Here is a 54,501-nt window from a genome sequence, read left to right as displayed (position 1 = left end):
CGAGGGCAGCGGCACGAAGACGAAGATCGCCAGACCGGCCGCGACCAGCGCGAACCCGGTCCGCAGGGACGTCTCGCGCGACCAGTCGAGCCTGCGGCCCTGCAGCATCGACCCCGCCGACCAGCCCAGCGCGGTCACCGTCAGGGGCAGCCCGGCCAGCGCGGGGCTGTAGCCGTGGACCTCGGTCATCGTGAGCGGCAGGTACGCCTCCATCCCGGCGTACGCGCCCGCGATCAGCGCGCGGGAGGCGATCACTGTCGGCAACCCCGGCCGCGACGTCAGGGTGCCCGCGGGCAGGAGTTTGCGGAGGGCGTACGCCAGGGCGACGAGTCCGGCGCCGCCGTAGGCCAGTGCCGCCAGGGACGGATGCTGCGCCGCCCAGGTGAGCGCGGCGACGCCGAGGGCGGCGACCACCGCGGGCACCACCCCGGCGCGGCTCGCGGATTCGCCGGGCACGTGGGCGGGCAGTTTGCGCGTGACCAGCACCAGCAGCGCGAGCCCGATCCCGGTCAGCGGGATCAGCCCGAGGAACACCCAGCGCCAGCCGACGCTCACGGTCACCACACCCGCGACCGAGGGCCCGATCACCGCGGGCAGCACCCAAGCGGCGGCGTTGGCGGCGTAGATCACCGGGCGTTCGCGGTCGCTGAAGGTGAGCGCGATCAGCAGCGACACCGAGACCAGCAGGAGACCGGACCCGAAACCCTGCAACCCGCGGCCGAGCAGGAGCAGCGGCATGTCGTGCGCGAGCCCCGCCACCAGCAGCCCGGCGGCGAACAGCGCGGTACCGGCGAGCAGCGCGGGCGCCGGGCCCTTGCGGTCACCGAGGCGTCCGGAAAGGACGGTCGCGACCACGCTGGCGACCAGGAAGGTGGTGAAGGGCCAGGCGTACAGCGCGAGGCCGTCGAGGTCGGCCACCATCGTCGGCATCGCGGTGGCGACGCCCATGCTCTCGAACGCGATGAGCGTGACCATGAGCAGCAACCCGATCGTGGTCACGCGGTGCTCCGGTGTCCAGAGCACGCCTTTCGGCTTCGATGCCGCCTTGTCCCCAGTGATCGTCATACGATCAGCGTGCAACCTCCAGCTGGGTGGAGGTCAAGCACCGACGGACTCCAGGCGCAGTTCCCGCGCCAGCACCGCGGCCTCGCCGCGCGAGGTGACTTCCAGCTTCCCGAGGATCTTCCGCACGTGGAACTTCACCGTGTGCTCGGTCAGCCGCAGTTCCTCGGCGATCTGCCGGTTCCGCTTCCCGCGCGCGATCCCGGCGAGGACTTCGAGTTCACGCGGGTTCAGCCGGTCCAAGGGGCGCAGCTCCGGGGTTTCCTGGACTTCCAGTGGCATCACGGCGGTGATCGTGGCGCCCCAGCCGGGGACGGCGTCGACCTCCCAGCGGCCGCCGAGCGGGGTGATCCGTTCGGTGAGACCGGCGGCGGGCACGGCGCGGGCGACGTCCGGGCCGTCGTCGCGCACGGTGATCCGGAGGGCCTGGCCGTCGAGCTGCCAGGACGCGCGGACGCGGGTGCTGCCCCGCTCCAGCGCGGTGAGCACGAGACCGCGGGTGACCGTGCGCGCGGTGTGCGCGATGTCCTGCGGGAGCGAACGTTCGTCACCGGGACCGGCGAGGTCGACGGTCACGTCGTTGTGGCGTACCAAGGGATCCAGCTGCGCGACGAGGGTGTCGAAGGCCGCCGACGCCGGTTCCGCCGAAAGTTCCTGGTCGCGGTCCGCGATCGAGCGCAGTTCGACCAGCGACGCCGCGGCGAGATCGGTCGCGGCCTGGCGGGCGGCGGCGTCGCCGAGACGCCGGGATCGCAGCACCGAAAGCAACGACGCCAAGGCCGTCGCGTGGGTCTGCCCGAGATCGGTGATCGCCCGCGCCCGCGCCCGCGCGGTCGCGGCCGCCAGGTTGCTCGCGAGGATCTCGGGTTCGGGATCGGTGGCGCGCTGGGCGGCGTTCACGCTGACGATGTCCCACAGCTTCGCGACGATCCCGAGCGCACGGTCATCGGGCGCGTCCCCGGTGGGGACGAGCGCGATCATCGCGCCCTTGCCGATCACCGGGGCCGAGCTCAGGACGACGAGCTTCCGGCGCTCGCCGCCGAGTGTCTCCTCCACCACCGCGGCCTCGCCAGGGACGCCGAGCGCGGCGAGCCGCCGGAGCTCCGCGCTCGTGACGGCGCCGGTGATCGCCGGATCGCCGTCGACCTTGATCGGCAGGCGGGAGCAGTCACCGGTCTCCATGGCGGCGGCCCGGTGCGGCAGGACGGCCGCGGCCGTCGCCGAGAACCGCGGCAGGAGTTCGTGACGCCGGGCGGCGAGCATGTACTCGACCTGGCTCAGCACGTACAGCGGATCCGACCACTCGTCCATGACTCCACAGTAAGCGCGTTCCCGGTCCGCGACGCTGCTCGCCCGGCTAGTGAACACTGCTCGTCCGGCTGGTTCGGGCGGGGACAGGCCGCCGGTTGACTGATCGCAGCGAAGAAAATCCACGAGGAGTGAACATGCGAGCGATCACCATCACCCAGTACGGCGACACCGAGGTCCTCCGGGAGACCGAGGTCCCGCTGCCGGAGCCCGGCCCGGGTCAGGTGCGGGTCGCGGTCGAGGCCGCCGGCGTGAACCCGGTCGACTGGAAGATCCGGTCCGGCGCGGTGGCGGAGGTGCGGCCGATCGAGTTCCCCCACATCCTCGGCCTGGAACTGGCGGGTGTGGTGGACGCGGTCGGCGAAGGCGCCGGATTCGCCGTCGGCGACGAGGTCTTCGGCTGGTCCGACACCGGGGCGTACGCGGAATACGCGCTGGCGACCAACGTCATCCGCAAGCCCGCCGGGCTTTCGTGGGCCGAAGCCGCCGGGCTGCCGATCGTCGGCGAGACGGCGTTGCGCGTGCTGGGCGAACTCGAGGTCAAGCCCGGGGAAACCCTGGTGCTTCACGGGGCGAGCGGCCAGGTCGGCCGGATCGCGACGCAGGCCGCCGTCGCGCTCGGGGCCACGGTCATCGGGCTCGCCGGGACTTCGACCTTGGACGAGGTCGAGGCTCTCGGCGCGCTGCCGGTCCAGTACGGCGACGGGTGGGTTTCGCGGGTCCGGGCGGCGGCCCCGCAGGGCGTGGACGCGGTGTTCGACGCGGCCGGGTTCGGCGTGCTGGCCGATTCCGTGGCGCTGCTCGGCTCACCCGACCGGCTGGTCACCATCGCCGACCCGGCGGCGTTCGCGCAGGGGCTGAAGTTCTCGGCGGGCGGCTCGGAGACTCCGGCCGTGCTGGAGGATCTGGTCGCTCGGGGGCTGAAGGTGAAGCTGGGGTCGAGCTACGGGCTGGCGGAGGTCGCGGAGGCGCACCGGGAGAGCGCGACCGGGCACGCGGGCGGGAAGATCACGCTGACGCTGGTGTGAGGCCGCGGCCCTTCCTGGAGTGTCATGAAAGGGGCTTTCAGGACGAAAAACGTCCTGAAAGCCCCTTTCATGACATGCGCGCTACTGAGACACCACCTTGGAAGCCACGGCAGGAGCGGGAGCGGAGACAGAGCGGCGCCGCCGCGTCTGCACCGGGATCTGCACCCGCCCGAGCGCCGCCTGCACCGCGGATTCCGCCAGCAGCGCCAGCTCCCGCCGGTCCGAAGCGCGCCCCGGCGCGATCTCCGGGCACACGTGCACCTCCAGCACCAGACCGCGCAAAGCCGCCACCCGCCGCAGCGAGGCGATGAGCGACTCCGGCCCGATGAACGCAGGCTGCGTGGTCTCACGCCCGTCGCTGAGCCGGAAGCGCAAGGCGAGCGGCCGCACCGGGACACCGCCGTCGATCGCGGCCTGGAACGCCGCCGGGCGGAAGCGGCCGGAGCCCAGTCCGCACCACGTGGTGCCCTCCGGCGTCACACTGACGAGTGATCCGCCGCGCATCGCGCCGGCGAGTTCGTCCATCGTCGCGGGCAGGCTGCGCAGGTTCTCCCGGTCGAGAAAGATGCTGCCGCCGCGGCGGACCAGCAGGCCGAGTACCGGCCAGGCGCCGACCTCTTTCTTGGCGAGCGCCCGCATCGGCTGGACGGCGTTGACCGCGATGATGTCCAGCCACGAGATGTGGTTGTTCACCACCAGCGCGCCACGGCCGGGCACGGCGCGGAAACGTTCGTCGCCGAGGACGCGCAGCCGTACCCCGAAGGACTTCAGGATCCCTGCGAACAGCAGGCGCACCAACCGTTCCCGGGGCATGCCGCGCAGCACGAGCACCAGCGGCGCGGCCAGGAAGGCCCCGGCGATGACGCCGATCGCCGCGGCGAAGCGCAGGACGCGCCGCGGGAACGCCACCGTCGGCGCCCCTTCGCTCAGACATCCGTCACCACAAGGCGATTTCGGCATCCAGGCGTGAGTCATCCCTGTACTCCCAGGAAGAACTTGAGATAACGCTCGTCGACGTTGTGCAGGTCCAGCAGGACGAAGAAGTCCGCGACACCGAAATCCTCGTCGAGCGCGGGCGGGCCGTAGACCTTGGCGCCCAGGCGCGTGTACCCCTTGATGAGCGGCGGCAGGGTCGCCCGCGCGGGCCGCTCGACGCCCTCGGTCCGCCACGGGTTCAGCGGGGTCACCCGGCGCGACTCGTCCGCATAGTGCTTGGCGCGCAGGACATCCCAGACGCCCGCCGCGTATTCCCCGCCGCCGGTCAGCGGCACGGACGCGCAGCCCGCGAGGTAGCGGTGCCCGGCCAGCAGCATGTAGCGGCCGATACCCGCCCAGACGAGGCTCACCACGGCACCGCTGCGGTGATCGGGGTGCACGCACGAGCGGCCCGTCTCGACCAGCGAAGGACGCAGTGAATCGAGCGCCGTGAGATCGAATTCGCTGTCGGAGTAGAGCTTTCCGGCCCGCGTCGCCCGATCGGGCGGCAGCATCCGGTACGTGCCCACGATCTCGCCGGTGTTGTCGTCCCGCACCACGAGGTGATCGCAGAACTCGTCGAAGTAATCGACGTCGAGACCGGGTACGGGCGAATTGAGCGTCGCTCCCATTTCCTCGGCGAACACCCGGTGACGAAGGCGTTGCGCGGCAACGACTTCTTCGTTTCCGTTGGCGACGAGGAGCGAGTAGCGCGGCGCGTCGGCCGGGAGTTCGACACCTGCCTGGTCAGTACTGACGAGGAGCTGTGACGTCGTCATAAGCAAGGTTTACCCCTCGGGGGGTACCAACGACAATGCGCCCGATGGCCGAATAGTGCACGTTCAGTTAATTGCGGGTTCTCAGGCTTCTCTCAGGGTGGAACGTCACTTTCAGATCACAGAAAAGGGGCCGTCCGGGAAAGAAATCCCGGACGGCCCCTTCAGGGTGAAACTCAGCCCTTGCGCTTCTTGACCTCGTCGGCCAGCTGCGGCGCGACGTTGAACAGGTCGCCCACCACACCGAAGTCGGCGATCTCGAAGATCGGCGCCTCGGCGTCCTTGTTGACCGCGATGATGGTCTTCGACGTCTGCATGCCCGCCCGGTGCTGGATCGCCCCGGAGATGCCCAGCGCGATGTACAGCTGCGGCGAGACCGTCTTACCGGTCTGGCCGACCTGGAACTGCGCCGGGTAGTAGCCCGAGTCGACGGCGGCGCGGGAAGCGCCGACGGCGGCACCGAGCGAGTCGGCCAGCGACTCGACGACGTCGAACTTGTCGGCCGAGCCGACACCGCGGCCACCGGAGACGACGACCGAGGCCTCGGTCAGCTCCGGACGGTCGCCGCCGACGATCGGCTCGATGCCGGTGATCTTGGCGGACTTCGCCGGGTCACCCGCGGGGACCTCGACGGTCTCCTCGGCGGCCGCACCCTCGGCCTGGGACGCCTCGACCGCGCCGGGGCGGACCGAGATGACCGGGACGCCCTTGGTGGACTTGGCCTTGACGGAGAACGCGCCACCGAAGATGGACTGGTCGACGCTGCCGTCGCCGTTCACGCCGACGGCGTCGTACAGCAGACCGGAGCCGAGGCGGACCGCGACACGGGCGGACACCTCCTTGCCCTCGGCGCTGGCCGCGACGAGCACGGCGGCCGGGGAGGTCCGCTCCGCGAGCGCGGCGAGGACGTCCACCTTCGGGGTGACCAGGAAGCCGGTGGCGTTGTCGCCCTCGGCGACGTACACCTTGGCGGCGCCGTGCGCGGCGAGGGCTTCCTTCGCCTTGGCGGCGGTGCCGGTCGGGCCGACGACGACCGCGGACGGCTCACCGAGCTCGCGGGCGGCGGTCAGCAGCTCGAGCGTGACCTTCTTGACTTCACCGTCGACGTGGTCGACGAGGACGAGTACTTCAGCCATTTCCCTATTCCTCCTCGAAACCTGTCTCAGATGAGCTTCTGCGCGACCAGGTAAGCGGCCACCTTGCTGCCGCCGTCACCCTCGTCCTCGACGCGCTCACCGGCGGTGCGCGGCGGCTTCGGAGTGGCTTCGAGCACCGACGACCAGGCGTTGCCGAGGCCGACCTCGCCCGCGTCGAGACCGAGGTCCGCGACGGTCAGCGTCTCGACCGGCTTCTTCTTCGCGGCCATGATCCCCTTGAAGGAGGGGTAACGCGGCTCGTTGATCTTCTCGCCGACACTCACCAGCGCGGGCAGGTTCGCCTCGAGGTGCGTGACACCGTCCTCGGTGTAGCGGTCGGCCTTGATCGCGGTGCCGTCGACGGTCAGCTCGTTCACGTGGGTCAGCTGCGGCAGGCCGAGCAGCTCGGCGATGATCGCCGGCACGGCGCCACCGCGGCCGTCGGAGGCCTCGTTCCCGGTGATGACCAGGTCGTAGCCTTCGACCTTGCCGATCGCGGCCGCCAGCACCTTGGCGGTGGCGATCGCGTCGGAACCGTGAAGGGCTTCGTCGGAGACGTGGATGGCCTTGTCGGCACCCATGGACAGCGCCTTGCGGATCGCGTCGGTCGCGCGGTCGGGACCCACCGAGACGACGGTGACCTCGCCCTCGCCGGCTTCCTTGATCTTCAGGGCTTCTTCGACGGCCTTCTCGTTGATCTCGTCGAGCACGGCGTCGGCGGATTCGCGGTCAAGAGTGTTGTCGGCACCGGAGAGCTTCCGCTCCGAGTAGGTGTCCGGTACCTGCTTGACCAAGACAACGATGTTCGTCATGGGTCTACTTCGACCTCCCGTTGGTGGCCGGCGTCGGCCACGGGGCAACAGCTCTACTGGCCGGTAGATTAGGGCCATTTCGGCGCCGCGGCCCGCCGAGGTGACCTCATTCACCTGGATGCACGTTTTAGTGGGACCATCGTCCAGGTAATTCACCCGGAAGTGAGTGTAACCGGCCGACTAACCCGAACGGCCGTATTCCGGGGTACTCCCGGCGAGGGTGACGGGCTAACCTGCCCCACCATGCGTTCCATGCCCGGCCCTGTCGCCGTGATCACGGACTCGACCTCCTGCCTCCCCGCACCGGTCGCCGAACGCTGGGGAATCGGCGTCGTTCAGGTCCAATTGCAGGTCGGCGAGCAGTTCGACGAAGAGAACCGCTACGACCGCGACGAAGTCATCGGACAGCTGCGCGCCGGGACCCCGGTGAAGACGGCGCCTCCGGAGGTCGCCGCGTTCTTCTGGGCGTTCCAGGACGCCGCGAGCAAGGGCGCCTCGGCGATCGTCAGCGTCCACATCTCGGGACGGATGTCGGAGACGGTGAACGCCGCCCGCGAGGCCGCCCAGCAGGTGAACGTCCCCGTCCACGTCCTCGACAGCGGGACCACCGGGATGAGCCTCGGTTTCGCGGCGACCTCGGCGGCCAAGGTCGCCGCCGCCGGCGGGCAGGCCACCCGGGTGATCGACGCGGCCGAGCGCCGGTTCCGGGGCAGCCGGGAGATCCTCTACGTCGACACGCTGGAGTTCCTGCGGCGCGGCGGCCGGATCGGCGCGGCGCAGGCGTTCCTCGGCTCCGCGTTCTCGATCAAACCCCTGTTGACGCTGAAGAACGGCGAGGTCGCCCCGCTGACCCGGGTGCCGGGCCAGCGGCGGGCGCTCAACAAACTCGTCGACCTCGCGGTGGACTGCGCGGGTGATCAGGACGTCGAGGTCGCCATCACCCGGTTCGGTCCCGACGAACGCGACCTCGAGATCGGCGGGCGGCTGCGGGCCCGGCTGCCGCATATGGTCGACAGCACCCTGGTCGACGCCAGCATGATCCTCGGCGCCCACCTCGGTCCCGGCGCGATCGGCATCACGGTATCCCCGGTGTAGCGCGCTTCGACGGGATCAACGCCAGGAGCAGCGGGAGCACCGCGCCCAGCGCCGTCATCGCGACGATCAGCACCTGGTCCACCGGCTCGAAATGCGAGACGTGGCCCAGGTGGTAGAGGAAATGCGGCAGCCCGAAAAGGAAGGTCGCGAGTGCCGCGAGCCTGGCCACGGCGGTCGTCCCGATCACGGCCGCGCCGATCAGGATGGCGGAAAGCGCCAGGTTGAGACCGCCGAAGTCGCGGAGCAGGTGTTCGTTGAAGGGGCCGTCCATCGCCACCCAGCCGGTGCGGAAACCGGGGAAGTCCTCGTAGAAACCGCGAGGGCTGAGCAGTGGCCAGAGCCCGACAGGCAGTTCGACGAGACCGAAGACGACGAGCAGTACGCGAGTGAGTGTCCGTTGCATACCTCCTGGACTGGGCAGCGCCGCGAAACGTGACACCGCAAGTCGTCCTCTGGTTGCGGTAGTTGCACGCGCAAGGACCGCAACCAGAGGACGACTTGCGGAGGGGATGGAAGTGACCGGCCGGTAGGGTCGCGGCGTGACCACCCCAGCCACCAGGGCCGAAGCGCTGCACCTCACGGGTGAACGCACCGTGCCGGGCATCGCCGAGGAGAATTATTGGTTTCGCCGCCACGAAGCGGCGTATCACCATCTCCTCCCGCTGTGCGAAGGCAAGACCGTCCTGGAGGCGGGCTGCGGCGAGGGCTACGGCGCCGGGCTCATCGCCACCGTCGCCGCGCGGGTGCTCGCGCTCGACTACGACGTGCCCACCACGGAGCACGTCGCCCGCCGCTATCCCGGCATCGGCGTGGCCAGGGCGAACCTGGTGTTCCTGCCGCTGCGGGACGCCTCGATCGACGTGGTCGCCAACTTCCAGGTGATCGAGCATCTCTGGGACCAGGGCGCCTTCCTCGCCGAATGCCGCCGCGTGCTGGCTCCCGGCGGACGGCTGATCGTCACCACGCCCAACCGGCTGACCTTCACCCCGGACAGCGACACCCCGCTCAACCCGTTCCATACCAGGGAACTCGCACCGTCCGAATTGGACGGACTGCTGCGTGACGCCGGGTTCGAGGTCGAGACGCTGCACGGTCTCCACCATGGCGAAGGCGTCGCGAAGCTCGACGCCGAGTACGGCGGTTCGATCATCGACGCGCAGCTCGACGTCGTCATGGGACAACTGCCCGGCCAGGCGACCTGGCCGCCCGCACTGCTCGCCGACGTCGAAGGCATCCAGGCCGCGGACTTCGCCATCCACGGCGAAGACCTCGACGCCAGCCTCGACCTCGTCGCCGTGGCGGTGCGGCGATGAGCGAGTACGAGGGCACGTTTTGCCTCGTCGTGCACAGCCACCTGCCGTGGCTGCCGCACCACGGGTCCTGGCCGGTCGGCGAAGAATGGCTTTACCAGGCCTGGGCGCATTCGTACCTGCCGATGGTCGACCTTCTACGCCGCTTCGCCGACGAGGGCCGCGAAGACGTCCTCACCCTCGGCATGACCCCGATCCTCGCCGCCCAGCTCGATGACCCCTACTGCATCGACGCGTTCCACGACTGGCTCGGGCACTGGCAGCTGCGCGCGTGGCACGCGTCCACGCTCTGGCGGGGCGACCCGCTGCTGCGCGACCTCGCCGCGAGCGAGTACCGGACGGCGACCAGGGCGGCCGAAGAACTCGAAACCCGCTGGCGTCACGGATTCTCGCCGATCCTCCGGTCCTTTGTGGACAACGGGACGATCGAACTGCTCGGCGGCCCGCTGGCGCATCCGTTCCAGCCGTTGCTCGACCCGGCGGTCCGGGACTTCATGCTGCGCGGCGGCCTCGCCGACACCGCGCTGCGGATCGGGCGGCGCCCCGAGGGCATTTGGGCACCTGAATGCGGTTACGCGCCCGGCATGGAAGCCGGGTACGCCGCCGCGGGCGTCCGGCGGTTCATGGTCGACGGGCCTTCCCTGCACGGCGACACCTCGGCCGCGCGCACCGTCGGCGACTCCGACGTCGTCTGCTTCGGCCGCGACCTCGAAGTCACGTACCGCGTCTGGTCGCCGAAGGCCGGCTACCCCGGCAACGCCGCCTACCGCGACTTCCACACCTGGGCGCACGAAGTCGGCCTCAAGCCGTCCCGGGTGACCGGCAAGACCATCGAGCCGCCGGACAAGGCGCCTTACGATCCGGCGATGGCGGCGGCCACCCTCGGCGGCCACGTCCAGGACTTCGTCGACACCGTCGTCGCGCGGCTGCGCTCGCTCAAGGCCGAGCACGGCCGCGAGTCGCTCGTCGTCGCCGCGTACGACACGGAACTGTTCGGGCACTGGTGGCACGAGGGACCGGCCTGGCTCGAAGGTGTCCTGCGCGCGCTGCCCGAGGCGGGCGTCCGCGTCACCACGCTCAAGGGCGCGCTCGAAGCGGGCCATCTTGGCGGGAAGGTCGATCTCCCGGCGTCGTCATGGGGCTCGGGCAAGGATTGGCGGGTCTGGGACGGCGAGCAGGTCGCCGACATGGTGCGGGACAACACCGCGCTGCAGCACCGGATGCTCGACCTCGTCGCCGGGATGGACACGACGACCCGTGACGCCGTCCGCGACCAGGCCGTCGCCGAGGCGATGCTGGCGCTTTCGAGCGACTGGGCGTTCATGGTCACCAAGGACTCCGCCGCCGACTACGCGCGGCGGCGGGCGAAGGCGCACACCGACCGGTTCGACACGCTGGCCGGGCTGCTCCGCGACGGCGCGCACGAGCGGGCCAGGGAGACGGCGGCCGCGTTCCGGCGCGACGACGGGCCGTTCGGGCACGTCGACGCGCGAGATCTGCTGAGGAAATGACGAAAGGGGAATCATGGGGATCCACGACATTCCGCTGAAGACGCTCGCGGACGAGGACACCACGCTCGGCGCGCTCGAGGGCAAGACGCTGCTGGTGGTGAACGTGGCGTCGAAATGCGGCCTGACGCCGCAGTACACCGGACTGGAGAAGCTGCAGGAACGCTACGCGGACAAGGGTTTCTCCGTCGTCGGGTTCCCGTGCAACCAGTTCGCGGGCCAGGAGCCGGGTACCGCCGAGGAGATCCAGACCTTCTGCTCGACGACGTACGGGGTTTCGTTCCCGCTGTTCGCGAAGCTGGACGTCAACGGGGAAAGCCGTCACCCGCTCTACGCCGAGCTGGCCAAGGCTGCCGACGCGGAAGGCGCCGCCGGCGACGTGCAGTGGAACTTCGAGAAGTTCCTCGTCGCCCCGTCCGGTGAAGTGGTGGGCCGATTCCGCCCGCGCACCGAACCCGAGGACGAAGCGATCACCAAGGCGATCGAGGCCACCGTCGGCGCCTGATCGATTCCCTGCCACGGGCGGTTCCGGAGTGATCTCTCCGAACCGCCCGTTTCTTTTTCCGGCGAAGTGGGGACCAAAGTCCCTAAATACCTCGACCGTTCGCGCGATGTTCTGTTCATCGATCACAATGCCTTGCCACACAAGGGAAATCCTGACGTCCGGCGGATGAATCGGTGTACCCGATTGCACTATGGCGCGGCCACCCGCACAGGGGAAGACTCGTTCGTCGGGGCTCCCCGCACACCACTGGAAACAAGCTCATCCGAGCTCGCATTTCGTCAACGCCGACAACCAGAAAAGTGTGGCCGAAATGATCGAAAAGAACATGATCCCGAAGGAATTCGCCTCACTCGCGAGTGTGCAGGCGACCGAAGAGAACGACCTGCTCGACAGGCGGAACGTGGTGGGTGTCGCACTCGGCACCAAGTGGTCGGGCGGAACGGACACCGGGGAAAAGGCGATCACGGTCCTGGTGGACACGAAGCTGCCGAAGGAAATGCTCCGCGACGACGACCTCATCCCCGCGAAGCTGTCGGGGGTTCTCGTCGACGTCCAGGAGGTCGGGGTACTGCAAGCGGGCCGGACCCTCACGACGCCGAAGGTCAACGGTGTCTCCCCGGTGCACGACGAGGCACCGGCGACGCAGCCGTCCCGCCAGGAGGAACTCCGTGACATGGTCGACCCGTTCACGCTGGCCAGGCGGTTCCGCCCGGCGTTCGGCGGGCTGAGTGTCGGCCACTTCCAGATCACCGCGGGCACGTACGGCACCGCCGTCTACGACGCCCCCGCGCTGCCCGGCAAACCGCCCAGGTACTACATCCTGAGCAACAACCACGTGCTGGCCAACTCGAACGCCGCCGCCATCGGCGACCCGATCCTGCAGCCGGGCCCGTTCGACGGCGGTGTCATCCCCAGCGACGTCATCGCCAGGTTGAGCCGCTACGTGCCGCTCAAGTTCATCACCCCCGGGCAGCCGGTCCCGCTGAACTTCGTCGACGCGGCCATCGCCGAAGGCCAGTTCCACGACCTCGACCGGCGGATCTTCTGGGTCGGCGACCTCAGGGGCGTCAACGCGGCGCCGGGCGTCGGCACCCGGGTGCAGAAGACCGGGCGGACCACCAGCTGGACGACCGGGACCATCACGAACATCAACGCGACCGTCGACGTCAACTACGGCGGCGGCCGGGTGGCCCGGTTCGCGCAGCAGTTGCTCACCACCGACATGTCGGCCGGTGGCGATTCGGGCAGCATCGTGGCGGACCTGAACGAGAACGCCGTCGGCCTGCTGTTCGCGGGTTCGCCCGTGGTCACCGTGGTCAACCGGATCACGATGGTCGAGGCCGCGCTCGGGATCAAGGTGCACCCGTAGTGGCGGACGACACCGTCGACGCCGCGCTGATCACCGCGTCGCGCTGGCTCGACGACGTCCCCGGGGTGGTGGGGGTCGGACAGGGCGAGGCCGAGGGGGCACCCACGATCGACGTGTGGATGACCCCCGGTCACGATCCCGGGCGGCTGCCTTCCCAGCTGCTCGGGGTGCCCGTCCGGGTCCGTGATTCCGGCGGCCCGGTGGAGGCTCTGCCGGAGTGACCCGCCTGGCCTCGGCATGGCGCTTGGTCAGCTGTGCCGAGGTCAGCGTCATCTTTCGCCGCCGGGGCGATCGCCCCGGCGGCGAAGACCGACTCACGAGTAACCTCCACCCATGCGCGTGCTGATGTTGTCGTGGGAGTACCCACCCGTGGTCGTCGGCGGACTCGCACGGCACGTCCACGCCCTGGCCAGGCATCTCGTCCGGCAGGGGCACGACGTGGTCGTCCTGTGCCGTCACACGGCGGGCACCGACGCCGAGACCCACCCGAGGACCGATCGCGTGGTCGAGGGCGTGCGGATCATCCGGGTCGCCGAGGATCCGATGCACGTGACCTTCGAACGGGACCTCGTCGCGTGGACGCTGGCCATGGGGCACGCGATGGTCCGCGCCGCGACCGACCTGCTGCGCACCTGGCAGCCGGACGTCGTGCACGCGCACGACTGGCTGGTCACCCACCCCGCGATCGCGATCGCCGAGGCCGCGCGGGTCCCGCTGGTCGGCACGATCCACGCCACCGAGGCCGGACGGCACTCCGGCTGGCTCTCGCATCCGCTGAACCAGCAGGTTCACTCGGTCGAATGGTGGCTCGCGAACCGCTCGGACGCGCTCATCACCTGTTCGCAGGCCATGCGCCGCGAAGTGTCGCAACTGTTCGAGGTCGACGGCGACGCGGTCACCGTGATCCACAACGGCATCGAAGAACGCACCTGGCAGGTGCCCGCGGAAGAGGTCGCGCACGCGCGGGAGGTCTACAGCCCCTCCGGCGCGCCGCTGCTCCTCTACTTCGGACGGCTGGAATGGGAGAAGGGCGTGCAGGACCTGCTCGCCGCGCTCCCCCGGATCCGCCGCGCCAAACCGGGGACCAGGCTGGTCGTCGCGGGCAAGGGCAGGCATCTGGAGGAACTGGTCGATCAGGCGCGCAAGCTGCGCGTCCGCCGCGCGGTGGACTTCGTCGGGCACCTGTCCGACCGTGAACTGCGCGCCGTGCTGGCCGCGGCCGACGCCGTCGTGCTGCCCAGCCGGTACGAGCCGTTCGGGATCGTCGCGCTGGAAGCCGCCGCCGCGAAGGCGCCGCTCGTGGCGTCCACCGCCGGCGGGCTCGGCGAGGTCGTCGTCGACGGCGAGACCGGCCTGGCGTTCAGCCCCGGCGACGTCGACGCGCTCGGGGACGCCGTCGAAGCGGTACTGGACGACGAGGTCGCCGCCGCGCGACGGGCGCTGACCGCGCAGTCGCGCCTGGCCGCGGACTTCGACTGGGGCCGGATCGCCGAGGCGACCGCCGCGGTCTACCGGCGGACTCGCGTCGGGGAACCGGTGGAACTGGGCCGCCCGAAGATCGCGACGGGCAACGCGTTCGAGCCGTGAGCGGCCACCCCCGGATGTCATGAAAGGGGCTTTCAGGACAAATTTTGTCTTGAAAGCCCCTTTCATGACATCCGGAACGGGGGCGGAGGGGAATCCGGGCCGTCGGGGGACCCGGACCCCCTCCACGAGCGTCGCGGGTCGCGAGGGGCGCGACCCCCGGGACTGCTCCAGGTGACGAAGATCAGAAGTGGCAGGGCCGGACACAGTCCGGCTGCGCCGAGACCGTCACCGAAGCCGACACGGCCGGTGCGGCGAGGGCAACCGCGAGGACGGCGAAAGCTGTGGCCAAGACCCTGCTCAACTGCTTCTTCATGGTGGCTCCTCGGAGATCCGGGCGGATTTCCCACCCGGCGCCGAGCATCCGCGCGACCCGCCGCGGAAACAACGGGGGTATCACTAGGTACCGCTACCTAATCGCGGTCCGTGACCGGTCATCCCTTTCCGCTGGTCAGCGCGACAGCAGGCCCAAGTCCGCGAAAGCCCCGCCCACCCCGGTGTGAGGGTGAGCGGGGCTTCCGCGACAGCGCGCGCCCGACAGCGCTACCGGAAGGAGCGCGCGCGTGAAATCGGGTCCGGCGGCGGGGAGCCACCGCCACCGGACCCGGTGGGCCACACCGTCCCAAACCGGTGTGGAACCCGGCCGCCCCGCGTCAGGTAGGGGCGGCCGGAGCCTTTGTCAGTGCGTGGTCAGGTACCGCGCGTACGCGCCGGTGGTGAGGAAGCTCGGCAACTTCTCGCCCAGCGCGGTCTCGGTGAAGATCTCGTAGGCGTCGCCGAGGCGGTTGCCCTCGCCCAGTTCGGATCGCACCGATGCCAGCTCTTCGTCCAAATAGGACACGGCGAGTTCGTGGGTGAGCGCGGTGCCGTCTTCGAGCTTGGTGCCGTTGCGGATCCACTGCCAGATCTGGCAGCGCGCGATCTCGGCGGTGGCCGCGTCCTCCATCAGGTTGTGGATGGCCGCCGCGCCGGTCCCGCGCAGCCAGGCGTCGATGTAGCGCAGCGCGACGTTGATGTTGGCGCGGACACCGGCTTCGGTGACCTCGCCACCGGCGCTGGCGACGTCGAGCAGGTCCTCGGCGGTGACGACGACGTCTTCACGGAGCTTGCCGAGCTGGTTGGGCCAGCCGCCGAGGACACCGTCGAACACCTCGCGGCAGACCGGGACGAGGCCGGGGTGCGCGACCCACGAGCCGTCGAAGCCGTCGTTCGCCTCGCGCTCCTTGTCCTGGCGGACCTTTTCGAGCGCGGTCGCGTTGATCTCCGGGTCCTTGCTCGGGATGAACGCGGCCATCCCGCCGATGGCGTGCGCCCCGCGCTGGTGGCAGGTGCTCACCAGCAGTTCGGTGTAGGCCCGCATGAACGGGACGGTCATCGTCACCTGCGCGCGGTCCGGGAGCACGAAGTCCGCGCCGTGCGAGGAGAAGTTCTTGATGACGCTGAAGATGTAGTCCCAGCGGCCGGCGTTGAGCCCGGCGATGTGCTCGCGCAGTTCGTAGAGGATCTCCTCCATCTCGAACGCGGCGGTGATCGTCTCGATCAGCACGGTCGCCCGGATCGTGCCGCGCGGGATGCCCAGTTCCCGTTGCGCCAGCAGGAAGACGTCGTTCCACAGCCGCGCTTCGAGGTGGTTTTCGAGCTTCGGCAGGTAGAAGTACGGGCCGCTGCCGCGGGCCAGCAGCTGGCGCGCGTTGTGGAAGAAGTAGAGGCCGAAGTCGACCAGGCTCGCCGAAACCGGGCGGCCGTCGATGCGGATGTGCTTCTCCACCAGGTGCCAGCCGCGCGGACGGGCGACGATCGTCGCGGGCTCGTCGCCGATCGTGTAGCGCTTGCCCGCCTCGGTGGTGAAGTCGATGTTGCGGCGGATCGCGTCGAACAGGTTGAGCTGGCCGTCGATGACGTTGTGCCAGGTCGGCGAGGTCGCGTCCTCGAAGTCGGCGAGCCAGACCTTGGCGCCGGAGTTGAGCGCGTTGACCGTCATCTTGCGGTCGGTCGGGCCGGTGATCTCGACGCGACGGTCTTCGAGACCGGGCGCGGCCGGGGCGACCGACCAGCTGCTGTCTTCGCGGATCGAGCGCGTCTCGGGCAGGAAGCCCAGCGGCTTCTCGCCGGACTGCAGCTCTTCGCGGCGCAAGCGGCGGGCGTCGAGCAGTTCACGGCGACGACCGGCGAACGCGTTGTCGAGCTTGGCCACGAAGTCCAGCGCGGCCGGGGTGAGGATCTCGTCGAACCGGGCTCCGGCGGGTCCGCAGACGTCGGTCCGGTAGTTCAGCTTCTCAACCATGGTGTGCCTCCGCTGGGCTTCGCGAAAGAGAGTTAGAGGGGAAGAGGGGAGGTGGCGGTCTCCCGGGGTCGAAAGACCGCCACCTCTTCACCTACTTGCGAGGGATCAGAACTGCTCGGCCTCGGTGGAACCGGCGAGCGCGGTCGTGGAGCTGGTCGGGTTCAGCGCGGTCGCGACGTTGTCGAACCAGCCGGTGCCGACCTCGCGCTGGTGCTTCGTGGCGGTGTAACCGCGGTCCTCCGAAGCGAACTCGCGCTCCTGCAGGTCGACGTAGGCGGTCATGCCTTCGCGGGCGTAACCGTGCGCCAGGTCGAACATCGAGTAGTTCAGGGCGTGGAAGCCTGCCAGGGTGATGAACTGGAACTTGTAGCCCATGTGGCCGAGCTCGCGCTGGAACTTCGCGATCGTCGCGTCGTCCAGGTGCTTCTTCCAGTTGAACGACGGCGAGCAGTTGTAGGCCAGCATCTGGTCCGGGTACTTCGCCTTGATCGCCTCGGCGAACTGGCGGGCGACCTCGAGGTCCGGCTTGGAGGTCTCCATCCACAGCAGGTCGGCGTACTCGGCGTAGGCCAGACCGCGGTCGATACAGGGGTCGATGCCGTTGGTGACGTTGTAGAAGCCCTCGGCGGTGCGCTCGCCGGTGACGTACTTGCGGTCACGCTCGTCGACGTCGCTGGTGATCAGCGTCGCGGCCTGGGCGTCGGTGCGGGCGACGATCAGCGACGGCACGTTCAGCACGTCCGCGGCGAGGCGGGCGGCGTTCAGCGTGCGCTCGTGCTGCTTGGTCGGGATCAGCACCTTGCCGCCGAGGTGGCCGCACTTCTTCTCGGACGCGAGCTGGTCCTCCCAGTGCACACCCGCGGCACCGGCGGCGATCATGCCCTTCATCAGCTCGAAGGCGTTGAGCGGGCCGCCGAAGCCGGCCTCGGCGTCGGCGACGATCGGGGCGAACCAGTCGGTGTCGGTGTTGCCCTCGGCCCAGTTGATCTGGTCGGCGCGGCCCAGCGCGTTGTTGATGCGGCGGACGACGGCGGGCACCGAGTTGGCCGGGTAGAGGCTCTGGTCCGGGTAGGTCTGGCCGGAGAGGTTGGCGTCGGCGGCGACCTGCCAGCCGGACAGGTAGATGGCCTTGAGGCCGGCGCGGACCTGCTGCACCGCCTGGTTGCCGGTCAGCGCGCCCAGCGAGTGGACGTAGTCCTCGGTGTGCAGGAGGTCCCAAAGCTTCTCGGCACCGCGGCGGGCGAGCGTGTGCTCCTCGACCACGCTGCCGCGCAGCTTGACCACGTCAGCGGCCGAGTACGACCGCTTCACTCCCGCCCAGCGGGGGTCGGTCTCCCACTGCTTGGTCAGTTCGGCCGCCGCCTTCTCGAGCTGCTGCGCGTGCTCAGTCATCGGATTCTCCCGGTGTTGCGAAGTTTGCGAGTGATCGCCTTTCGGTGATCCGACCCTGACATGACAGGGGAAATCCGATCCAGGCCTCCAATTTGCCAATTTCTGCGAAGCTTCCGTAGCATCTTGCAAAGGTTGCGAATCGCAGGTTCGCAAGCTGAGCGAAAATCCACGGGCTTGACCGTTAACTGAATCGTTCAGGCCCGGAAACCTTGCGGACAGAGAGGCCAGCGTGGACAAAACCTTCGCCGGAGCGAAGCTTCGGCATCTGCGCGAAAGCCGGTCGATGAGCCAGGCGGATCTCGCTCGTGTGCTGGAGATCTCACCCAGTTACCTCAACCAGATCGAGCACAACTCGCGTCCTCTGACCGTCCCGGTGCTCCTTCGCATCACTCAAGCGTTCGGAGTGGACACCGAGTTCTTCGCGAACAACGACACCGCACGGCTTGTCGCGGACGTGAAGGAAGCCCTGCTCGACGAGGTCCTCGGCGTGGACGTCACGACCAGCGAACTGAACGACCTCGCCACGAACCTGCCGACGATCGCGCAAGCACTGGTCAAACTGCATCGCAGCTACCGCAACTCGGTCGAGAACACCGCCGCGCTGACCACGGAGAACGGGCTGGGCATGCACGGCAGCGCGGCCGGGTCGTTGCCGCACGAAGAGGTCCGGGACTTCTTCTACGAGCGGGAGAACTACGTCGCCGAACTGGACGAACGCGCCGAACGGATGGCGCACGACATCCCGCTGCAGCGCGGCCGGGTGCTCGTGGCGCTGAAGGAGACGCTGACCCAGCGCTACGGCGTCGACGTCACGAACGAGGGCATCGACGAGGCCAACGGCGAACAGCACCGGTACGAACCGGGTCCGCGGGTGCTGCGGCTGGCCCCGAGCCTGCGCGTCGGGCAGCAGGCGTTCCGGATGGCCTCGCAGATCGCCCTGCTCGACTACGACGACCTGATCACCGAACTCGCCGACTCGTGGGCCTTCTCCGGTCCCGCCGCGCGTTCGCTGGCGAGGGTCGGGCTGGCGAACTACTTCGCGGGCGCCCTGATCCTCCCCTATGGACCGTTCCTCTCCACCGCGGAACGCTTCCGCTACGACATCGAGCGGCTGTGCGACCACTTCGGCGTCGGCTTCGAGACGGTCTGCCACCGGCTCTCGACGTTGCAGCGGCCGAAGAACCGCGGCGTGCCGTTCTCGTTCGTGCGCGTCGACCGGGCGGGGAACATGTCGAAACGCCAGTCCGCGGCCGGTTTCCACTTCTCCCGGGTCGGCGGCGCCTGTCCACTGTGGAACATCTACGAGGCGTTCACCCAGCCGGGCAAGATCCTCACCCAGATCGCGACCCTTCCCGACGGCAAGAGCTATTTCTGGATCGCGCGGACGGTGTCCCGCAACATCGGCGGCTACGGCAGCCCCGGCAAGACGTTCACCGTCGGCCTCGGCTGCGAACTACGGCACGCGAAACGGCTGATCTATTCGACCGGGCTCGATCTCGACGACCGCGACGCGGCCACCCCGATCGGCATGGGTTGCAAAGTCTGCGAACGCCCGGCCTGCTCGCAGCGCGCGTTCCCGACGATCGGCAAGCAGCTGACCGTCGACGAGAACACCAGCACCTTCGTCCCGTACCCGGCGGTGCCCAAGGCGCCTTGAGCCGTCTTGATCTCCCTGGCAGGGTTGCCGACGACGGCCGTCGCCTGTGACGGCGGCCACCGCACTGGGGAGAACTTCATGATCTTGGTGACCGGAGCAGGCGGGAACGTCGGCACGGAACTGACCACAATCCTGGCGCGCGGCGGGCATCCCGTCCGGGCGCTGGTCCGCACGCCGCGTCCGCTGCCGGACGGGGCCGAAGGCGTGCCGGGCGATCTCAACGAACCGGACGGCCTGAAACCCGCGCTGGACGGTGTCCGGGCGGTGTTCCTGCTCGGCGGCTACGACGACATGGCGGGCGCGCTCGAGGTGATGCGGGACGCGGGCGTCGAGCAGGTCACCCTGCTGTCGTCGCGTTCGGTCGCCGGCGGGCACGCGGACAACGCCGTGGCCGGGACGCACATGGCGGCCGAGGCGGCGGTGCGCGCGTCGGAGCTGGCGTGGACGTTCCTGCGGCCGAGCGGGTTCATGTCGAACACGCTGCAATGGGCCGCGCAGCTCCGGGCGGGCGACGTCGTCCGCGAGCCGTTCGCGAACGTGCCGGTGGCGACGATCGATCCGTACGACGTCGCCGCCGTCGCCGCGGAATCCCTGACCACGCCGGGGCACGAGGGGCGGGCGTACGCCATCACCGGTCCCGGCTCGCTCCTGCCCGCCGACAGGCTGCGGGTGCTGGGCGAACTGCTGGGCCGCGACCTGCGGCTGGAGCCGCTGTCGAACGCCGAAGCGCGAGTGAAGATGAGCGGGGAGATGCCGGAGAAGTACGTCGACGCCTTCTTCCGCTTCTTCGCCGAGGGCGAGTTCGACGACTCCGAGGTCACGGGTGCCGTCCAGGACCTCACCGGACGGGAGCCGCGGCCGTTCGCCGCCTGGGCCCGAACCCACCTGGCCGCCTTCCGCTAGCCCGCGTTTCGTCCTCTAGTTGCGGTAGTTGCACGCGCAAGGACCGCAACTAGAGGACGAAACGCGGGGCGTCAGACCAAGAAGTGGAAGCGCGGGCTGCCGGGTTCGACGCGCTCCACCTGCAGCGGGCTCACGTCCAGCCGGTGCAGCAGGCCTTCGAGGTCACCGGCCCGCGCGAGTTCGATGCCGATCAGCGCCGGGCCGGTCTCGCGGCTGTTGCGCTTCACGTACTCGAACCGCGTGATGTCGTCGTCCGGCCCGAGGACCTCGTCGAGGAACCGCCTCAGCGCGCCGGGCTCCTGCGGGAATCCCACCAGGAAGTAGTGCTTCAGTCCTTCGTGGATCAGCGACCGTTCGAGCACTTCGCCGTAGCGGCTGACGTCGTTGTTGCCGCCGGACACGACGCACACCACGATCTGGCCGGGATCGATCTTCACCGTCGACCCCAGCGAGGCGGCCGCGAGCGCGCCCGCGGGTTCGGCTATCACGCCATCGGACTGGTACATCGCGAGCATTTCCGTGCACACCGCGCCCTCGGCGACGTCGGTGAGTTCGACGCCGCCGTCGCGGACCAGCGGATACGTCACCGATCCGGCCAGCGCGACCGCCGCACCGTCGACGAACGTGTCGACACCTTCGAGCCGCACCGGCTCACCTGCCGCGAGCGCGGCGGCCATACAGGTCGCGCCCGCCGGTTCGACCCCGACGATCCGCATCTCCGGCGCCCGCTCCGCGGCCCACGCGGCGATCCCCGCGAGCAGGCCGCCGCCGCCGACCGGCACCACCATGACGTCCGGGACGAACCCGAGCTGCGCGACGACCTCCATCGCGACCGTGCCCTGTCCGGCGACCGTCTCCGGCGCGTCGAAAGCGGGGACCAGCGTCGCGCCGGTGCTCTCCGCGTCCTGCTTCGCGGCGGTGAAGGCGTCTTCGTAGGTCTCGCCGACGACGATGACCTCGATATGCGAACCGCCCAGCGTCGCGATCCGCTCGCGCTTCTGCCGGGGAGTCGTGCCGGGCACGTAGACGCGGCCTGTCGCGCCGAGACGGCGGCACGCGTACGCGACACCCTGCGCGTGATTGCCCGCGCTCGCGCAGACGACGCCGCGTTCCCGGTGCGCCGCGTCGAGCTGGACGATGAAGTTGTAAGCACCGCGGATCTTGTACGAACGCACGGTCTGGAGGTCTTCGCGTTTGAGCCAGACCCGGGCGTCGACCCGCGCCGAGAGCCGCTCGTTCGGTTCCAGCGGCGTGCGGGTCACCACCCCGGCCAGTCGTTTCGCGGCCTCTTCGACCGTTCGGGCGTTCACCGTTTCGATCCCTTGCACGAATGCTGAATGTACCTACCACCTCGGGCCACGTCGGAGAGTGGTCCAGTGGGTGCGCGGGATGTCGGTGGCTTGTGGTCCACTGGTCGCCATGGTGAGCAAGGTCGACGGAGTCCGGAGTCTCGATGCGTTGCGCGAGCTGGTCCACAGTGGCGCGGAGCCCGAGTACCAGCTCTTCTACGGCCACACCCCGCTCAAGAGCGGCCGGGTCAACGCGGCCTGCCTGAGCCAGTGGTGGCTGGCGCCGTTCGTCGCGGGCGGCGAGCGGTACCCGACGGCCGAGCACTACATGATGGCGAGCAAGGCCGAACTGTTCGGTGATTACGAGGCCGCGGAGAACATCCGTCAGGCGCCGGACCCCAAAACCGCCAAGATCCTCGGCCGCGAGGTCTCTGGCTTCGACGGGGACAAGTGGGAGCGGCACCGCTTCGACATCGTCGTCGACGGGAACCTGGAGAAGTTCCGCCAGCACGCCGAACTGAGCGAGTTCCTGCTGAGCACGGGCGACAAGGTGATCGTCGAGGCCTCGAAAATGGACCTCGTCTGGGGCAGCGGCGTCGCCCGTGACGACAAGAACGCCACGCGCCCCGACTACTGGCGCGGGCAGAACCTCCTGGGCTTCGCGCTCATGGAGGTCCGCGAGCAGCTGCGCGGCTAGTTGTCCACGCCCAGGGTCTTCTGGAGCGCCTTGTTCGCCTTGCGCGCCATGTCCGCGACAGCCTCGCGACGCGCGGCGTCGGCGGCGTAGTCGTCCTGCCGGTTCCGCACCACGCGGGCAGGCGAGCCGACGGCGATCGAGTAGTCCGGGATGTCGCCCCGCACCACCGCGTGCGCGCCGAGGACGCAGCCGCGGCCGACCCGCGTGCCCTTGAGCACGGAGACCTTGGTGCCGATCCAGGTGTCCGGCCCGATCCGCACCGGCGACTTCACGATGCCCTGATCCTTGATCGGGACGGTGATGTCGGTGGTGACATGGTCGAAGTCGCAGATGTACACCCAGTCCGCGACGAGCGTGGCCGCGCCGAGTTCGATGTCGAGATAGCCGTTGAGGACGTTCTGGCGCCCGAACACCGCCTTGTCGCCGATGCGCAGCGAACCCTCGTGGCAGCGGATCGCGTTGCCGTCGCCGATGTGCACCCAGCGGCCGATCTCCAGCCGCCCGTAGCCGGGACGGCAGTGGATCTCGACGTCCTTGCCGAGGAACACCATGCCGCGCAGGATGATGTGCGGATTCGCGACGCGGAACTTCATCAGCCGCCAGTACCGGACCAGGTACCAAGGCGTGTACGCGCGGTTTCGCAGCACCCAGCGCAGCGAATCCTTGGTCAGGAACTTCGCCTGACGCGGATCACGACGGGCCTGGCCCCAAGCGCGGAGCCGCGACAACGCGGGCGCACCCCACATGGACGTCATACCGGTGACCGTAACCTGTGATCAGGCCGCCGACCGCAAAGGGGAGCACGCGTATGGGCACCAAGCTGATCATCGACACGGACCCGGGGGTCGACGACGCCTTCGCGCTGGCCTTGGCCACGCAAGCCGAGGACGTCGACCTGCTGGGCGTGACCACGGTGTTCGGCAACGTGCCGTTGAGTCACACCACCGCCAACGCCCGCAACCTGTTGCAGCTTTTCGGCCGCGAAGACGTCCCCGTCGCCGCCGGCGCGGAGCGGCCGCTGGTGTACGACAACGCCAAACCCGCCGGCTTCGTCCATGGTCAGGACGGTCTTTCCGGGCACGCCGGCACCCTGCCGGAGGCGAAGCGCGCACTCGACGAACGCGGCGCCGTCCGCCTGCTGGTGGATCTGCTGGAAGCCGCCGACGAGCCGGTGACCATCGCCCCGATCGGCCCGCTCACGAACATCGCGCTGCTGCTGGCGGCCCATCCGCAGATCCGCGAGAAGATCGGCCGGATCGTCATCATGGGCGGCGGGGTGGCCAAGGGGAACTCCACCACGGCCGCCGAATTCAACATCTGGAGCGATCCCGAGGCCGCCCGCCGGGTACTGCTCGACGGGGACATCCCGACGGTGCTGGTCCCGCTGGATCTCACGCACCAGTGCTCGGTCGACACGGCCTGGCTCGGCAAACTCGCCGCGTCCGGCCCGCTCGGCGCGGCACTCGAGGCGCTCACGCCCACGTACGTCCAGCACTACACCCCCGTCCTCGGTTTCCCCGGGATGGTCATGCACGACGCGGTCGCGGTGGCCGAGGCGATCCGGCCGGGCATCCTCGGCACCGAGGCGTACCCCGTGGACGTCGAGTGCGGCTTCGGCCCCGCGCGCGGCGCGACACTGGTGGACCGGCGAAGGCTGCGGAGCACCGATCCGCAGGCCGTGCCGGGCCGCACCATCGACGTCGCGCTGACCACCGACGTCGACGCCTTCCGCGAGTTCGTGCTCAGCCGCATCGTCGGGGGTCTGTGATGGAACAGGAAACTTCCCGCCGCCGCAGACTTCCGGTGATCATCGCCGCGGTCGTCGTCGCGGGCGCCGCCCTGGTCGCCGCCATCACCTTCGCGCCGAAGGACGAGCCGAAGCCGGAAGCCGCCGCCGTCCAGTCGTCGGTCGTCCCCGCGCCGCCGACGTCGTCGTCCGCGCCCGCGGAGATGCCGAAGGAACAGCCGAAGGTCCCGCAGCAAATGGGCAAGGAATTCGACGCATGGGTGTCGAAGACCAGCGGCTGGCTCGACATCCCGTTGCGCGCGATGACCGGCTACGCGAAGACCACCGTGACATTGAGCAAGGACACGCCGGGCTGCCGTCTGTCCTGGGTGACGCTGGCCGCGCTCGGGAAGATCGGCTCCGACCACGGCCGTGCCAAGGGGTCGAGCGTCAACGACGCCGGGGTGATGACCGTGCCGCTCGGGACGGTCGAGGTCCGCGACTTCTACAACAAGGTCGTGTCCACCCCGAACGCGAGCGGGCCGCTGCAACTGGCGCCGTCGGTCTGGGGCCGGTTCCAGGCTTCGGCGAGCGGGGCCAAGCCGGATCCGCAGAACATCGACGACGCCACGCTCACCGCCGGGCGCGCCCTGTGCGCGAACGGCCGCGACCTCGGCCAGGGCCAGACGTGGTGGAACGCGGTGAGCACACTGCAGCCCGCTCCGCTGCTGATGCACCGCACGCTCGCGACGGTGAACGTCTACGGCACCGTCGGCCAGAGCCCGCAACCGCCGAACGCGGCGGCGCTGAGCGCGGTCAACTTCGCCATCGACAAGATCGGGCTGCCCTACGTCTGGGGCGGCAACGGCACCGGCGGCGGCGACCCCGGTTTCGACTGCTCCGGCCTGACGACGGCCGCCTACGCCAGCGCCGGCGTCAGGCTCATGCGCACCGCCCACACGCAGTACCACAGCGTGAGCAAGGTGAACGATCCCCAGCTCGGCGACCTGATCTTCTACGGCGAGCCGAACACGAAGATCCACCACGTCGGGCTGTACATCGGGAACCAGCAGATGATCGACGCCCCGCAGACCGGGCAGGCGGTGCAGGTGCACACCTACCGGAAGCAGGGCGACGACTACGCCGGAGCGGGCCGCCCGGCCGCCTGACCAGCCGGAAGACCCAGAACACCCGCCGCCAGTTGCCTCTAACCCCAAGTAGGGTTATAAATGGGGTTACAAGTAACTGGGAGGAGCGGCCGCAATGCCGAAGATCAACGTGTATCTGCCCGACGAGCTGGCCGAAGGGGTCAAGGCGGCCGGGGTGCCGGTCTCGGCGATCTGCCAGCGGGCGCTGGAGCAGTCGGTCCGGCGTGTGACCGCGATCCGGGCGACCGTGCTGGGCGATCTGGAGACCGAAGACCCGACGGCGCAGCTCTCGCAGTTCACCGAACGCACGCGCACCGTGCTCAAACTCGCGATCGAGCAGGCCCGGGCGAGCGGCGCCGCCGACGTCGGCACGGAACACCTGCTGCACGGAATGCTCGCCGAAGGGACCAATCTCGCCCTGCACGTGCTGCGCGCGATGGAGATCGATCCCGCGCACGTGGCACGCGCGCTGGCCACCGCCTCCGCGACGCCGGAGGCCGCCGAAGCCGCGCCGGCGACACGGTTCAGCGGCCCCGCGGCCAACGCGCTGGAGCTGGCCGTGACCGAGGCTCTCGCGCTGGGGCACAACTACGTCGGCTGTGAACACCTCCTGCTCGGCCTCGTCAGCGAACCCGACGGAACGGCCGGGCACGTCCTGCGGGAGACGGGCGTCGACCCGCGCACCGCGCGCCGGACGGTCGTGGCCGCGCTCACCGGCTACACCCACCTCCGCGCCCAGACGAGCGCCAAGGCACCTGCGGACGCCGCGGCCATGATCACCGCCGCGGTCCGTCAGGAACTGCGTCCCGTCCTCGATCGCCTCGACCGGCTGGAAGAACGGGCCGGGGATTGAGAGTCCACAAAGGACATCTCGCGCGACTCCTCTCCTCCGCCGCGTTGGCGCTGCTCATTGCGATCCTGGTGCTCATCGGGGCAGGCGTGGCGTGACGGCGTCCGCAGCGGCCTCGCCCGAGCGCACCGCGCCCTCGATGTAGCCGTACCAGCGCGGCGAGGTTTCCGTTCCCGCCCAATGGATCCGGCCGACCGGAGCACGCAGCGCGGAGCCGAGCCGGGTCCAGGCGCCCGGCGGGAACACGGCCGAGTAAGCGCCTCGCGTGAACGGTTCCTCGTTCCAATTCCGCTCGGCGAAGCCCAGGGGCGCACCGGCTCGGGGACCGAAGAGGCGGGTCAGCGCGTCGAGCAGGACCTCCCGGCGGACGGCCGGGGAGCGAGTGCCGAGGTCCCGGGCGGCCGCGCCGGTGACGAACCCGATCAGGACGCCCCGGCCGCCGGACCGCGGGCTGCTGTCGGCGGTCATCGCGATCGGGCCGCGCAGGCTCAGCGCGGCACCGCTGAGCTCCGCCTGCCGCCAGAACGGTTCCGCGTACGTGGCGACGCATTTGATCACGCTGCCCATCGGGAGCCGCTGCAACAGGTTGTCGCGGGCGGACGGCAGCGGCGGATGGTAGGCGATCCGGGCCGCGAGCGGCGGTGCGGCCGCGACCACCCCGTATCCGGCCCGCCACGCGGTCCCGTCTTCGACGGTCACCGTGACACCGGAATCGTCCTGCTCGATCCGCCGGACCGGCGCGCCGAGCCGCAGAGACGTGTCCAGCCGCTCGGCGAGCTTTCCGGCGAGGCCGTGGGCGCCACCGTCCAACCGGTCCTGCTGCGCGCCGCCTTCGACGTCGGTCAACGCCGACAGGCTGCCCGCGGACCTGATGTAGAACAACGCGTGCAGCAGCGACAGTTCACTCGGCTCGCAGGCCCAGATGGCCTGGCAGGCCAAGGTGAGGAACCGGCGCCCGCCCCGGGTCACCGCGGTGCGGTCGATCCAGGTTCGCAGGGTCTGCCCGTCGAACGCGTCCGGGCCACGCCAAGGTGCTCCGGTGTCGACGGAACGGGCGAGCCTGTCGAGACGGGAATGGGCCCGCCCGACGTCGAGCAGTGCCGTCAGGCCGAGTTTCGGCGCCATGCCACGAAACCTGCGCAAGCGCCCGGTCTCGGTTTCGAGGACGTTCGCGCCCTCCGCGTAGGTAGGGAAGATGGCCACGCCGAGTTCCTCGGCCAGTGCATACACGCGGTCCTGACCTGGTCCGACGAACTGGCCGCCGAGATCGACGGGCTCGCCGCCGACTTCGGTGCCGACGGTGCGGCCGCCGGCTTGTTCGCAGGCTTCGAGAACAAGGACTCGGACTCCGCGCAGCCGCAGGCGGTGGGCGCAGACGAGACCGGCCAGACCGGCGCCGACCACGACGACATCGATCTCGGAACGGTGGTGGGACACGAAACCTCCTGGTGGGTGAGCCGTGTTCGCGACCAGCACGAACACGACAGCGCACCCACCTACCACCACGGCGCTGACTTGAGTTGTCTTCGGTTGTCGGCGCAAATCCTTTCCACCCAGCACCGCGGTGTCAACCGGCTAGGCCACTACAGCTAGGACTTCCGCAGCACGGCCTCGAACATCACGAGCAACCGCTCAGGGACTTCATCGCCGAAGATGCTTTCGAGAAGGAAGTCCTCGTCGAGGGGCGTCTCACAGCGGACGAACATGGCCTGTTCGTACTCGGCGAGCGCCGCCTCGACGTCGCCGGGACGCGCGGCGAGGGCCTTGCCGAGCTCGGCGCCGTCGAGCATCGCCAGGTTGGCGCCTTCGCCGTTCGCCAGCGCGAGATGCGCGGCGTCGCCGAGCAGGGTCACCCCCGGGACGCGGTCCCACCGCAGCCCGAACGGCAGGGCGTAGGCGGGACGGTGGATCGGCGCGATGTCGCTTTCGGTGATCAGCGCGGTGAGTTCCGGCGCCCAGCCGTCGAACTCCGCCGCGATCCGCGCCTTGGCGGCCTCGGCGTCGGCGAAGTCGACGGTGCCGAACCAGTCCAGCGGTTTGCCGAGTTCCACGTAGGCGTGCAGAGTGTCGCCGGATTCCCGATGGGCGTTGATGCTCAGGCCCTGTTCTCCCCCGTTCCCGAACATCGACCCGCCGCCGACCGTTTTCGCCACGCCGGGGTGCCGGGTGTCGGCGTCGTACAGATAGGTCTCGACGATCGACGTGCCGGCGTACTCGGGGGTGGCGCCCGTCAGCAGCGGCCGGACGCGTGACCACGCGCCGTCGGCGCCGACCAGGAGCTCGGCGACGACGGTGCGGCCGTCGTCGAACGTCACCTCGTGGCGGCCGTCGTCGAGCGTCCGGACGCCGACGACCTTGTACCCCCAGCGGACGGTGCCTTCGGGGAGCGAATCGATCAGCATCCGCCGCAGATCGCCGCGTTGCGCCTCGGGACGGCCGCCCGTGCCGTCGTCTTCCCTCTCGAACAGGACGGTCCCGTCCATGTCGAAGACCCGCAACGCCTGGCGGCCCTCCAGGACGATGCCCTGGAACTCGTCCATCAGGCCCGCCGCCTCGAGGGCGAGTTGCCCGTTGTAGTCGTGGATGTCGAGCATCCCGCCCTGCACCCGCGCGGTGGGGGACGCTTCCGCTTCGTAGACCTCCGCCGGGATTCCGTGGACGTGCAGGACGCGGGCCAGCGTGAGGCCGCCGAGTCCGGCTCCGATGATCGTGACCGGTGTGCGCATGGTGACTCCTCGAGTTCGCGACTGGAATGACATTCCAGAGACTGTCGCGGACCGCTGGCAGGCCACGCACACGACGCTGGCACCGGCCTGGCACGCCCTGTCAGCCGAAAAACTCGACAGCGTCCCGTGTCCAGCCGGGATCCCCGGTCTTGGCGAACGCGACCCACGCGCCGTGCATCCTGGCCGCGAGGCCTGCCGGGGCGGGATCAGGGCCGAGCAGACCGGTGTCCCCGTGCAGCCACGGCTCGTCGGCGAGGTCGAAACCGAACGGCAGCTCGACGGTGTGGGCGGCGCCGAGCCGTCCGTCCAGCGCCGTCGAGCGATGGCCGAACGCATAGATGTGGGCGCGGCCGTGGGCCCGCGCCAGACGTGCCGTGCCGTGCCGGTCGTCGGCCCGGTGACGGTGACCCAGCAGACCCTGTCGATCGCCCGGTCACCGGACCAGCTGCTCATCGTGTGCACGACCCCCGCCGGCTCCCCCGGTGAGCAAGGGCTCAAGCTGCTCGGGCAGGCGCGGTCAGGCCTTGTCGTGGATCGTGATCACGTAACCGTCCGGGTCTGAGAAGGCGAACGTACGGCCGAACGGCCCGTCGAACGGCTCCGTGACAATGGGGGTGCCCGCCGCGGCCAGCCGGTCGTGCAGCGGCTGCGCGTCGTCGGCGTGAAGCCACAGCGCCACTCCTGATCCCGGCCCCGGGGACACGGCGTCCAGATCCATCCCCGGCACGGGTTCCCGCACCGCGAACGGGATCGTCCCGGTGCCGAACACCACCGCGTGAGGCGGTGCGACGGGCAGCCTTCGCAGGCCGAGCCGGGTCTCGTAGAACTCGGCCGCCCGGTCGAGGTCGCGTACCTGCAGCGAAAGGAAATCGAGTCCGGTCACGGTCATGTCGTCCTCCAGTGATGTCAGCGTGTTGACATGCAGAAGGTATGTCATGATGCTGACATGAGTCAAGGCGGGTTTGATCGAGACGGGTTTGATCAAGGCGAGCAGGTCGGACCGCTGGATCGAGCGGTGGGCTACATGCTGAAACGAGCGGCGACGGCGCTTCGCACGGCCATGGACACCGCTTTGCGCCCTCTCGATCTCACCGTGCCGCAGTACTCCTGCCTCGAAGTGCTCTCGCAACGGCCGGGACTGTCCAACGCGGAACTGGCGCGAGCCGTGTTCGTCACCCGGCAGTCGATGAACCTGGTGCTGCGCGGGCTCCAGGACCGCGGGCTGGTCACCCGGCCGCCGACAGCGCCCCAGGGCCGCGCCCTGCCCAGCACGCTCACTCCCGCCGGACGCGCGCAGCTCCACGTGGCCAGCATCGCCGTGCGCGTAGTGGAGAAACGAATGCTCGAACCGTTTTCGGTCGCTCATCAGGACCGGCTGCTGACCGATCTCGCCGCCTGCACCGCCGCGCTAGCGACCGAGGAGTAGCTCAAGACCTCGTGTTCACGAGCGTCTCCGGCTTGAAGGCGTAGACGTCACCGTCCTGGACGAGCACGTGCCATTCCCCGCAGACCTTGTCGGTCCTGCTCTCCTGTCCCTGCGGCCACCACGGGGCGGCGAGCGTGGCCGCCTGCGTCACCGCCGGCCCCGGCACGCAGGTCGAGGGCAGTTCCCCGCCGGCGAAGCGCAGGATCCGCTCCGAGCCCGTGGTCCGGATGACCTCCGTGATCGACATCGCCCGGTCCGGCACCCAGTCCGGCACTCGCGCGTCCTTGTCACGCTTGCCTTCCACGCCGGTCGAGTAGCCGACCGTCTTGACGTGGCCGTTCGCCCTCTCGGTCAGACCTTCCTTGAGACCGCATCCGGTCAGGGCGACCGTCGCCGTCGCCGCGGCCAGTACCGCCGCCGTGATCTTCGTGTTCATACGATCGAGTCAACCTCGCCGAAGCGCGCACGGGATCGGACTTTCGGTCCGCCCGGGGCGGCCATCCGGCCGATCTTCACGGCGGATATCCGCCAGCGCCGGCGGGCCCGCCGGACCACAGTGGTCGTCGTGACATCGACAACGGACGCCCTGTCCGTACTCAAAGGCATGTACGCGGCGGAAGCCGGTTACTTCGCCGCGGGAGGTCCCGGCAAGGCGACCTTCGCGCCACTCGCCCCGTTCTTCTCCCCCGATGTGGTGCTGCATCAGGCGGACGGCCTGCCGTACGGCGGAATCTGGCGCGGTCACGAGGGGATGGAGCGGTTCTTCCTCGCGATGGGCGCCACCTGGGACGTTTTCGACATGGTGGAGCAGAGCTTCCTGAGCGGGACCAGCCCGCTGGTCGTCCTGACCCACGTGCACGTCCGCGCCAGGACCACCGGCCGCGAGCTGGACTTCCCGATCCTGCAGACGATCACCGTCGAAGACGGGCGCATCACCGAGGTGCGGCCGTTCTACTGGGACACCGCGGCGATCGCGGCGGCCTGCACGAACTACCATTCCGCTGATGACCGCCTACCACGATCTTGACGTGTTCGAGGAAGCCGCTTCCCTGCCGGAGCGTCAGCAGAAGATTCTGCTGACCATCCGCGAATGGGTGGTGGAGCACGGGTACTCGCCGAGCACGCGCGAGATCGGCGAAGCGGTCGGCCTGCGCTCCACGTCCTCGGTGTCGAAGCATCTGGCGGCCTTGGAGGAGAAGGGTTTCCTCCGCCGCAGCAGCTCGATCTCCCGCCCCATCGACGTCCGCGCCTTCCTGCACGGCACCACGTCGCGGGAATCCACAGAGGACTCCGTGCCGGTTCCCGTCGTCGGTGACATCGCCGCGGGAACGCCGATCTCGGCCGTCGAGCACGTCGACGACGTGATGACCCTTCCGCGTGAACTCACCGGCCGGGGCAACGTCTTCGGGCTGCGCGTGCGTGGTGACTCGATGATCGACGCGGCGATCTGCGACGGCGACATCGTCGTGGTGAAGCAGCAGCAGGAGGCGCACTCGGGCCAGATCGTCGCCGCGATGATCGACGAGGAGGCCACGGTCAAGGTGTACCGCCGCCGCGACGGCCACGTGTACCTCGAACCGCGCAACCCCGCCTACGACGTCATCGACGGGGATCGCGCTGCCGTGCTGGGCGTCGTGGTCTCGGTCCTGCGCAGCGTCTGACGATTTTCTGTCGGTGGGCTGGAGTACCTTCCGGCCCATGTACGAAATCGACTTCGTCGAGTTCCCGTCGAGTTCGGCGGCGGGCTCGAGCCAGTTCTTCGCGAAGGCCTTCGGCTGGACGGCGACGCCGTACGGTCCGAAGTACACCGACGTCCAGAACGGGGGCGTGGTCTCGTTCGGTTTCCAGCAGGACACCGCGCAGCAGACGGCCGCGCCACTGGTGACGATCCGCACCGACGACCTCGACCAGGCGAGGGGTTCCGTCGAGGCCGCGGGTGGGATCGTCACGGTGGAGCCGTTCTCGTTCCCCGGTGGGCGCCGGTTCCACTTCCGCGAGCCCGGTGGCTCCGAACTCGCGGTGTGGACCCCGGACTCCTGACATCAGGCGGCGAATCCGAGCACCAGCGAGGCCGCGACAGGCGCCATGTACATCAGCGGGAACGCGACGTGCGAGGGCCAGTGCGCGCGGAGCACGGTGATCACGGCGCCGGCGAAGTAGAGCACCAGGCCGATCCCGGCCGCGACGCCGATCACCGGCACCCACAGGCCGGCGATCAGGCCGAGCGCGCCCGCGGCCTTGGCGACGCCGAGCAGGTTCCACCAGGCGTGCGGAACGCCGTAGTCGGCCAGCGGCTGCACGACCCACTTGGCACGGAAGAAGATCGAGGCGGCCGAGAAGGCGGCCATGAACGCTCCGACGGCGGTGACGATGACGTAAGCGGTGGTCATTTCGGTTTCTCCTTGGGTTCTCGGTGGTTCGCCGGGTTGACCCCGCCCACCGGACCGATGTGACAGCACCGCGCGTGAACCACGTCACAACCTCGTGAAGGCGCACCCGGCACCGTTTTAGAGCAAGTGCTCTGTTACTCTCGCCCGATGGCCCGCCCCCGCGTGCACGATCTGGACCGGCTGCTCGACACAGCCGAGCGCCTAGTCGTCGAGGTCGGCGTCCGGGGCGTCACCGTCCGGTCCCTCGCGGCCGCCGCGGGAGTCCCCAACGGCACGATCTACCACGCTTTCGGCTCACTCGGCGCGCTTCTGGCCCGCGTCTGGCTTCGCGCCGCGAGCGACTTCCTCGACCTCCAGACCGAACGGGCCGCTCAGGCGGAAGACCCGGCATCGGCGGTCGTGGCCGCGGCGGACACGCCGGCCGCGTTCGCCGCCCGGAGGATGGACGCGGCCCGCCTGCTCCTCACCGTGAAGAAGGAACACCTGCTCGGCCCGCAGGTCCCAGAAGACCTCGCCGGCAGCCTTCTGGCGCTCGACAAACGCCTGGTAGTGCTCCTGATCGGGCTCGCCGAGAGGCTTTGGGACAGGCGTGACTCCCAAGCCGTCGAGGTACTCACGACCTGCGTGGTCGATCTGCCGACGGCCCTGTTCCGCCGCGCGTTCACCGCGGGCGAGCCGATCCCCGAAGACTCCCGGGTCCGGCTCGCCGCCGCGGTCCACGCCATACTCCTGCTCCCACCCCCACGAAAGGACTGACAATGCCGACTCTGCGTCACGACGCGCCGGTGTTCCTGCTGGACCTCGGAGACGACGAGAACCGCTTCTCCCCGGCCTGGCTGGAAACCGTGCATTCCCAGCTGGACACCGTCGTCGCCTATCCGGATCCGGCGGTACTGGTCACGGTCGGCTCCGGGAAGTTCTACTCGAACGGCCTCGACCTCGACTGGATCACCAACAACGCCGCCCAGGCCGCGCAGTACGTCGCCGACGTCCACGAACTGCTCGCCCGCGTGCTCACCCTCGGCGTGCACACGGTCGCCGCGATCAACGGGCACGCCTTCGGCGCCGGGGCGATGTTCGCGATGGCGCACGACTTCCGGGTGATGCGCGCCGACCGCGGGTACTTCTGCTTCCCCGAAGCCGACATCAACATCCCGTTCACCCCCGGGATGGCCGGGCTCATCCAGGGCAAGCTCACCCCCTCGGCCGCCATCGCGTCGATGACCACCGGACGGCGCTTCGGCGGCACGGACGCGCGGGACCTGGGGCTCGTGGACGCCGTCGCAGAGAAGTCCTCGCTGCTGGAGTACGCGGCCGACCTCGTCCGACCGCTCGCCGGAAAGGACCGCGGCACGCTGTCCGCGATCAAGACGACGATGTTCACCCCGGCCCTCACCGCGCTTCGCGCCAAGTAAGGACACGAGCGACGACATCGCACTCACCCCTCAGCATGACAGCGGCGGCCGAACCGGCCCCGGGCTGCCACGATGGCCGCCATGCGAAAGATCAATCCGGTGGTCAAGGCCGTCGCCACCGTGCTGGCCGTGGCGATCGCCGCCGGACTCGGTCTGTGGCTGCACGCCGCGGACCGGACCGCGGGCGACACCGGCCACTGGGTCGGCTCGCACGACCCGGACCGGATCGAGGTCAACGCCTCCGTACTCAAGGTGGACGCCGCCGCGCGGGAGGCCGTGCTGCGCGTGCTGGTCGTCCCGCTCGGCCGGTTCGGTGAGGACGACGGCGTCGCGCCCACCGGCGAGCTGCGGCTGCTGAACTCCTCCAGCCTCCGCGGCGACCACGTCTTCCCCGCGCACCAGCGGATCTCCAGCCTCGATCTCCCGATCGCGCTGACCGGCGGAGCCGTCACCGACTATCCCTTCGACGGCTACGAGGCGCGGATCGAGTTCGCGGCGGCCCACAACGGGGAACCCGCGCCCGTGCTGTTCACACTGGACAAAGTGGACAGTCTGTTCTCCTTCTCCGTCAAGGACTATCGCGCCTCCGACGACCAAGGCGGCCTCGACGTCCGGTTCAGCCGGTCCACCAGCGTGCTGGTCTTCGCCCTCTTCATGATGATCACCATGTGGGGTCTGGCCATCGCGGTGTTCTTCGGCGCGCGGCATCTGATCGCGCGACGGCGCGGCCTGGTCTGGCCGTCGTTCGGGTTCATGGCCGCGACGCTGTTCGCGCTCGCCGGATTCCGCAATCTCGCCCCGGGTTCGCCACCGATCGGCTCTTTGCTGGACTACACGGCCTTCCTGTGGGCCGAGGTCGTCATCGCGTTGTGCGTCGTGGTCGCGGTGGTGACCGGCGCGATCACCGAACACGGCAAACCGGACGCGGGATGAGCATGATGGGGGCATGCGCAAGAAGGTGTTGACCGCGCTGGCGGTGGCCGTCACCCTCGTCGGGGTGGTCTTCGGTGGCGCTTTCGCCTTCCAGCGCAAGCTGATCTACCTCCCCGAGGGAGGTCCGCCGACCGGTGCCGCAGACGTCCTGCCCGGTGGCAGGGACGTCACGCTCACCACCTCGGACGGGCTGAGCCTCGCGAGCTGGTACTTCCCGGTCGCCGGAGCGAAGACGGCCGTGCTCGTCGCACCGGGCAACGCCGGGAACAGGTCGTTCCGCGCGCCACTGGCCCGCGCGCTGACCGCACGCGGGCTCTCGGTGCTGCTCCTGGAGTACCGCGGCTACGGGGGCAACCCCGGTGACCCCTCCGAAGCGGGGCTCGCGCTGGACGCCCGCGCCGCACGGGACTTCCTGATACGAGAGGCCGGAGTGCCGCTGATGTACTTCGGCGAAAGCCTCGGCTCGGCCGTCGTCACCGAACTGGCCGCCGAGCATCCGCCGTCGGCACTCGTGTTGCGCTCGCCGTTCGTCGACCTCGCGTCGGTCGGACAGCGGCACTACCCGTTCCTGCCGGTCCGGTGGCTGCTGCGGGACGAGTTCCCGACGCGGGACAACGTCGCGCGCGTGAAAGCCCCGGTCACCGTCGTCTACGGCTCCTCGGACTCCGTCGTCCCTGCCGAGCAGAGTCGCGAAGTGGCTCGGGCGGCCGGTGCCAGGACGATCGAGGTCCCCGGCGCCGACCACAACGACCCGGCGTTCTCAGCCGGGCCGGAGCTGGTCGGCGCCATCGTGGGCTCAGCTGCCCCGTCGTAGTGACAGGGAGTGGCCGGGGTTGAGCTTGCGGCCGAGCCTGTCGGCCTTCGGCCAACGGACGTCCGTCGCCCAGCCCACCTTCTCGAACAGCCAGATCAGCCGCGCGGAGATGTCGAGCTGACCGCGGCGGACGCCGTGCCGGGCGCCGGTCGGGTCGGCGTGGTGGGAGTTGTGCCAGGACTCGCCCATCGAAGCGATGGCGAGCGGCCAGAAGTTGGCGGATTTGTCACGGGCGGCGAACGGCCGGTCACCGATCATGTGACAGAGCGAGTTCACCGACCAGGTGACGTGATGCAGCAAGGCGACGCGGACCAGGCTCGCCCAGAAGAACGCGGTCAGCGCGCCCCACCAGGACATCGTGATCAGACCGCCGAGCACGGCGGGCGCGAGCAGCGTCACGACGGTGAGCAGCGGGAACAGCTTGTCGATCCGGGCGATGTCACGGTCGGCGAGCAGGTCCGGGGCGAACCGCTGCGCGTTGGTCTTCTCGCGATCGAACAGCCAGCCCATGTGGGCGTGCCAGAAGCCGCGGGCCAGCGCGGCCGGGCCGGTGCCGAACAGCCACGGGGAGTGCGGGTCACCTTCACGGTCGGCGAAGGCGTGGTGGCGCCGGTGATCGGCCACCCAGCCGATGACGGGGCCCTGCATCGCCATGCTGCCGGTGACCGCGAGGGCGATCCGCAGGCCGCGATTGGCTTTGAAGGCACCGTGGGTGAAGTAGCGGTGGAAGCCGATGGTCACGCCGAGGCCGGTCAGGAAGTAGAACCCGGCGGCCAGGCCGAGGTCCACCCAGCCGAGGCCCCAGCCCCACGCGAAGGGGACGGATGCGGCCAATGCCAGCAGGGGCACCACCGCGAACAACTTGACGAGAAGGTTCTCGGTGTTGGACTGCTCCCCGGACAACAGGGGCTGCGGTATCTGCCGCTCTTCGCTGTCCGGGGGTCTTAGGACTGAGGTCATGTCGCCGTTTCTTGTCGATGGCCTGATGAAGACGCGGCGCACGAAAGGCAATGCCCGCGACGAATTCTGCGCGAGCGTGCTTGGACAACACGACACCCAAAACGTTGGACCGCTTCGTCAACGAAGGGCGTCGGCCGAAGGTTCCGGTGTGGGGTAAGAGGGTTCGCGAAAAAGATCCATGTATCGGTCACCCTGCGGGGTCGCAGGGTCGCAACGCTCGTCCTGAGGGTCGAGCGGGTGGCTGAACAGCGCACTGTCCGTGCTGTGAGTTTTGACGGTGAAACCTTTCGAATGGGACCGCTCGTTCGCGGTCTGTGGCGAGGCCGGGGGCGAATTCCGCCCGTCTCGCACTGAGGTCGGCGTCACGCTGAGAGGGCGCCGCCACCTCCGAGGATACACGCCCTGGGGCCGAAACCCCAGGGCGTCCACCCCGATCAGCCGAAGGCCGGTGCCGGAGCCGTCACGTTGAGCGCGGCGACGACGGTTCGCTCCTCGTAGGCGAAATGTGCTTCGAGCTTGGCCGCGAGCGCGTCGAAGTCGTCACGCAACCGGACCGGATCACTCTCGCCGTGGACGTAACCCTCGACGAGATCACGGATCCGCTTCTGTAGCGCCGCGACGACGACGTGGTCCTCCCCGAGCTTCGTCAACGCGGGCGCGAGCGCGGGAAACCGTTGCGCCAACATGGGAAACGCCCCCAGGTCTTCCCCGGTGTGATGCTTCGTCAGCGCTTCGCAGAACGAAACACAGTGCGCCCGCAGGGATTTCTCCATGGTGAGCGAATCCGCGCGGCCCGCGACGATGTCGTCGACCCCGGCCCGCAACGTCTTGAGCTCCTCCCGGAGCCAGTCATGGACTTCCACCACGAAGTCCCCCATCCCCCGCACCCTGTCGTCGATCCGATGCAGGATCACCACGGGCAGCTCCCGTGTCGTTTTCGCTTGGTATTCGGCGAATCCCGGATCCTCGGCGACGACCTTCGCGAACAACGCGTCGCGTTCCGCCGTCGGTGGAACGGCCGCGATCGCCTCGTAGCTCTCGGTCCCCGTCTCGATCGTGACCCGATGGTCGTGCCGAAGGTTGTGGTACCACCCCGGATGCCTCGGCGCCCCCATGTTCGAAGCGACGACGACGGTCTTGCCGTCGATTTCGAGGTACCCCAACGGATTCGTCCGCCGTTTACCGCTCTTGGCGCCGGTGGTGGTGAGCAGGATCAGCTCCCACCCCTCGAACATGCCGCCGAGCTTTCCCTTGTTACGCCTGAATTCCTCGATCACCTGGTCGTTGCAGCCGGTCAATGCGGTCCTTTCCCGTCGATGTGTTGACAGGAGGGCGCGGAATCACCACCGGAAGAAGGCACGACGACAGCAACCCACTGGTACACAGGGGTTTTCGAGCACACCGCATGGAGGCGTCATCCCACGAAGCGGGGATGAGTGAATGCGAGAGACGGTGTGTGCCGACCTCTGATGGCTGAGTAGCCGCTACCTCCATGCGTAGGCCCATACGGGGCTCGGAGACGAGGCTAGCACAAGGTCGACTTGTCCCGCACCCACCTTCTTCCTAAGCGTCCCTAAAGGCGCTTCGTCACGCATTCTTACTCCCTATCGAGTGAAGCCGTGTCACATAAACATGCTATAGCACAGGTGTTCGACTGCGAGTATTATTGATGCTGTGGCCAGCGACGATGCATCCCAGACGACACCCGTCGAGTGGTGGCGTGTCGATACCGCTGTGTTGCATGCGCGTAAGCAGGAGCTCGAAGTTCTCAAACGTCAATTGGATGCTGAGCAGAACGCGATTCTGGCGGAAATCAATATCCGCGGTGTTCGTGGGTGCAGTGGTCATGGGACGTTGTCGGCGATGATTTTCGAGGACTTCCACGTTACGAACAAGGAAGCCGATGCTCGTGCTGATCGCGTCCTCGCCTTGCACGCCGGTGTGGCGGTGGGCGGTGATCGGGTGCCGCCACTGGCCCCGTTGACCGCTGACGCCGCCTGTGAGGGTGCGATCGGTGGCTCGCAGATCGACGCGATCATCCGCACACTCGCCCGTATCCCGTCTTTCGTCCCGGAAGAGGACGTGCGGGGTGGGGAGAAGATCCTTGTGGATCTGGCCCGGCACGCCGGGCCTCGCACGATCGCCCAAGCCGGACGAAGACTCCTGGACAAGCTCGATCCCGACGGGAAAGAACCCCGCGACGAGAACCCCAAAGACACCCGACCGGAGTTACGGTTCGTCAAGCACCGCAACGGCACCCTCGGCCTGAAGGGCACGCTCGATCTGGAGACCTACGCACGGTTGAAGTCCGACTTGGACCCGATGGCCAAACCCCACAAGGCCATCGACGGAGTCCGCGACTCCCGCACCCAGGACGAACGCTACGGCGACGCCTTCACCGACTACGTCCGGTTGAAGACCACGAGTCGGAATCTTCCCGGCCAGGCGGGCGAGGCCACCCACATTCTCGTCACCATGTCGTATGAAGACTTGATCAGCGACTTGGGTGAAGCACACCTGGACCTGGTCGGGCCGATCAGCGCCACCGACGCCCGCATCCTCGCCTGCGACGCCCGCGTCCGGCCCGGGGTTCTCGGTACCGCAGGCGAACCCCTCGACATCGGCCGCTCCAAACGAACGGTGTCATTGGCGCAGAAGTACGCGTTGACTATCCGCGATGGCGGGTGCGCCTTCCCAGGCTGCGACATGCCGGTGCCTCGCTGTACGGCTCACCATATTGTTTTCTGGCGACACCACGGCGAAACCAAGATCGACAACCTCGTCCTGCTGTGCACCAAGCATCATCGGTTGATCCACCACAGCCAATGGAAAGTCCGGATCGCCCAAGACGGGCTCCCGGAATTCACCGCACCTGCCTACCTCGACCCCACCGGTCAACCCAGACGCAACACCATGCACCTCAGGACATAGACCGAACCCACGGAGACTTCCGAAACCGATTAGCCCCTGCGCCAGGCAAAGGGGGCAATGACCGGCGTCCTCGTCACGCCGAAGCCGGAAGCCGGCGGATCAAGTGGTTTCCCGGATCACCGCGCGTATCACGTGCCGCGCGTTACCCGCCATCGCCGGGTTGGTCTTCCGATAGTGCGGCAGTGCGATCAGCGCCTGGGAGAGCGTCCGCCCACGGCCGCGGCACCAGGTCGCGTCGTCCACACCCAGCGCGGCTCTGAAGGCTTCTCTCGCGTCGGCAGGCAGGAGATTCCACGCCGGAAACAAGTCACAAGCCGGATCGCCCACCCCCATGCAACCGAAGTCGATCACCGCGGAAAGCCGGTCGCCGTCCATCAGCAGGTTGCCGGGCCTCAGATCGGCGAGCACCTCGGGAATGGCCGTGGGCAGCCGAGACGCGATGCGGGGCAACCACTTCTGTTCCAGCTTCACGTCCTCGGCGCCGCCCTCCACCAGCGGCAACCTCACGACCAGGTCGCCGCCCAGCCGGAACACGGCATTGACCGTGCCGGACGGCCATCGTTCGACCGGCGCCCCATCCCACTGAGGGAACTGTGCGGCGATCAACGTCCGTACGAGATTCTCGTCGATGGTTTTCCTCACGACCGGCATCATCCGATCACGCCAACCCCAAGATCTCCGGCCGCGCCGCGTACTTCCGCCAGTGCCGTCCGGGATCCGAGACCAGGCGCCGCAGTTCGAGATCCAGCAGCCCGGAAAGACTCTCCACCTCGGCCACCACGGCGCCGTCCGGGGCCACGAGCTCCTGGACGACCCGCGACACCTTGCCCGGCTCCCAGGAGAACCGGGTCAGGACGTCGATCCGCGCGCGGGCCCGCAGCTCGCGGCGGAACCGGATCGTCGTTTCGAGGTTGACCGGGCCGAGGTTCCCGGCCTGGAGCGCCAACGGATCCACTCCGGCGGCCCATACGCATTCCCAGCGCGCGTGATCGGCATACGCGAGGTACGCAGGCCCTCGGACGTGGCCGTTGAGGTCGAGATCGTCGGTGCGGATGTCGATGGTGACGCGGAAGGGTTCGAGCACTCCCCGATCCTCATCTCGGCAGGCCGCCTCAGTCTGGAACATTCCGGCCAACCCAAGACCGCACAAGTGCGCCAGGCGAGGCGCCCGACAGCCGACGGCACTCCCGGCCGAGATGGGACTGATCCGCGTACCCCACATCGGCGGCGACGTCGGCGAGCGACGCATGCTCTCGCGCCACGCCCTCGATTCGCTTGAGGAACCGATGGAACCGCAGAACCCGCTGCAGTTCCTTGGGACCGACGCCGACTTCATGTCGCACGTGCCGCCGCAGCCCGCGCTCGCTGACGCCCAGCGCCGCCGCCACCCTGTCGGTGCGAGCGCCGGGCGCACGCAGCGCGCGGGCGGCCTCGATCGACAGCCCGTCCGGCTCGACATCCCGGAGCCTTTCGGCGACCAGTGACTCCAGCACCGAGCGCGCCTCGGCGGGCGTCGCGCATTCGGCCAGCCTGGATTCCGCGCGGCGGGCCCTCGCGGCCCACAGTTCGCGCAAGGGGGTGGCGCTCGTCGTCAGGTCCGTCATCGGCAGGCCCAGTACCGCGCCGCCGACGCCGCACCGCAGGCGGAGCCCGACGGTCCAGTCCACCGCGGGCAGGTCGTGCCGCAGCACCCCGCGGACCGAGGTGACCGCGGCGAGCGCGCGACCGTCCCAGACGAGGTCCACACAGCCGTCCGGGAACACCCGCAGCGGACGGCTGCGGCCCACCCGGCCCGTCCAGGCACTCTCGACCACGGCCGCCACCGCCGCGGCCGGCGTGGTTTCGCGGTAGACCGAACGGCCCGATCGCCGACGCAGCGGAACACCCACGTCCGGCAGTATGCCCCCGCCCGCCGACAAGATGCGCTCCACTTGATCTTGATGAAGACTGCCAGCGTGCTGCGGCCGGTGCTCGACCCGTCCCCCGCCGAGTGGATTTCCCCCAGGCTCGGTGGGGCCTTCGGCGCGGTCTGCCGCACGGTCCCGCACGGGTACGCCGCCTACGCCCGGATCTGCCACCCCGCCGAACGCGATCGCGGCGGCTGGGCGAGCTGGCGCGAAGCGGCGGCCGAAACGGGGCGGCGCGCCCATGGCGCCATGCAGTGGCACGCGCTCGTCGGCTCCCCGGATCCGGTGAACCTCACCGGCTCGCTTTGGCGGGGCTCCCCGCCGGGACGCGGCACTCTGCCGTCGCACAGCCTCACCGCGCTGCTGGCCGTCCTCGGCGACCACACCTCCACTTCGGAGACCTGGTTCTGCCTCTGGGAGGGCTATGGCTGGGCCGACGAGGCGACGTTGTCCTGCGCGCACCTCGACGCCCCGCGCCTGCGGCATCCCGGCCGCGACTACCTCGTGTTCGGCGGGCCACTGACCTCGGCGACGGAACTCGGCTGGCGGCCGCGGCCGAACTGGTTCGAGGCGCAGTCGCCCAACCTGTTCTGGCCGGACGACCGCGCGTGGTGCGTGGCCACCGAGATCGACTTCGATTCGACCCTCGTCGCGGGCGAGGAGAATTTGATCGACGCGCTTCTCAAGGCGCCCGGCCTGGAGGCCTGGCGGATCGAACCCGACACCTCACTCGCCGCGGACGCCGACCGGATCAACCACCTTTGAGCCCCCTACGCGTGCTATGAAAGGCCCGTTACTTGCAAAATTTGCAAGTAACGGGCCTTTCATAGCACGCGCGTCAGCGGGGTCAGCGCTCGTCGATCGCATCCACCTTCGACGGGTAGAACGCGACGTGGTCCTTGATCTCGGCGACAGCGTCGTGCGGCGCCTCGTAGGTCCAGACGGCGTTCTCGGCGACGCCGTCGCCGGTGCGGATGCTGTAGTAGGACGCGTCGCCCTTGAACGGGCAGTACGTCGAATGGTCCGTCCGTTCCAGCACGTCGAAGTCGACGTCGGCACGCGGGATGTACTGCGCCGGCGGGTAGTTCGCCTCCTGCAGCGTGAGCGCGTTCGCGCTGTCCGCCACGACCTTGCCGCCGACCGTGACGACCACGCGTCCCTTGTTCGGCGCCACCGTGATCGGGTGGGACGCGCTGGGCTTCAGCACCTTCTTGTCAGGCATGGATCAGCTCCCTCGGGGGTTTCCGATACCGGGCACAGCAACGCCACGGCCGCGGATATTCCCCTCAGGGCAGGTAGTACATCGGGTTCGGCAGCTTGACCGGGAACTCCGCGTAGCCGCCTTCGAGGTCGCTGAACTGGTCACCGAAGTTGGCGAGGATGGTCGCACCGGTCGAGGCGATGTGCTTCCGCGTGCCCGCTTTGTACTGGACGGTGGTGCAGGTGAGCCCGCACGGCAGGTACGCGGGCACCGTGGTCTTCGGCTTGAAGAACGCGCCCGCCGGGGCCGGGTAACCCTCGTTCGCGAGGTTCTTGAGCGACTGCGGGCCCTGGAACTCGTTGCGGCCGGTCAGGAAGTAGACCTTGACGCCGTGCTGCGCCGCCCAGTTCGCCAGTTCCAGCACCGGCTCGTTCGCGACGAACGTGCCCTTGTCGATCGCTTCCTGCTGCTTCACCGGGTCGAAGCCGAAGTCGTTGTCGGCCTCCCAGCCGTAGGTGACCTCGGCGGTGTCGTCCACATCGAACACGACGGCGGGGTTCTTCACGCCGCGGTCCAGCCGCCGCGTGAGGTAGCGCTTGGCGTCCGAGACCTGGCGTTCGGTGTCGGAGACGAACCTGCTGTTCTCCGAGTAGCCGTGTTTGCCGTCGGGGCCGACGACATCGCCGTAGTAGGCCTTGACGTCCAGTTTGACCTGGCCGATGTTGGCGGGCTCGTGGCCTCGCCGCCAGTCGGCGTCGTCCTGGTTCGCGACGGCGGTGGCACCGCCCGCGAGGACGGCTCCGGCGGCCGCGGCGGCGGCCAGTTTCAGCAGACCGGTGAACCGGCTCATGGAAATGCTCCTCACGTCAGCTGTGCGCGGCACAGGAACGCTACTCCAGAACGGCCGATTCTGGTCAGTACCAAAGTAGCTTCTTCACCACCGCGCGGTTTCAGCTTGCGCCGCAAGGCATCCGGGTCCACGTCGAGACCGCGGACGAGGATCTCGAGTCGCCCGATATCGTGTTTTTTCAGCAGTACACGAAGATTCTTCTCACTGTACGGTCCGTGCTCGAACACCCGGAACGCCCGGATTCCCGGCGGCGGGACGTCTCCGGTCAGGTACGCAATGCGCTCGTCGAGCTGCCAAAGACCGTGCCGCGCGGCGTAATGCCGCACCAGCCCGGCCCGGACGACCGCACCGTCGGGATCGATGATCCATTCACCCGGTTCCCGCACGGGGATCTCGTCGGGATCGGCGTCGGTGACCGTCCACTGTGTACCGTCCGAACGCAACACTGTCGCGCGCCGGGACACGGTGGAGCCCACTCCGCGCCACAGGCACGCCTCGCGGACCTGACCGTCCAAAGAGACCAGTTCGACCTCGTCCGCCCACGGCGCGATGGAGAAATCGAGTCCCGGCGCGCATTTGACCGACAGCTCGCGGCCCGCGTACGCCTCGACCAGGCCGTCGAGCGGCGGCAGGAAGTCCGCGGGTTTCCACGCCCGCCGTCCGGCCGAGTCGCGCCTGGCGGGATCGGCGACGACGACCGAGGAGCGGCTGACCGGCCGCAACGCGTCCGCCCGCATCAGCACCGGCGCGACACCGGCCTCGAGCGAGTTGTGCCGCGCCATCACCAGCCGGACCTCGTCCAGATCCGAGCCCAGCGAACGGGCGGCGACGCGGGCGATCTCGATCAGGTCCGCGCCGACGGAACACGTCACGTCGTGGACGTCCCGGCCCGCCAGCCGTGAGGCCCGGTGCCGGGCGACCGCGGTGGCACTGGCCTGTTGGAGGGCGTCACCGGTGAACAGCCACGAACCCGCGGAGTCCAGTTTGGACGACGACTTCCGCCGCAGCACCACCGTTTCCAGCACCGCGGCCGCGTGCTCCGGGGCGATCCGGCGCACGGCGGCGACGTCGGCGATGCGGGTCTTGTCGGTCAGCGGCAGGGATGAGCATTCGGCGAGCGCCACGCTTCCCGCGCCGGAGCGCAGGAAGGCGACGTCGTCGAGAGTGAACGCGTAAGGCACCTAAGAACGCTTGGTACCGGTGATCATCACGTTGTAGAACAGCTCGCGCGGCAGCACCTTGGCGAGCAGCTTCTTGTCCAAAGCGGACAGCCGCAGCCACAGCCGGTACGCGAACAGACGCCAGCGCAAAGTCAGTTTCTCCTGCGGCACGGCGGCTTCGAAGGTCCGGATCGGCCAGCCCGCGAGCGCGGCGGCGAACTCCTCGGTCACCGCGCGGACGTCCTGTGCCCCGGCGCCGCGAGCCATCGACTCGAGGTCGGACGGGTCGAACGTGTGGATGTCGACCACGGCCTCCAGCGCGGCCGCGCGGGAGGACTCGTCGAGTTCCTCCTGCGGGCGGCGCCAGCCGTTGAGCACCGGGAGCTTGGTCAGGTTGGTGGTGAGGTACCACGTGAACTGGCCGAGCTTGCGCGCGTAGAGGTCGCCGACCTTCGTCGGCTCGCCCGCGAAGACGAACCGGCCGCCGGGCTTCAGCACCCGCAGCACCTCGGCGAACGCCGCGCGGACGTCCGGGATGTGGTGCAGCACCGCGTGCCCGACGACGAGGTCGAAACTGTTGTCCTCGTAGGGGATGCGCTCCGCGTCGGCGACCCGGCCGTCGACGTCGAGGCCGAGGTTCTCGGCGTTGCGCAGCGCGACCTGGACCATGCCCGGCGAGAGGTCGGTGACCGACCCCTTCTTGATCACGCCGCCCTGCATCAGGTTCAGCAGGAAGAAACCGGTGCCGCTGCCCAGTTCCATCGCGGTCGGATACGGCTGGCCGTCGTCGTCACCGGCGACGGCGTTGAACACGTCGGTCGCGTAGGAGATGCAGCGCTCGTCGTAGGAAATGGACCACTTCTCGTCGTAGGTCCCGGCTTCCCAGTCGTGGTAGAGCACGTTGGCGAGCTTGGGGTCGGCGAAGGCGGCCTTGACCTCTTCGGCGGTGGCGTGCGGGTTCGGCGCCGGGTCGTTCACCTGGGTCATCGTGCTTACTTCCCCTCGAAGGTGGCCTTGCCAGGGCCGTTCTCGATGAACGACTTCATGCCGTTGCGCTGGTCCTCGGTCGCCCACAGCGCGGCGAAGAGGTGGGATTCGAGCTTGAGGCCGCTCGCGAGGTCGGTGTCGAGACCGCCGTCGATCGCGGCCTTCGCGGCGCGCAGCGCCACGGCCGGGCCGTTCGCGAACTGGGCGGCCCACTTGTGCGCGGCGGCGTAGACGTCATCCGGCGCGACGACCTCGTCGAGGATTCCCAGCGCCAGCGCCTCTTCGGCCTTCACGAACCGGCCGGTGAACACGAGGTCCTTGGTCTTGCTCGGGCCGATGAGTCGCGCGAGGCGCTGCGTGCCACCGGCACCGGGGATGACGCCGAGCTGGATCTCCGGCTGGCCGACCTTGACGTTGTCGCCGGCGATCCGGCGGTCCGCGGTCAGCGCGAGTTCGAGTCCGCCGCCCAGCGCGTAGCCGGTGATGGCCGCGACGACCGGCTTCGGGATGTTCGCGATGGTGGCCAGCGACGCCGTCAGCGCCGCGCCGAACTTCGCGATCTCGGGGTAGGTGCGCTCGGCCATCTCCTTGATGTCCGCGCCGCCCGCGAAGGTCTTCTCGCCGCCGTACAGGATCACGGCGCGCACGTCGTCGCGCTCGGAGGCCTCGCGGGCCGCCTCGGCGAGCTCGGCCTGCACCTGGTTGTTCAGCGCGTTGACCGGCGGGCGGTCCAGCCGGATCGTGCCGACCCCACCTTCGACCTCCAGGCTTACGAACTCTCCCACGCCGTCCTCCTTAACCGTCCAAGACAGATTGCAGGCTACCGGTCAGTACGACCTGTCAGCGGCGACGGGCGAAGAAGCGATCACCGGAGCGTTCGAGCAGGAGGTCCTGGTCGAACGTCTTGGACAGGTTGTCACTGGTCACGACGTCGTCGACGAGGCCGGAAGCGACCGCGCGGCCGTCGCGCAGCAGCAGCGCGTGGGTGAATCCCGGCGGGATTTCTTCCACGTGGTGGGTGACGAGCACCATGGCCGGGGCCTCCGGGTCGAGGGCCAGCTCCGAAAGGCGTGCGACGAGGTCCTCGCGGCCGCCGAGGTCGAGTCCGGCGGCGGGCTCGTCGAGCAGCAGCATCTCCGGGTCGGTCATCAGCGACCGCGCGATCAGGGTCCGCTTGCGCTCGCCTTCGGAAAGCGTGCCGAAGGTGCGCTCGGCCAGGTGCGGGATGCCCAGCGCGGCCAGCAGTTCGCGGGCGCGGTCGGTGTCGAGGCTGTCGTATTCCTCACGCCAGCGGCCGACGACGGCGTACCCGGCGCTCACCACGACGTCGATGACGCGCTCCTCGCCCGGCACCCGCTGGGCGATCGCGGCCGAGGTGAACCCGATCCGCGGGCGCAACTCGAAGATGTTGACCTTGCCGATGCGGTCGCCGAGCAGGTCGACCGTTCCCGAGGTCGGGTGGAGTTCGGCCGCGGCCAGCCGGAGCAGGGTGGTCTTGCCCGCGCCGTTCGGGCCGAGCACCACCCAGCGCTCGTCCAGTTCCACGCTCCAGTCGAGGTCGGCGAGGAGGTCGTTGCCTGTTCGGCGGACCCCGACACCGGTCATCCTCACCACGAGGTCGTCAAGTTCGCTGGGCTGGATCGGCTCGCTCACGAGCCCATTGTGTCCGCACACGCGCGCGCGTGTGCACCGGGCCGCCGGTCGGGAGAAAGCGGCTGGTCCAGGGAGTGGGACGGAGCTCTCCGGAGTAACCGCCGGAGCGCGGGCTGTGGCAGCATCGAAGACGTGATCAGGTCCGCGGCCGCCGCCTTCCCCGTCATCGGGGGCTCTTTCTGGCGCCGTCGCACCATCGACCTGCTCCTCGTCGCCTCGTCCGGGTGTACCACCGCGCGACACGGCTGAGTCCCGCTCTCTTTACCGGCACCCGTGTCGCGCCGCGTTCGGCCTTGTTTCCGAGCCCGCGATCCCTCACGAGGAGCCCCGAGTTGACCACGTCCGTCTCGCCCCGCCAGGACTTCGAGATCCACCCGCAGCTGATCGACCCGCTGCTCCCGGAGCTGCTGCACCCCGAGCGCCTGCTCTGGACGCCGCGGGAGCTGGCAGACCTGACCTCCACCGTCACCACCGAACTGACCGCGGGCCTGCGCGGCCTGCTGCGCTTCGACGAGGACCACCGCTGGTGGGCGCGGCTCGCGCTGACCGACGGCGTCGAGCTGTGGCTGCTGTCCTGGCTGCCCGGCCAGCAGACCAAACCGCACGACCACGGCGGCGCGTCCGGCTCGTTCACCGTGCTGCAGGGCGAACTCGGCGAGGAGTACCGCTACCCCGGCGGCCCGGTCCGGCGCCGCACGCACGTCGCGGGCGAGGGCATCGGCTTCGGCGCGGGGCGCGCGCACCAGGTGACCGGCATCGGCACCGAGCCCGCCGCCAGCGTCCACGCCTACTCGCCGCCGCTGGTCGCGACCCGCGAATACCGCACGCTCGCCGACGTTCCCGCCGAGATCCCCTCGCTGGCCCCGATACTGGGCCGATGAGCGCGATCGACGATTTGCTGGCCGCCGCCCGGTCCGGACTGGACCGGGCGGAGCCCGGGCAGGCACAACGGCTGCAGCGTGACGGTGCCCTGATCGTGGACATCCGCCCGCACGTCAACCGGCTCGAAGAGGGTGAGATCCCCGGTTCGGTGGTCGTCGAGCGGATCCACCTCGAGTGGCGGCTCGCGCCGGACAGCGAATGGCGGCTGCCGGAGGTGAAACCGGACTCGACGGTGATCGTCGTGTGCAACGAGGGGTATTCGTCGAGCCTGGCCGCCGCGGACCTGCGGCGGCTCGGCCTGCCGGGCGCGACCGACCTCGAAGGCGGGTTCCGCGCCTGGCGTTCGGCAGGCCTTCCGATCCGGGAGGGCGGTACCCCCGCCGTCCCGTGAGGTCTACCGCCGGACGGCCAGCCGGGCGATCGAGTCCGGCGAAAGCGGAAGGGCCGCGTGGATCCCCGCCCCGCGCACCGGCCGGGGGTTGACCAGGACACCCGTCGCCACGTCACGCCCGGCGGCCGCGAGCACGACCTCGCGGCCGGTCCGGTGACGGACCCGCGCCCAGCCCGCGCCGGTGACCGCGCGGTACTCGGCCAGCAGGCGCTCGTCGGTGAAGACGCAGAGCCAGTCGCCGTGCGCGCCGAGCCGGGCGGGGAGCGGCGCGCCCGCCTCGTCCGCCGGGCCCCACACCGTGCCGTCGAGGAACATCCGCATGACCGAGGGGACGGGTTCGCGCAGCCCGCCGGCGGGTTCCTCCCGCTCCGGACGGACGTTGCCGTCGATCCACCGCGAGGCGAGCCTGAAGTCTTCGCCGGTGAGGTCTTCCTGGAAGCCGTCCAGGCTGTTCTTGACGCTCCCCAGGAAGTCGTAGAACCGCCGGGTGCAGGTCCGCTCGGAAACCGCCACCCGGCCGCGGCCGACCATGGTCCTGATCCGGCCGACCATGCCCGCCCCGCCGTTCACCGGATCGACGCCGAGGTTGTAGGCGGTCCAGACGATCTCGGGCATGAGCGGATCGGCGAATCGCTCGAGAACGCGATTCAGCCGTAAAAGGACGATCTCGCGCACCCGGCCGGGTTCGGCGTCCTCCGCGATCCCCCAGATGGCACGCAATTCCGGCCCCAGGGCACGACGCAGCCCGTCCTGTTGGATCCCGGCTCGGGCGTGGATATGGTGCAGCCGGTCCTTGGCCCTGCGCGACGCTTTCGTTTCCTTCGCCGAAGCCACCATTCCTCCGTATTTCAGGATCGGCCCGGCAAAGTGTATTTCACCTGCTTGTCCATCATTGTTCGGAGGAAATCGAAGATCAGGGATTTCCTTTGTTCGGCACCGGCTTGACAAACGCCGGTGGCGAGGATTTACGCGTGCACCACCCTGGCGAGTTCCGCCGGGGTGGCCAGCAGGCGGTGTTTCGGCAGCACTCGGACGGTGTAACCGATCGAGCCCGGATGCGGCAGCTTCAGCCGCGCCGCGAACGCGCCGATCCCGTCACCGGACATCGGGACGGTGACGGGATCGCTCAGCTCGTCCCCGTCACCCACCTTGCCGACGACGGCCTGGACGTCCACTTCGGACGGTTCGAGGCCGGCGAGGTCGATCCGCGCCCGGATGGTCACCTCGGTCCCGGTGACCATCGGCGCGGCGTCCTCGACGAGCAGTTCGGTGTCGAAGATCCGCACCCGGGGCCAGGAAACTTCCAGTTTGGTCCGGTAGTCGGCCAGCGAAAGCGCGCCGCGGTACCCGTCACCCGTCGCCTCCGCGACCATCCGAGAGGCGGGCAGGTAGCCCGATTCGACGTACTCCCGCACCATGCGCGCGGCCTGCACGCGCGGCCCGAGGGTCTCCAGCGTGTGCCACACCATCGAAAGCCAGCCGCCGGGCACTCCCTCGGCGTCGCGGTCGTAGAACAGCGGCGCGATCTGGTGGCCCAGCAGGTCGTAGAGCGCCGCGGCCTCGAGCTCGTCACGGCGCAGCGGGTCGGTGACGCCGTCCGCGGTCGGGATCGCCCAGCCGTTGCTGCCGTCGTAGCACTCGTCCCACCAGCCGTCGCGGATGGAGAGGTTGAGGCCGCCGTTGAGCGCGGACTTCATCCCCGAGGTCCCGCACGCCTCCAGTTGCCGCACCGGCGTGTTCAGCCAGACGTCGCAGCCGCGGTAGAGGTAGCGCGCCATGGACATGTCGTAGTCCGGCAGGAAGACGATCCGGCGCCGGACCTCGGGATCGTCGACGAACCGGACGATCTGCTGGATCAGCTGCTTGCCGCCCTCGTCCGCCGGATGCGACTTGCCCGCGACGACGAGCTGGATCGGGCGCCGTTCGTCCAGCAGCAGCGCGCGCAGGCGTTCCGGGTCGCGCAGCATCAGCGTGAGCCGCTTGTAGGTCGGCACGCGGCGCGCGAAGCCGACGGTCAGCACGTCCGGGTCGAAGACCGTGTCGGTCCAGCCGAGTTCGAGCGCGGACGCGCCGCGCTGCATCCACGCGGCCCGCACCCGCCGCCGCACCTCGGCGACCAGCTTCTCCCGCAGTTCCCGCCGCAGCCCCCACAGCTGCTCGTCGCTGACGCCGTCCCGCAGCGGCCTGCCCTGGGTGCCGTCGAGGCCCAGTTCCTCGTGGTTGCGCCCGAGCAGCGCGCTCAGTTCGCGTGCCACCCAGGTGGGCCCGTGGACGCCGTTGGTGACCGAGGAGACGGGCACCTCGTCGAAGTCGAATCCGGGCCACAGCCGGGAGAACATCCGCCGCGACACCCGGCCGTGCAGCGCCGAGACGCCGTTCGCGCGCTGCGCGAGCCGCAGTCCCATGTGCGCCATGTTGAACAGGCCGGGGTTGTCCTCCGCGCCGAGCGCGAGCACCCGGCGCGGGTCGACGTCCGGGACCAGCCTGCCGTCGGTGAAGTACCGCTGGACGAGGTCGACGGGGAACCGGTCGATCCCGGCGCTGACCGGCGTGTGCGTGGTGAACACGGTCCCGGCGCGGACGGCGGGCAACGCCTCGTCGAACGCCAGCCCGTCGGCCTGGATGATCTCGCGGGCGCGTTCCAGCCCGAGGAAACCGGCGTGGCCTTCGTTCGTGTGGAACACCTTCGGCTGCGGATGGCCGGTCAGCTCGCAGTAGCGCCGCACCGCGCGGAAGCCGCCGATCCCGGACAGGATCTCCTGCCGGATGCGGTGGTCGGCGTCGCCGCCGTAGAGCCTGTCGGTGACGGCGCGCAGGTCCTCGTCGTTGGCCTCGGTGTCGGTGTCCAGCAGCAGCAACGGGATCCGGCCGACGCGGGCCTTCCAGATCTGCGCGTGCAGCGTCCGCCCGGCGGGCATCGCGACCTTCACCAGCACCGGCTCGCCGCCGTCGGTCAGCAGTTCCAGTGGGAAGGCGTTGGGGTCGATGACCGGGTAGTGCTCGACCTGCCAGCCGTCGAGCGACAGCGCCTGCCGGAAGTACCCGGCGCGGTAGAGCAGCCCGACGCCGACCATCGGCACGCCGAGGTCCGACGCCGCTTTGAGGTGGTCCCCGGCGAGCACGCCCAGGCCGCCGGAGTAGTTCGGCAGTGCCTCGGTGACGCCGAACTCCATCGAGAAGTACGCGACGGCGGGCGGGAGATCGGTGTCGTCCTGCTTCTGGTACCAGCGAGGCTCGGCGAGGTAGCGCTCCAGATCGGCGACGGCCTCGCGCGCGCGGGCGAGGAAGTCGTCGTCGACGGCCAGCTCGTCGAGCCGGGCCGGGGGCAGGGCGGTGAGCATCCGCAGCGGGTCGCGGACGCGGTTGAACAGCTCCGCGTCCATCGACGCGAACAGGTCTCGGGTCGGCGGATGCCAGGTCCAGCGCAGATTCGTAGCGAGGTCACCGAGGCCGGAGAGCGACTCCGGCAGGCTCGCGCGGACGGTGAACCGGCGGACTGCTCTCATGAGGAGCGACCATATCGGGACCGCCCCCGCCCCGCTCAAGACCCACTTCGGGGATTACCTGCACGCGGGCCATAAGCGCTGGGTAGGGTCCCTGCTTGCCGGTTTACGCGGCCCGGTCGGGGCCCTGACGACAAGCGAGTGAAGATGATCCAAGGGGGAGTGCGGGGCAGGCGTCGCCCGGCTCTGATCGCGATCGCGCTGGTGCTGGCCCTCGGGCTGAGCGCCTGCAACGACAAGGGCGGCCCGACGGCGGGCAAGGAAGGCAGCCAGCCCGGTGCCGGCGACGTCGCCGGACTGCCGATCACGCATTTCGAAAGCGGGTTGAAGCCGGACGCCCCCAAGCCGGACCTGCAGGTCCGCAACGAGGACGGCTCCGAGGACGACCAGCTCGCCATCGCCGCGATCGCCGACGCGCAGACCTACTGGACCGAGGTCATGCCGCGCGACTTCGGCCAGCAGTACGAGCCGCTGAAGTCGCTGCTGTCCTACAGCGCGCGGACCGACGACGAAGACACCAAATGCGGCAGCGTCAAGGGCCTCATCAACGCCTTCTACTGCCCGCCGGACGACTCGGTGGCGTGGGACCGCGGTGTGCTGCTGCCGATGCTGCGCGAGCGGTTCGGGAAGATGGCGAGCGCCGTCGTGCTCGCGCACGAACTCGGGCACGCCGTGCAGTACCGGCTCGGCGAGAAGGCCAGCATCAAGAAGAACACCCCGTCGATCGTCAAGGAGCAGCAGGCCGACTGCTTCGCGGGCGGCTACTTCCGCTGGGTCGCCGAGGACAAGAGCAAGTTCTACCGCGTCTCCACCTCCGAAGGTCTCAACCAGGTCATGGCGTCGCTGTTCCTGATCCGTGACCAGGCGGGCACCAGCGCGACCAAACAGGGCGCGCACGGCACGGCGTTCGACCGCACGTACGCGTTCCAGGTCGGGTTCGAGAAGGGCCCGAAGGAATGCGCCGCGATGAACGAGGAGAACATCAAGGCGCGGATCACCGAGCGCCCGTTCGACAAGGGTGACAAGGGCAAGGGCGACGCGAAGCTCGACGCCGAGATCATCGGGATCCTGAAGAAGAGCCTCGACGACGCCTTCAAGGGCGCCGGCGTCCCGGGCCCGGAGATCACCGAAGACGGCAACGGCAGCTGCTCCGGCGGCCCCAGCACCCCGCCCGCGTCGTACTGCCCGTCGAACAACACCGTCAGCATCGACATGGCCAAGCTGCGCGAACTCGCCCAGCCGGTCGACCAGCAGGCGGAATGGGAAAGCGGGCACAGCGAGGGCAAGGGCGACTTCGCCGCGTTCTCGGAAATCGCGTCCCGCTACGCGATGGGCATCCAGAAGGGTGTCGGCGCGTCGATCGACAACGCGAACGCGGGACTGCGCACCGCGTGCCTGGTCGGCGCGTGGGCGAAGGCCAGCTCGGTGCCCGGCGCGACGCTGCGGCTTTCGGCGGGTGACCTCGACGAGGCCATCTCGGACCTGCTGAGCCCGGAGAGCCTGGTCTCGGCCGACGTCAACGGCAAGCGCGTGGAGAACGGTTTCGAGCGGATCGAGGCGCTGCGGAAGGGCTACCTGGAGAGCTCGTCGGTGTGCTCGACGCAGTACGGCTGAGCGGTCCGGTCACGGCTCCCTGAAGTGCTATGAAAGGCCCGTTACTTGCAAATTTTGCAAGTAACGGGCCTTTCATAGCGTCCGGGGGTCACGAAGGTCGCACGCACCCGGCCACACGTCCCGAGCGAGCCCCACGACCCCTCGCGCGCACCGAGCACCGAGCACCGAGCACCGAGCACCGAGCACCGAGCACCGAGTGTCATGAAAGGGGCTTTCAGGACGAAAAGTGTCTTGAAAGCCCCTTTCATGACACTTGGCGGACCGGGCGCAAGGGGGTCGTGGGGGGGGGATGTGTGGGGAGGGCCACACGCCGCCCTCACCACAACCGGAACCCCCCCCCGACC

The 54,501-nt window shown here is 69.3% G+C and carries 57 protein-coding genes and 1 pseudogene (1 of these 58 running past the window's edge); 27 read left to right on the top strand and 31 right to left on the bottom strand.

All coding sequences use genetic code 11. The annotated features are described in order from the left end of the window. Both ACZ5IK_RS19810 and ACZ5IK_RS19805 read right to left on the bottom strand, forming a co-directional pair. A protein-coding gene (locus ACZ5IK_RS19810) for an MFS transporter (protein ID WP_465488975.1) crosses the window boundary here: on the bottom strand, positions 1-1,065 show its 5' portion. It extends 321 nt beyond the left edge of the window; only the first 1,065 of its 1,386 coding nucleotides appear in the window; its start codon is at positions 1,063-1,065; its stop codon lies off the left edge, out of view. A gap of 33 nt (positions 1,066-1,098) precedes the next feature. Next, the gene (locus ACZ5IK_RS19805) at positions 1,099-2,373 is read right to left on the bottom strand and encodes a helix-turn-helix transcriptional regulator (protein WP_465488974.1); all 1,275 of its coding nucleotides are present in this window, start codon (positions 2,371-2,373) and stop codon (positions 1,099-1,101) included. A gap of 134 nt (positions 2,374-2,507) precedes the next feature. Here ACZ5IK_RS19805 and ACZ5IK_RS19800 point away from each other — a divergent pair, with 134 nt between their 5' ends. Then, positions 2,508-3,398: an NADP-dependent oxidoreductase gene (locus tag ACZ5IK_RS19800; RefSeq protein ID WP_465488973.1), complete on the top strand. Its 891-nt coding sequence runs from the start codon at positions 2,508-2,510 to the stop codon at positions 3,396-3,398. Between the two features lie 81 nt (positions 3,399-3,479). Here the strand turns inward: ACZ5IK_RS19800 and ACZ5IK_RS19795 are convergent, their stop codons facing one another. The 4 genes from ACZ5IK_RS19795 to ACZ5IK_RS19780 form a co-directional block, all read right to left on the bottom strand. After that, on the bottom strand, positions 3,480-4,373 hold the full coding sequence (locus tag ACZ5IK_RS19795) for a lysophospholipid acyltransferase family protein (RefSeq protein ID WP_465488972.1): 894 nt from the start codon (positions 4,371-4,373) through the stop codon (positions 3,480-3,482). Continuing rightward, a complete protein-coding gene (locus tag ACZ5IK_RS19790) occupies positions 4,370-5,152 on the bottom strand; it encodes a GNAT family N-acetyltransferase (protein WP_465488971.1) in 783 nt (260 codons plus the stop codon). The genes ACZ5IK_RS19795 and ACZ5IK_RS19790 overlap by 4 nt, the downstream gene beginning before the upstream one ends. Before the next feature lie 173 nt (positions 5,153-5,325). After that, entirely contained in the window at positions 5,326-6,285 is a 960-nt protein-coding gene (locus ACZ5IK_RS19785; RefSeq protein WP_465488970.1) for an electron transfer flavoprotein subunit alpha/FixB family protein, read from the bottom strand. A 26-nt stretch (positions 6,286-6,311) separates the two neighbouring features. Then, complete coding sequence (locus ACZ5IK_RS19780; protein ID WP_465488969.1) at positions 6,312-7,097, bottom strand: electron transfer flavoprotein subunit beta/FixA family protein; 786 nt, start codon at positions 7,095-7,097, stop codon at positions 6,312-6,314. Positions 7,098-7,340: 243 nt separating this feature from the next. Between ACZ5IK_RS19780 and ACZ5IK_RS19775 the strand changes: the two genes are divergently transcribed. After that, positions 7,341-8,192, top strand: coding sequence for a DegV family protein (locus ACZ5IK_RS19775; RefSeq protein ID WP_465488968.1), 852 nt, complete (start codon positions 7,341-7,343; stop codon positions 8,190-8,192). On the opposite strand, the gene ACZ5IK_RS19770 is transcribed toward ACZ5IK_RS19775, so the two are convergent. After that, entirely contained in the window at positions 8,173-8,595 is a 423-nt protein-coding gene (locus ACZ5IK_RS19770) for a hypothetical protein (protein WP_465488967.1), read from the bottom strand. The two genes, ACZ5IK_RS19775 and ACZ5IK_RS19770, sit on opposite strands and share 20 nt — an antisense overlap. A gap of 136 nt (positions 8,596-8,731) precedes the next feature. Here ACZ5IK_RS19770 and ACZ5IK_RS19765 point away from each other — a divergent pair, with 136 nt between their 5' ends. From ACZ5IK_RS19765 to ACZ5IK_RS19740, 6 genes are all read left to right on the top strand, one after another. Continuing rightward, positions 8,732-9,505, top strand: a complete 774-nt coding sequence (locus ACZ5IK_RS19765) for a class I SAM-dependent methyltransferase (protein WP_465488966.1) — start codon at positions 8,732-8,734, stop codon at positions 9,503-9,505. Beyond that, a complete protein-coding gene (locus ACZ5IK_RS19760) occupies positions 9,502-11,013 on the top strand; it encodes a 1,4-alpha-glucan branching protein domain-containing protein (RefSeq protein WP_465488965.1) in 1,512 nt (503 codons plus the stop codon). The genes ACZ5IK_RS19765 and ACZ5IK_RS19760 overlap by 4 nt, the downstream gene beginning before the upstream one ends. Positions 11,014-11,026: 13 nt before the next feature. Continuing rightward, positions 11,027-11,515 carry a glutathione peroxidase gene (locus ACZ5IK_RS19755; protein WP_465488964.1) on the top strand — a complete coding sequence of 163 codons (489 nt, stop codon included), beginning with the start codon at positions 11,027-11,029 and terminating at the stop codon, positions 11,513-11,515. A 310-nt stretch (positions 11,516-11,825) separates the two neighbouring features. Beyond that, a complete protein-coding gene (locus ACZ5IK_RS19750) occupies positions 11,826-12,884 on the top strand; it encodes a serine protease (protein ID WP_465488963.1) in 1,059 nt (352 codons plus the stop codon). After that, a complete protein-coding gene (locus ACZ5IK_RS19745) occupies positions 12,884-13,105 on the top strand; it encodes a hypothetical protein (RefSeq protein ID WP_465488962.1) in 222 nt (73 codons plus the stop codon). Before ACZ5IK_RS19750 ends, ACZ5IK_RS19745 begins: the two co-directional genes overlap by 1 nt. 112 nt (positions 13,106-13,217) lie before the next feature. After that, entirely contained in the window at positions 13,218-14,471 is a 1,254-nt protein-coding gene (locus ACZ5IK_RS19740) for a glycosyltransferase family 4 protein (protein ID WP_465488961.1), read from the top strand. 181 nt (positions 14,472-14,652) lie between these two features. Here the strand turns inward: ACZ5IK_RS19740 and ACZ5IK_RS19735 are convergent, their stop codons facing one another. From ACZ5IK_RS19735 to aceA, 3 genes are all read right to left on the bottom strand, one after another. After that, positions 14,653-14,784, bottom strand: a complete 132-nt coding sequence (locus tag ACZ5IK_RS19735) for a hypothetical protein (protein WP_465488960.1) — start codon at positions 14,782-14,784, stop codon at positions 14,653-14,655. Between the two features lie 363 nt (positions 14,785-15,147). Next, positions 15,148-16,752: a malate synthase A gene (aceB, locus tag ACZ5IK_RS19730; protein ID WP_465488959.1), complete on the bottom strand. Its 1,605-nt coding sequence runs from the start codon at positions 16,750-16,752 to the stop codon at positions 15,148-15,150. Between the two features lie 105 nt (positions 16,753-16,857). Further along, positions 16,858-18,144 carry an isocitrate lyase gene (gene aceA, locus ACZ5IK_RS19725; RefSeq protein ID WP_101610007.1) on the bottom strand — a complete coding sequence of 429 codons (1,287 nt, stop codon included), beginning with the start codon at positions 18,142-18,144 and terminating at the stop codon, positions 16,858-16,860. Positions 18,145-18,373: 229 nt separating this feature from the next. Here aceA and ACZ5IK_RS19720 point away from each other — a divergent pair, with 229 nt between their 5' ends. Then, a complete protein-coding gene (locus tag ACZ5IK_RS19720; protein WP_465488958.1) occupies positions 18,374-19,801 on the top strand; it encodes a short-chain fatty acyl-CoA regulator family protein in 1,428 nt (475 codons plus the stop codon). Positions 19,802-19,879: 78 nt separating this feature from the next. After that, the gene (locus ACZ5IK_RS19715) at positions 19,880-20,704 is read left to right on the top strand and encodes an NAD(P)H-binding protein (protein ID WP_465488957.1); all 825 of its coding nucleotides are present in this window, start codon (positions 19,880-19,882) and stop codon (positions 20,702-20,704) included. Between the two features lie 71 nt (positions 20,705-20,775). Here ACZ5IK_RS19715 and ilvA read toward each other — a convergent pair whose 3' ends face one another. After that, positions 20,776-22,032, bottom strand: coding sequence for a threonine ammonia-lyase IlvA (gene ilvA, locus ACZ5IK_RS19710; protein ID WP_465488956.1), 1,257 nt, complete (start codon positions 22,030-22,032; stop codon positions 20,776-20,778). A 91-nt stretch (positions 22,033-22,123) separates the two neighbouring features. Between ilvA and ACZ5IK_RS19705 the strand changes: the two genes are divergently transcribed. Further along, complete coding sequence (locus tag ACZ5IK_RS19705; protein ID WP_174720453.1) at positions 22,124-22,690, top strand: NADAR family protein; 567 nt, start codon at positions 22,124-22,126, stop codon at positions 22,688-22,690. Here the strand turns inward: ACZ5IK_RS19705 and ACZ5IK_RS19700 are convergent. After that, a complete protein-coding gene (locus tag ACZ5IK_RS19700) occupies positions 22,687-23,445 on the bottom strand; it encodes an acyltransferase (protein WP_101610013.1) in 759 nt (252 codons plus the stop codon). The two genes, ACZ5IK_RS19705 and ACZ5IK_RS19700, sit on opposite strands and share 4 nt — an antisense overlap. Before the next feature lie 53 nt (positions 23,446-23,498). Between ACZ5IK_RS19700 and ACZ5IK_RS19695 the strand changes: the two genes are divergently transcribed. The 3 genes from ACZ5IK_RS19695 (at position 23,499) to ACZ5IK_RS19685 (ending at position 26,417) form a co-directional block, all read left to right on the top strand. Then, complete coding sequence (locus ACZ5IK_RS19695) at positions 23,499-24,458, top strand: nucleoside hydrolase (RefSeq protein ID WP_465488955.1); 960 nt, start codon at positions 23,499-23,501, stop codon at positions 24,456-24,458. Beyond that, positions 24,458-25,585 (top strand): C40 family peptidase, encoded by a 1,128-nt coding sequence (locus ACZ5IK_RS19690; RefSeq protein WP_465488954.1) that lies wholly within the window; start codon positions 24,458-24,460, stop codon positions 25,583-25,585. The genes ACZ5IK_RS19695 and ACZ5IK_RS19690 overlap by 1 nt, the downstream gene beginning before the upstream one ends. A gap of 94 nt (positions 25,586-25,679) precedes the next feature. Then, positions 25,680-26,417: a Clp protease N-terminal domain-containing protein gene (locus ACZ5IK_RS19685; RefSeq protein ID WP_465488953.1), complete on the top strand. Its 738-nt coding sequence runs from the start codon at positions 25,680-25,682 to the stop codon at positions 26,415-26,417. A gap of 72 nt (positions 26,418-26,489) precedes the next feature. Here ACZ5IK_RS19685 and ACZ5IK_RS19680 read toward each other — a convergent pair whose 3' ends face one another. The 4 genes and pseudogenes from ACZ5IK_RS19680 to ACZ5IK_RS19665 form a co-directional block, all read right to left on the bottom strand. Then, positions 26,490-27,851, bottom strand: coding sequence for a flavin monoamine oxidase family protein (locus ACZ5IK_RS19680; RefSeq protein WP_465488952.1), 1,362 nt, complete (start codon positions 27,849-27,851; stop codon positions 26,490-26,492). Positions 27,852-28,003: 152 nt separating this feature from the next. After that, entirely contained in the window at positions 28,004-29,140 is a 1,137-nt protein-coding gene (locus tag ACZ5IK_RS19675; protein ID WP_465488951.1) for an FAD-dependent oxidoreductase, read from the bottom strand. Positions 29,141-29,240: 100 nt separating this feature from the next. Continuing rightward, positions 29,241-29,519 (bottom strand): annotated as a pseudogene (locus ACZ5IK_RS19670) (carboxylesterase/lipase family protein); the annotation flags it as partial. A 138-nt stretch (positions 29,520-29,657) separates the two neighbouring features. After that, positions 29,658-30,077, bottom strand: a complete 420-nt coding sequence (locus tag ACZ5IK_RS19665; RefSeq protein WP_465488950.1) for a VOC family protein — start codon at positions 30,075-30,077, stop codon at positions 29,658-29,660. An 87-nt stretch (positions 30,078-30,164) separates the two neighbouring features. On the opposite strand from ACZ5IK_RS19665, the gene ACZ5IK_RS19660 reads away from it, so the two are divergent. Next, a complete protein-coding gene (locus tag ACZ5IK_RS19660; protein ID WP_465488949.1) occupies positions 30,165-30,566 on the top strand; it encodes a MarR family winged helix-turn-helix transcriptional regulator in 402 nt (133 codons plus the stop codon). A gap of 1 nt (position 30,567) precedes the next feature. On the opposite strand, the gene ACZ5IK_RS19655 is transcribed toward ACZ5IK_RS19660, so the two are convergent. Further along, on the bottom strand, positions 30,568-31,002 hold the full coding sequence (locus ACZ5IK_RS19655; protein WP_465488948.1) for a hypothetical protein: 435 nt from the start codon (positions 31,000-31,002) through the stop codon (positions 30,568-30,570). Between the two features lie 129 nt (positions 31,003-31,131). On the opposite strand from ACZ5IK_RS19655, the gene ACZ5IK_RS19650 reads away from it, so the two are divergent. From ACZ5IK_RS19650 to ACZ5IK_RS19640, 3 genes are read left to right on the top strand one after another with little or no spacing between them, the layout of a single operon-like run. Continuing rightward, a complete protein-coding gene (locus tag ACZ5IK_RS19650; protein ID WP_465488947.1) occupies positions 31,132-31,593 on the top strand; it encodes a nuclear transport factor 2 family protein in 462 nt (153 codons plus the stop codon). Then, entirely contained in the window at positions 31,571-32,227 is a 657-nt protein-coding gene (lexA, locus tag ACZ5IK_RS19645) for a transcriptional repressor LexA (protein WP_039919936.1), read from the top strand. Before ACZ5IK_RS19650 ends, lexA begins: the two co-directional genes overlap by 23 nt. A 37-nt stretch (positions 32,228-32,264) precedes the next feature. Further along, entirely contained in the window at positions 32,265-32,606 is a 342-nt protein-coding gene (locus ACZ5IK_RS19640; protein WP_465488946.1) for a VOC family protein, read from the top strand. Positions 32,607-32,608: 2 nt separating this feature from the next. Here the strand turns inward: ACZ5IK_RS19640 and ACZ5IK_RS19635 are convergent, their stop codons facing one another. Next, positions 32,609-32,956 carry a DoxX family protein gene (locus tag ACZ5IK_RS19635; RefSeq protein ID WP_465488945.1) on the bottom strand — a complete coding sequence of 116 codons (348 nt, stop codon included), beginning with the start codon at positions 32,954-32,956 and terminating at the stop codon, positions 32,609-32,611. A gap of 147 nt (positions 32,957-33,103) precedes the next feature. On the opposite strand from ACZ5IK_RS19635, the gene ACZ5IK_RS19630 reads away from it, so the two are divergent. From ACZ5IK_RS19630 to ACZ5IK_RS19615, 4 genes are all read left to right on the top strand, one after another. Beyond that, a complete protein-coding gene (locus ACZ5IK_RS19630; protein ID WP_465488944.1) occupies positions 33,104-33,712 on the top strand; it encodes a TetR/AcrR family transcriptional regulator in 609 nt (202 codons plus the stop codon). Between the two features lie 2 nt (positions 33,713-33,714). Next, entirely contained in the window at positions 33,715-34,371 is a 657-nt protein-coding gene (locus ACZ5IK_RS19625; protein WP_101610034.1) for an enoyl-CoA hydratase/isomerase family protein, read from the top strand. 81 nt (positions 34,372-34,452) lie between these two features. Then, positions 34,453-35,304, top strand: a complete 852-nt coding sequence (locus ACZ5IK_RS19620; RefSeq protein ID WP_465488943.1) for a DUF4436 family protein — start codon at positions 34,453-34,455, stop codon at positions 35,302-35,304. A 13-nt stretch (positions 35,305-35,317) separates the two neighbouring features. Then, positions 35,318-36,118 carry an alpha/beta hydrolase gene (locus tag ACZ5IK_RS19615; protein WP_465488942.1) on the top strand — a complete coding sequence of 267 codons (801 nt, stop codon included), beginning with the start codon at positions 35,318-35,320 and terminating at the stop codon, positions 36,116-36,118. Here the strand turns inward: ACZ5IK_RS19615 and ACZ5IK_RS19610 are convergent. Then, a complete protein-coding gene (locus ACZ5IK_RS19610; RefSeq protein WP_465488941.1) occupies positions 36,101-37,078 on the bottom strand; it encodes an acyl-CoA desaturase in 978 nt (325 codons plus the stop codon). The genes ACZ5IK_RS19615 and ACZ5IK_RS19610 overlap by 18 nt on opposite strands. A 434-nt stretch (positions 37,079-37,512) precedes the next feature. After that, entirely contained in the window at positions 37,513-38,376 is an 864-nt protein-coding gene (locus ACZ5IK_RS19605) for a nitroreductase/quinone reductase family protein (RefSeq protein ID WP_465488940.1), read from the bottom strand. Between the two features lie 376 nt (positions 38,377-38,752). Here ACZ5IK_RS19605 and ACZ5IK_RS19600 point away from each other — a divergent pair, with 376 nt between their 5' ends. Further along, a complete protein-coding gene (locus tag ACZ5IK_RS19600; protein ID WP_465488939.1) occupies positions 38,753-40,009 on the top strand; it encodes an HNH endonuclease signature motif containing protein in 1,257 nt (418 codons plus the stop codon). Positions 40,010-40,108: 99 nt separating this feature from the next. Here the strand turns inward: ACZ5IK_RS19600 and ACZ5IK_RS19595 are convergent, their stop codons facing one another. From ACZ5IK_RS19595 to ACZ5IK_RS19585, 3 genes are read right to left on the bottom strand one after another with little or no spacing between them, the layout of a single operon-like run. Next, complete coding sequence (locus ACZ5IK_RS19595; protein ID WP_465488989.1) at positions 40,109-40,660, bottom strand: phosphotransferase; 552 nt, start codon at positions 40,658-40,660, stop codon at positions 40,109-40,111. 7 nt (positions 40,661-40,667) lie between these two features. Then, entirely contained in the window at positions 40,668-41,093 is a 426-nt protein-coding gene (locus ACZ5IK_RS19590) for an acyl-CoA thioesterase (protein WP_465488938.1), read from the bottom strand. Between the two features lie 28 nt (positions 41,094-41,121). After that, complete coding sequence (locus tag ACZ5IK_RS19585) at positions 41,122-41,898, bottom strand: helix-turn-helix domain-containing protein (protein WP_465488937.1); 777 nt, start codon at positions 41,896-41,898, stop codon at positions 41,122-41,124. 51 nt (positions 41,899-41,949) lie between these two features. On the opposite strand from ACZ5IK_RS19585, the gene ACZ5IK_RS19580 reads away from it, so the two are divergent. Continuing rightward, the gene (locus ACZ5IK_RS19580) at positions 41,950-42,681 is read left to right on the top strand and encodes a hypothetical protein (RefSeq protein ID WP_465488936.1); all 732 of its coding nucleotides are present in this window, start codon (positions 41,950-41,952) and stop codon (positions 42,679-42,681) included. 82 nt (positions 42,682-42,763) lie between these two features. On the opposite strand, the gene ACZ5IK_RS19575 is transcribed toward ACZ5IK_RS19580, so the two are convergent. The 6 genes from ACZ5IK_RS19575 to ACZ5IK_RS19550 form a co-directional block, all read right to left on the bottom strand. Continuing rightward, on the bottom strand, positions 42,764-43,138 hold the full coding sequence (locus tag ACZ5IK_RS19575; RefSeq protein ID WP_410603116.1) for a DUF427 domain-containing protein: 375 nt from the start codon (positions 43,136-43,138) through the stop codon (positions 42,764-42,766). Between the two features lie 64 nt (positions 43,139-43,202). Continuing rightward, a complete protein-coding gene (locus tag ACZ5IK_RS19570; RefSeq protein ID WP_465488935.1) occupies positions 43,203-43,967 on the bottom strand; it encodes an HAD family acid phosphatase in 765 nt (254 codons plus the stop codon). Between the two features lie 11 nt (positions 43,968-43,978). Further along, complete coding sequence (locus ACZ5IK_RS19565) at positions 43,979-45,148, bottom strand: class I SAM-dependent methyltransferase (RefSeq protein WP_465488934.1); 1,170 nt, start codon at positions 45,146-45,148, stop codon at positions 43,979-43,981. Then, a complete protein-coding gene (locus ACZ5IK_RS19560) occupies positions 45,149-46,114 on the bottom strand; it encodes a methyltransferase domain-containing protein (RefSeq protein ID WP_465488933.1) in 966 nt (321 codons plus the stop codon). 5 nt (positions 46,115-46,119) lie between these two features. Continuing rightward, positions 46,120-46,899, bottom strand: a complete 780-nt coding sequence (locus tag ACZ5IK_RS19555; protein WP_020630952.1) for an enoyl-CoA hydratase/isomerase family protein — start codon at positions 46,897-46,899, stop codon at positions 46,120-46,122. Positions 46,900-46,954: 55 nt separating this feature from the next. Continuing rightward, the gene (locus ACZ5IK_RS19550; RefSeq protein WP_465488932.1) at positions 46,955-47,767 is read right to left on the bottom strand and encodes an ABC transporter ATP-binding protein; all 813 of its coding nucleotides are present in this window, start codon (positions 47,765-47,767) and stop codon (positions 46,955-46,957) included. Between the two features lie 332 nt (positions 47,768-48,099). Between ACZ5IK_RS19550 and ACZ5IK_RS19545 the strand changes: the two genes are divergently transcribed. Next, positions 48,100-48,648, top strand: coding sequence for a cysteine dioxygenase (locus tag ACZ5IK_RS19545; protein ID WP_465488931.1), 549 nt, complete (start codon positions 48,100-48,102; stop codon positions 48,646-48,648). Beyond that, entirely contained in the window at positions 48,645-49,040 is a 396-nt protein-coding gene (locus tag ACZ5IK_RS19540; RefSeq protein ID WP_465488930.1) for a rhodanese-like domain-containing protein, read from the top strand. Before ACZ5IK_RS19545 ends, ACZ5IK_RS19540 begins: the two co-directional genes overlap by 4 nt. A 3-nt stretch (positions 49,041-49,043) precedes the next feature. On the opposite strand, the gene ACZ5IK_RS19535 is transcribed toward ACZ5IK_RS19540, so the two are convergent. Then, positions 49,044-49,877, bottom strand: coding sequence for a hypothetical protein (locus ACZ5IK_RS19535; RefSeq protein ID WP_465488929.1), 834 nt, complete (start codon positions 49,875-49,877; stop codon positions 49,044-49,046). Positions 49,878-50,005: 128 nt separating this feature from the next. Next, positions 50,006-52,546 carry an alpha-glucan family phosphorylase gene (glgP, locus tag ACZ5IK_RS19530; RefSeq protein ID WP_465488928.1) on the bottom strand — a complete coding sequence of 847 codons (2,541 nt, stop codon included), beginning with the start codon at positions 52,544-52,546 and terminating at the stop codon, positions 50,006-50,008. Positions 52,547-52,690: 144 nt separating this feature from the next. On the opposite strand from glgP, the gene ACZ5IK_RS19525 reads away from it, so the two are divergent. Then, positions 52,691-54,157, top strand: a complete 1,467-nt coding sequence (locus tag ACZ5IK_RS19525; RefSeq protein WP_465488927.1) for a neutral zinc metallopeptidase — start codon at positions 52,691-52,693, stop codon at positions 54,155-54,157. The last annotated feature ends 344 nt before the right edge of the window (positions 54,158-54,501 follow it).

The organism is Amycolatopsis sp. NPDC031561 (assembly GCF_055580625.1).
Note: the sequence above shows the minus strand (reverse complement) of the source record. Positions and strands in the feature narration are given on the sequence as shown.

Bases quoted from the DNA above. Each gene is read 5' to 3' on its own strand.
- ACZ5IK_RS19805 (WP_465488974.1), bottom strand. From the start codon at position 2,373: ATGGACGAGTGGTCGGATCCGCTGTACGTGCTGAGCCAGGTCGAGTAC.
- ACZ5IK_RS19800 (WP_465488973.1), top strand. From the start codon at position 2,508: ATGCGAGCGATCACCATCACCCAGTACGGCGACACCGAGGTCCTCCGG.
- ACZ5IK_RS19795 (WP_465488972.1), bottom strand. From the start codon at position 4,373: ATGACTCACGCCTGGATGCCGAAATCGCCTTGTGGTGACGGATGTCTG.
- ACZ5IK_RS19790 (WP_465488971.1), bottom strand. From the start codon at position 5,152: ATGACGACGTCACAGCTCCTCGTCAGTACTGACCAGGCAGGTGTCGAA.
- ACZ5IK_RS19785 (WP_465488970.1), bottom strand. From the start codon at position 6,285: ATGGCTGAAGTACTCGTCCTCGTCGACCACGTCGACGGTGAAGTCAAG.
- ACZ5IK_RS19780 (WP_465488969.1), bottom strand. From the start codon at position 7,097: ATGACGAACATCGTTGTCTTGGTCAAGCAGGTACCGGACACCTACTCG.
- ACZ5IK_RS19775 (WP_465488968.1), top strand. From the start codon at position 7,341: ATGCGTTCCATGCCCGGCCCTGTCGCCGTGATCACGGACTCGACCTCC.
- ACZ5IK_RS19770 (WP_465488967.1), bottom strand. From the start codon at position 8,595: ATGCAACGGACACTCACTCGCGTACTGCTCGTCGTCTTCGGTCTCGTC.
- ACZ5IK_RS19760 (WP_465488965.1), top strand. From the start codon at position 9,502: ATGAGCGAGTACGAGGGCACGTTTTGCCTCGTCGTGCACAGCCACCTG.
- ACZ5IK_RS19755 (WP_465488964.1), top strand. From the start codon at position 11,027: ATGGGGATCCACGACATTCCGCTGAAGACGCTCGCGGACGAGGACACC.
- ACZ5IK_RS19750 (WP_465488963.1), top strand. From the start codon at position 11,826: ATGATCGAAAAGAACATGATCCCGAAGGAATTCGCCTCACTCGCGAGT.
- ACZ5IK_RS19740 (WP_465488961.1), top strand. From the start codon at position 13,218: ATGCGCGTGCTGATGTTGTCGTGGGAGTACCCACCCGTGGTCGTCGGC.
- ACZ5IK_RS19735 (WP_465488960.1), bottom strand. From the start codon at position 14,784: ATGAAGAAGCAGTTGAGCAGGGTCTTGGCCACAGCTTTCGCCGTCCTC.
- aceB (WP_465488959.1), bottom strand. From the start codon at position 16,752: ATGGTTGAGAAGCTGAACTACCGGACCGACGTCTGCGGACCCGCCGGA.
- aceA (WP_101610007.1), bottom strand. From the start codon at position 18,144: ATGACTGAGCACGCGCAGCAGCTCGAGAAGGCGGCGGCCGAACTGACC.
- ACZ5IK_RS19715 (WP_465488957.1), top strand. From the start codon at position 19,880: ATGATCTTGGTGACCGGAGCAGGCGGGAACGTCGGCACGGAACTGACC.
- ACZ5IK_RS19705 (WP_174720453.1), top strand. From the start codon at position 22,124: ATGGTGAGCAAGGTCGACGGAGTCCGGAGTCTCGATGCGTTGCGCGAG.
- ACZ5IK_RS19700 (WP_101610013.1), bottom strand. From the start codon at position 23,445: ATGACGTCCATGTGGGGTGCGCCCGCGTTGTCGCGGCTCCGCGCTTGG.
- ACZ5IK_RS19695 (WP_465488955.1), top strand. From the start codon at position 23,499: ATGGGCACCAAGCTGATCATCGACACGGACCCGGGGGTCGACGACGCC.
- ACZ5IK_RS19690 (WP_465488954.1), top strand. From the start codon at position 24,458: ATGGAACAGGAAACTTCCCGCCGCCGCAGACTTCCGGTGATCATCGCC.
- ACZ5IK_RS19685 (WP_465488953.1), top strand. From the start codon at position 25,680: ATGCCGAAGATCAACGTGTATCTGCCCGACGAGCTGGCCGAAGGGGTC.
- ACZ5IK_RS19675 (WP_465488951.1), bottom strand. From the start codon at position 29,140: ATGCGCACACCGGTCACGATCATCGGAGCCGGACTCGGCGGCCTCACG.
- ACZ5IK_RS19665 (WP_465488950.1), bottom strand. From the start codon at position 30,077: ATGACATACCTTCTGCATGTCAACACGCTGACATCACTGGAGGACGAC.
- ACZ5IK_RS19660 (WP_465488949.1), top strand. From the start codon at position 30,165: ATGCTGAAACGAGCGGCGACGGCGCTTCGCACGGCCATGGACACCGCT.
- ACZ5IK_RS19655 (WP_465488948.1), bottom strand. From the start codon at position 31,002: ATGAACACGAAGATCACGGCGGCGGTACTGGCCGCGGCGACGGCGACG.
- lexA (WP_039919936.1), top strand. From the start codon at position 31,571: ATGACCGCCTACCACGATCTTGACGTGTTCGAGGAAGCCGCTTCCCTG.
- ACZ5IK_RS19640 (WP_465488946.1), top strand. From the start codon at position 32,265: ATGTACGAAATCGACTTCGTCGAGTTCCCGTCGAGTTCGGCGGCGGGC.
- ACZ5IK_RS19635 (WP_465488945.1), bottom strand. From the start codon at position 32,956: ATGACCACCGCTTACGTCATCGTCACCGCCGTCGGAGCGTTCATGGCC.
- ACZ5IK_RS19630 (WP_465488944.1), top strand. From the start codon at position 33,104: ATGGCCCGCCCCCGCGTGCACGATCTGGACCGGCTGCTCGACACAGCC.
- ACZ5IK_RS19625 (WP_101610034.1), top strand. From the start codon at position 33,715: ATGCCGACTCTGCGTCACGACGCGCCGGTGTTCCTGCTGGACCTCGGA.
- ACZ5IK_RS19620 (WP_465488943.1), top strand. From the start codon at position 34,453: ATGCGAAAGATCAATCCGGTGGTCAAGGCCGTCGCCACCGTGCTGGCC.
- ACZ5IK_RS19615 (WP_465488942.1), top strand. From the start codon at position 35,318: ATGCGCAAGAAGGTGTTGACCGCGCTGGCGGTGGCCGTCACCCTCGTC.
- ACZ5IK_RS19610 (WP_465488941.1), bottom strand. From the start codon at position 37,078: ATGACCTCAGTCCTAAGACCCCCGGACAGCGAAGAGCGGCAGATACCG.
- ACZ5IK_RS19595 (WP_465488989.1), bottom strand. From the start codon at position 40,660: ATGCCGGTCGTGAGGAAAACCATCGACGAGAATCTCGTACGGACGTTG.
- ACZ5IK_RS19580 (WP_465488936.1), top strand. From the start codon at position 41,950: ATGAAGACTGCCAGCGTGCTGCGGCCGGTGCTCGACCCGTCCCCCGCC.
- ACZ5IK_RS19575 (WP_410603116.1), bottom strand. From the start codon at position 43,138: ATGCCTGACAAGAAGGTGCTGAAGCCCAGCGCGTCCCACCCGATCACG.
- ACZ5IK_RS19570 (WP_465488935.1), bottom strand. From the start codon at position 43,967: ATGAGCCGGTTCACCGGTCTGCTGAAACTGGCCGCCGCCGCGGCCGCC.
- ACZ5IK_RS19560 (WP_465488933.1), bottom strand. From the start codon at position 46,114: ATGACCCAGGTGAACGACCCGGCGCCGAACCCGCACGCCACCGCCGAA.
- ACZ5IK_RS19540 (WP_465488930.1), top strand. From the start codon at position 48,645: ATGAGCGCGATCGACGATTTGCTGGCCGCCGCCCGGTCCGGACTGGAC.
- ACZ5IK_RS19535 (WP_465488929.1), bottom strand. From the start codon at position 49,877: ATGGTGGCTTCGGCGAAGGAAACGAAAGCGTCGCGCAGGGCCAAGGAC.
- glgP (WP_465488928.1), bottom strand. From the start codon at position 52,546: ATGAGAGCAGTCCGCCGGTTCACCGTCCGCGCGAGCCTGCCGGAGTCG.
- ACZ5IK_RS19525 (WP_465488927.1), top strand. From the start codon at position 52,691: ATGATCCAAGGGGGAGTGCGGGGCAGGCGTCGCCCGGCTCTGATCGCG.